At 69.6% G+C, this 48759-nt stretch carries 37 protein-coding genes and 1 riboswitch; of the genes, 18 read left to right on the forward strand and 19 right to left on the reverse strand.

Features of this window, described 5'->3' with window-relative positions; genetic code table 11:
• Nucleotides 1-85 precede the first annotated feature (85 nt).
• Nucleotides 86-910 (reverse strand): trimeric intracellular cation channel family protein, encoded by an 825-nt coding sequence (locus tag W5W_RS0100320; protein ID WP_017193876.1) that lies wholly within the window; start codon nt 908-910, stop codon nt 86-88.
• A 183-nt stretch (nt 911-1093) separates the two neighbouring features.
• On the opposite strand from W5W_RS0100320, the gene W5W_RS0100325 reads away from it, so the two are divergent.
• The gene (locus W5W_RS0100325; protein ID WP_017193877.1) at nt 1094-2011 is read left to right on the forward strand and encodes a cation diffusion facilitator family transporter; all 918 of its coding nucleotides are present in this window, start codon (nt 1094-1096) and stop codon (nt 2009-2011) included.
• A 663-nt stretch (nt 2012-2674) separates the two neighbouring features.
• Here W5W_RS0100325 and W5W_RS0100330 read toward each other — a convergent pair.
• Complete coding sequence (locus W5W_RS0100330; RefSeq protein WP_017193878.1) at nt 2675-4435, reverse strand: amino acid ABC transporter ATP-binding/permease protein; 1761 nt, start codon at nt 4433-4435, stop codon at nt 2675-2677.
• A gap of 123 nt (nt 4436-4558) precedes the next feature.
• Nucleotides 4559-6640 (reverse strand): ATP-binding cassette domain-containing protein, encoded by a 2082-nt coding sequence (locus W5W_RS14345; protein WP_017193879.1) that lies wholly within the window; start codon nt 6638-6640, stop codon nt 4559-4561.
• Between the two features lie 364 nt (nt 6641-7004).
• Here W5W_RS14345 and W5W_RS16340 point away from each other — a divergent pair, with 364 nt between their 5' ends.
• From W5W_RS16340 to W5W_RS0100345, 3 genes are all read left to right on the forward strand, one after another.
• Nucleotides 7005-7181, forward strand: coding sequence for a hypothetical protein (locus W5W_RS16340; RefSeq protein WP_154650209.1), 177 nt, complete (start codon nt 7005-7007; stop codon nt 7179-7181).
• A gap of 84 nt (nt 7182-7265) precedes the next feature.
• Nucleotides 7266-7454 (forward strand): hypothetical protein, encoded by a 189-nt coding sequence (locus W5W_RS15900; protein WP_154650210.1) that lies wholly within the window; start codon nt 7266-7268, stop codon nt 7452-7454.
• Nucleotides 7447-7668 (forward strand): helix-turn-helix transcriptional regulator, encoded by a 222-nt coding sequence (locus W5W_RS0100345; RefSeq protein ID WP_029573964.1) that lies wholly within the window; start codon nt 7447-7449, stop codon nt 7666-7668. The genes W5W_RS15900 and W5W_RS0100345 overlap by 8 nt, the downstream gene beginning before the upstream one ends.
• A 192-nt stretch (nt 7669-7860) precedes the next feature.
• On the opposite strand, the gene W5W_RS0100350 is transcribed toward W5W_RS0100345, so the two are convergent.
• From W5W_RS0100350 to W5W_RS0100370, 5 genes are all read right to left on the reverse strand, one after another.
• Nucleotides 7861-9093: an ADP-dependent glucokinase/phosphofructokinase gene (locus W5W_RS0100350; protein WP_017193881.1), complete on the reverse strand. Its 1233-nt coding sequence runs from the start codon at nt 9091-9093 to the stop codon at nt 7861-7863.
• Between the two features lie 63 nt (nt 9094-9156).
• A complete protein-coding gene (locus W5W_RS0100355; RefSeq protein WP_017193882.1) occupies nt 9157-10017 on the reverse strand; it encodes a ketose-bisphosphate aldolase in 861 nt (286 codons plus the stop codon).
• A gap of 242 nt (nt 10018-10259) precedes the next feature.
• Nucleotides 10260-11102, reverse strand: a complete 843-nt coding sequence (locus W5W_RS0100360) for a carbohydrate ABC transporter permease (RefSeq protein WP_017193883.1) — start codon at nt 11100-11102, stop codon at nt 10260-10262.
• Nucleotide 11103: 1 nt separating this feature from the next.
• On the reverse strand, nt 11104-12063 hold the full coding sequence (locus W5W_RS0100365; RefSeq protein ID WP_017193884.1) for a carbohydrate ABC transporter permease: 960 nt from the start codon (nt 12061-12063) through the stop codon (nt 11104-11106).
• On the reverse strand, nt 12050-13318 hold the full coding sequence (locus tag W5W_RS0100370; RefSeq protein ID WP_029573965.1) for an ABC transporter substrate-binding protein: 1269 nt from the start codon (nt 13316-13318) through the stop codon (nt 12050-12052). Before W5W_RS0100370 ends, W5W_RS0100365 begins: the two co-directional genes overlap by 14 nt.
• 166 nt (nt 13319-13484) lie before the next feature.
• Between W5W_RS0100370 and W5W_RS0100375 the strand changes: the two genes are divergently transcribed.
• The 4 genes from W5W_RS0100375 (at nt 13485) to W5W_RS0100390 (ending at nt 17161) form a co-directional block, all read left to right on the forward strand.
• Nucleotides 13485-14318, forward strand: a complete 834-nt coding sequence (locus W5W_RS0100375; protein ID WP_017193886.1) for a DeoR/GlpR family DNA-binding transcription regulator — start codon at nt 13485-13487, stop codon at nt 14316-14318.
• Complete coding sequence (locus tag W5W_RS0100380; protein WP_017193887.1) at nt 14315-15595, forward strand: AGE family epimerase/isomerase; 1281 nt, start codon at nt 14315-14317, stop codon at nt 15593-15595. The genes W5W_RS0100375 and W5W_RS0100380 overlap by 4 nt, the downstream gene beginning before the upstream one ends.
• A 267-nt stretch (nt 15596-15862) precedes the next feature.
• On the forward strand, nt 15863-16105 hold the full coding sequence (locus W5W_RS0100385; RefSeq protein WP_008731207.1) for a hypothetical protein: 243 nt from the start codon (nt 15863-15865) through the stop codon (nt 16103-16105).
• Nucleotides 16106-16237: 132 nt separating this feature from the next.
• Nucleotides 16238-17161, forward strand: coding sequence for a copper homeostasis protein CutC (locus tag W5W_RS0100390; RefSeq protein ID WP_029573966.1), 924 nt, complete (start codon nt 16238-16240; stop codon nt 17159-17161).
• Nucleotides 17162-18050: 889 nt separating this feature from the next.
• On the opposite strand, the gene metE is transcribed toward W5W_RS0100390, so the two are convergent.
• On the reverse strand, nt 18051-20501 hold the full coding sequence (gene metE / locus W5W_RS0100395; protein WP_017193888.1) for a 5-methyltetrahydropteroyltriglutamate--homocysteine S-methyltransferase: 2451 nt from the start codon (nt 20499-20501) through the stop codon (nt 18051-18053).
• Nucleotides 20502-20717: 216 nt separating this feature from the next.
• Complete coding sequence (locus W5W_RS0100400) at nt 20718-22016, reverse strand: methylenetetrahydrofolate reductase (protein WP_017193889.1); 1299 nt, start codon at nt 22014-22016, stop codon at nt 20718-20720.
• A gap of 4 nt (nt 22017-22020) precedes the next feature.
• Nucleotides 22021-22107: riboswitch (SAM riboswitch) on the reverse strand.
• A 180-nt stretch (nt 22108-22287) separates the two neighbouring features.
• Here W5W_RS0100400 and W5W_RS0100405 point away from each other — a divergent pair.
• Nucleotides 22288-23112, forward strand: coding sequence for an alpha/beta hydrolase family protein (locus W5W_RS0100405; protein ID WP_017193890.1), 825 nt, complete (start codon nt 22288-22290; stop codon nt 23110-23112).
• Between the two features lie 288 nt (nt 23113-23400).
• Here W5W_RS0100405 and W5W_RS0100410 read toward each other — a convergent pair whose 3' ends face one another.
• Nucleotides 23401-24495 carry a PfkB family carbohydrate kinase gene (locus W5W_RS0100410; protein ID WP_017193891.1) on the reverse strand — a complete coding sequence of 365 codons (1095 nt, stop codon included), beginning with the start codon at nt 24493-24495 and terminating at the stop codon, nt 23401-23403.
• A gap of 36 nt (nt 24496-24531) precedes the next feature.
• Nucleotides 24532-25638, reverse strand: a complete 1107-nt coding sequence (locus tag W5W_RS0100415; RefSeq protein ID WP_238533201.1) for a hypothetical protein — start codon at nt 25636-25638, stop codon at nt 24532-24534.
• A gap of 145 nt (nt 25639-25783) precedes the next feature.
• On the opposite strand from W5W_RS0100415, the gene W5W_RS0100420 reads away from it, so the two are divergent.
• Together W5W_RS0100420 and W5W_RS0100425 are read left to right on the forward strand one after the other, a co-directional pair.
• Complete coding sequence (locus W5W_RS0100420) at nt 25784-27019, forward strand: AAA family ATPase (protein ID WP_017193893.1); 1236 nt, start codon at nt 25784-25786, stop codon at nt 27017-27019.
• Nucleotides 27016-28155 carry a tetratricopeptide repeat protein gene (locus tag W5W_RS0100425; protein WP_017193894.1) on the forward strand — a complete coding sequence of 380 codons (1140 nt, stop codon included), beginning with the start codon at nt 27016-27018 and terminating at the stop codon, nt 28153-28155. Before W5W_RS0100420 ends, W5W_RS0100425 begins: the two co-directional genes overlap by 4 nt.
• Before the next feature lie 102 nt (nt 28156-28257).
• Here W5W_RS0100425 and W5W_RS0100430 read toward each other — a convergent pair whose 3' ends face one another.
• Entirely contained in the window at nt 28258-29193 is a 936-nt protein-coding gene (locus tag W5W_RS0100430; protein ID WP_017193895.1) for an ion channel, read from the reverse strand.
• 260 nt (nt 29194-29453) lie between these two features.
• On the opposite strand from W5W_RS0100430, the gene W5W_RS0100440 reads away from it, so the two are divergent.
• From W5W_RS0100440 to W5W_RS0100455, 4 genes are all read left to right on the forward strand, one after another.
• On the forward strand, nt 29454-29957 hold the full coding sequence (locus W5W_RS0100440; protein WP_017193896.1) for an Imm5 family immunity protein: 504 nt from the start codon (nt 29454-29456) through the stop codon (nt 29955-29957).
• Nucleotides 29958-30192: 235 nt separating this feature from the next.
• On the forward strand, nt 30193-30336 hold the full coding sequence (locus W5W_RS16360) for a hypothetical protein (protein WP_162829709.1): 144 nt from the start codon (nt 30193-30195) through the stop codon (nt 30334-30336).
• Nucleotides 30337-30678: 342 nt separating this feature from the next.
• Nucleotides 30679-35595: a DUF3418 domain-containing protein gene (locus tag W5W_RS0100450; protein ID WP_017193898.1), complete on the forward strand. Its 4917-nt coding sequence runs from the start codon at nt 30679-30681 to the stop codon at nt 35593-35595.
• A gap of 166 nt (nt 35596-35761) precedes the next feature.
• Nucleotides 35762-37102: a Fic family protein gene (locus W5W_RS0100455; protein ID WP_029573967.1), complete on the forward strand. Its 1341-nt coding sequence runs from the start codon at nt 35762-35764 to the stop codon at nt 37100-37102.
• Between the two features lie 133 nt (nt 37103-37235).
• Here W5W_RS0100455 and W5W_RS0100460 read toward each other — a convergent pair whose 3' ends face one another.
• Together W5W_RS0100460 and W5W_RS15165 are read right to left on the reverse strand one after the other, a co-directional pair.
• Nucleotides 37236-38585 carry an IS1096 element passenger TnpR family protein gene (locus W5W_RS0100460; protein WP_008730942.1) on the reverse strand — a complete coding sequence of 450 codons (1350 nt, stop codon included), beginning with the start codon at nt 38583-38585 and terminating at the stop codon, nt 37236-37238.
• Nucleotides 38586-38707: 122 nt separating this feature from the next.
• Nucleotides 38708-40066, reverse strand: a complete 1359-nt coding sequence (locus tag W5W_RS15165) for a glycosyltransferase (protein WP_081486170.1) — start codon at nt 40064-40066, stop codon at nt 38708-38710.
• 454 nt (nt 40067-40520) lie between these two features.
• Here W5W_RS15165 and W5W_RS0100470 point away from each other — a divergent pair, with 454 nt between their 5' ends.
• Nucleotides 40521-41903 (forward strand): serpin family protein, encoded by a 1383-nt coding sequence (locus W5W_RS0100470; RefSeq protein ID WP_017193900.1) that lies wholly within the window; start codon nt 40521-40523, stop codon nt 41901-41903.
• A gap of 182 nt (nt 41904-42085) precedes the next feature.
• Here the strand turns inward: W5W_RS0100470 and W5W_RS0100475 are convergent, their stop codons facing one another.
• Together W5W_RS0100475 and W5W_RS0100480 are read right to left on the reverse strand one after the other, a co-directional pair.
• On the reverse strand, nt 42086-43612 hold the full coding sequence (locus W5W_RS0100475) for a phospholipase D-like domain-containing protein (RefSeq protein ID WP_017193901.1): 1527 nt from the start codon (nt 43610-43612) through the stop codon (nt 42086-42088).
• A 244-nt stretch (nt 43613-43856) separates the two neighbouring features.
• Nucleotides 43857-45107 carry a hypothetical protein gene (locus tag W5W_RS0100480; protein ID WP_238533202.1) on the reverse strand — a complete coding sequence of 417 codons (1251 nt, stop codon included), beginning with the start codon at nt 45105-45107 and terminating at the stop codon, nt 43857-43859.
• 249 nt (nt 45108-45356) lie between these two features.
• On the opposite strand from W5W_RS0100480, the gene W5W_RS0100485 reads away from it, so the two are divergent.
• A complete protein-coding gene (locus W5W_RS0100485) occupies nt 45357-45869 on the forward strand; it encodes a SprT-like domain-containing protein (RefSeq protein WP_017193903.1) in 513 nt (170 codons plus the stop codon).
• A gap of 46 nt (nt 45870-45915) precedes the next feature.
• Here the strand turns inward: W5W_RS0100485 and W5W_RS0100490 are convergent, their stop codons facing one another.
• A complete protein-coding gene (locus W5W_RS0100490) occupies nt 45916-46224 on the reverse strand; it encodes a hypothetical protein (RefSeq protein WP_017193904.1) in 309 nt (102 codons plus the stop codon).
• A 301-nt stretch (nt 46225-46525) separates the two neighbouring features.
• Between W5W_RS0100490 and W5W_RS0100495 the strand changes: the two genes are divergently transcribed.
• Nucleotides 46526-46855, forward strand: coding sequence for a heavy metal-binding domain-containing protein (locus W5W_RS0100495; RefSeq protein ID WP_008730401.1), 330 nt, complete (start codon nt 46526-46528; stop codon nt 46853-46855).
• A gap of 68 nt (nt 46856-46923) precedes the next feature.
• Here W5W_RS0100495 and W5W_RS16475 read toward each other — a convergent pair whose 3' ends face one another.
• Nucleotides 46924-48423 carry a hypothetical protein gene (locus W5W_RS16475; RefSeq protein WP_238533203.1) on the reverse strand — a complete coding sequence of 500 codons (1500 nt, stop codon included), beginning with the start codon at nt 48421-48423 and terminating at the stop codon, nt 46924-46926.
• Nucleotides 48424-48759 lie beyond the last annotated feature (336 nt).

Consider the following 48759-nt stretch of genomic DNA (forward strand, 5'->3'; position numbering starts at 1 on the left):
TGAACACGGCCCGGTCAGCCGGTCGAGCCCGGCCCAGGTCCCTCACAGCTCGACCGGCCAGGCGGCCTTCTCTCCCCCCCCCGCCTCACAGGTCCTCGACGTCGAGGGGCTTGCGTCGCCGCAACGGCCTGGGGACCCGGCGGTGCGCCAGCAGCGAGCGGCGCCAGCCCGACAGTGCCGTGCCGCCGTGCAGGCCCGCCAGCCCCCTGGCCCGGGCGGCCAGAGTCGGGTCGCTGGCAGCCAGGCGCTCGGCACGACGCCGCTCCCGGTCCCCCGCCACCGGCAGGCGCCATGACCGCCAGTACGCCATCAGGCAGGTCCCGGAACCGACCACTGTGGCCGCCAGCAGCGCATACGCCTCCGGCAGGCCGACGCGGACGACGGCGACCGCCGTGCCCGCGGCGCACAGGGCGGGAACGGCGTAGAGCTTGTTGCCGCCGAACACGGCCGGGGTCTCCCCCACGGACACGTCGCGGATCATGGAGCCGCCCACCGCCGTCAGGCATCCGAGCAGGAGCGCGGGCATAACGCCCAGACCGTTGCTCAGAGCCTTGGAGGCGCCGGTGGCGGCCCAGGTGCCCAGAACCACGGAGTCGGCGACGACGAGGAAGCGACCGGCGAACCGGGAGGTGAAGGGCACCCACCAGGCGATCACGGCACCGGCGCAGGCGGTGTAGAGGTAGTACGGGTCGGTCAGCGCGAAGGGCGGTCCGGCCTGGATCATGACGTCGCGCAGGACGCCGCCGGCCGTCGCGGTGAGCATGGCCAGGACGATGAAGCCCACCAGGTCGAAGTTCTTGCGCCGGGCGATCAGCCCGCCGAGGATGCCGTTGAGGAGCACGCCGGACAGGTCGAGGACGCGGAAGGTCTCCGGCAGCGTTTCCGGAACCGTGAGCTGGGCGGGGAACACGCCGACACCTTACGATGCGCCCAGGGTCCGACACGGCGTCCGACACGGCAGCGGCGCCGCGGGTCGGCCGTCGCGGAGAGTCGGCCGGCGGCACGAGTCGGCCGTCACAGGGAGTCGGCCGTCACGGGCATGGGCCGGCATTGAGGCTGGACCCGGTGAACCATCGTCGACCAGACTCGTGGCGTGCCCGCCCCCCGCTACGCCCCGCCCAAGGACCTGAGCGCCTACGCCTGGCTGTCCATCGGCGCAGCGGTGACGACCATCGCCCTGAAGGCCTTCGCGGCCTGGATCACCGGCTCGGTCGGCCTGCTCTCCGACGCCGCCGAGTCGGTGGTGAATCTGGTGGCCGCCGTGGTGGCGCTCATCGTCCTGAAGATCTCGATCAAGCCGGCCGACGACGACCACCAGTTCGGCCATTCCAAGGCCGAGTACTTCTCAGCCATCGTCGAGGGCGTCATGATCTTCGTGGCCGCCGCCGTCATCATCATCTCCGCGATCGGGCGACTGATAGAGCCCGTCATGCCCGAGCAGCTGAATGTGGGGCTGCTCATCTCCGTGGGGGCCTCCGCGGTCAACGGCGGCGCCGCCTGGTTCCTGCACCGGGTGGGCACACGCGAACGCTCGGCGACCCTGGTGGCCGACGCCAAGCACCTGGCCACCGACGTCGTCACCTCCGCCGCGGTCCTGGTGGGCGTGGGTCTCGTGGCGGTCTTCGACTCGCCCGTGCTCGACGCGATCGTCGCCCTGGGCGCGGGCATGAACATCATGTGGACGGGGTTCAAGCTCGTCAGCGAATCCGTGGCCGGCCTCATGGACGTGGCCCCCAGCCAGGAGGCCCAGGCCCGGATAGAGGCGGTGCTGGCCCGGTACCGTCTTGACGGGCGGATCGGCTTCCACGCGGTGAGGGTGCGCGAGGCGGGGAATCGGCGCTTCGCGGACATGCACGTGCTCGTGCCGGGCGCCTGGAGCGTGAAAGAGGGGCACGACTTCACCGAGCGCGTGATCGATGAACTCGTCGCGGTGGACCCGAACCTGCGGGTGTCGGCCCACCTCGAGCCGATTGAGGATCCCAAGAGCTACGAGGACGTCGAAGACGTCTAAGGCCACCGAGATCGGTCGCACTCCGCACCGAGATCGGTCCACTTCCGGCTCGAGATCGGTCGTAACCCGTGTCGAGATCGGTCGCACTGCTGCAGATCTGCTGCTCGCCGACGGCTCCGAGGCGCGGCATGTGGCCTTCACCCCCGAGCTCGTCGTGCGCGCCTCGACGTCAGATCGGTCGGGCTGAATCGGACCGATCTCGAGCCGGAACCGGACCGATCTCGACGCGGGGCGTGGTGGGTGTGGGGATCTTCGGTGTTGCACATGGGAGGCTGCTACCTTTGTGGGCTGGGAGCTGGTTTTTGCCGGGATTATGGGCTTTTCCGGTGATCATTGTGCGTGGCGGTCGAGCTCCCATGTGCGGTGAGGGGTTTGCGCACATGGGAGCGGAATCGTAGTCGCTACTGGAGTTGCTGTTTCGCATGATTCCGCGGTTTCTGCTGACGCGGGGCGCGCGCGAATGTGCAACACCCACCACCTCGGCATGTGCGGGCATCGGCAGGACCGACTCGCGGCGGTGCGGCCCGACTTATACGGCCTCCACCCCCGAGAACCACCCCGCACCGGAGTGTGACCGATCTCGACGCGGGTTACGACCGACCTCGAGCCGGAAGTGGACCGATCTCGCGAGAGTTCGCCCGCCCGCCTGCCGGCCCTCACCCCTCAGCCGCGGTCCATGAGGCGGCGCAGCGGGCCGTCAACGCTCATGAGCTCGTCGGGCGCACCATCCTGGACCACTCTCCCGCCGTCGAGCACGACGACGCGGTCGGCCTGCCCCACATGCGCGAGCCGGTGGGTGATCTCGATGATCGTGCACCCGCGCGCCCACCGGCGCACCGAGGCGCGCACGGCGTCGTCGAGTCCGGGATCGAGGTGACTGGTGAACTCGTCGAGGATCAGCACGCCCGGGCGGGCGAGCAGGGCGCGAGCCAGCGCCAGGCGCTGGCGCTGACCGCCGGAGACCGACGCCCCCCGCTCCCCGATGAGCGTGTCGTATCCGGAGCCCATCGCCATGATGTCGTCGTGGATGCAGGCCGCGCGGCAGGCGCCGATCACCTCCTCGTCACTGGCATCGGGGCGGGCGAGCCGGACGTTGTCGGCCACTGAGCCCCGGAACAGGTGCGCCCGCTGGGATACCAGTGCGACCTCGCGCCGCAGCGAGTCCCCGGTCAGTTCGGCCACATCCACGTCGTCTACCAGCACCCGCCCGTACTGCGGGACGTCGGTGCGCACCGCCAGTCCCGCCAGGGTCGTCTTCCCCGACCCGGAAACGCCCACCAGGCACGTCCACTCCCCTTCGGCGGCACGCAGACTCACTCCGTGCAGCGCGGCCGCCCTCGCCCCGGGATAGGTGTAGACGACGTCCTCCCAGATGACGTCGTGGGCGGGGCGCGCCAGAAGCTCCCGATCGCCGTCGGGGACTTCGACGGGGGCGTCGATCAGTTCGTAGACCCGCTCCGCCGCGGCGAAGGAGGCGCTCAGAGCACCGGCGAGCTCCTCGACCGCCCGCACGGTCTCGGCCAGGCGGATGAGCGCCGCCACGGCGGCCGCGAGCGCGGCGGCACCGATCGCCCCGGACTGCACCTCGCGCGCGCCGACGGCGAGCACGGCGAGCGGCCCGGCCAGGACGAGCAGCGCGACGGCGCCGCGGCGCACCGCGGCCCAGCGGGCGGCGGGCCGCCCCGCTCGAGCGACGTCGTCGTCCAGGGCGGCCATCTCGGCCAGGCGCTCTGCGGTGCGGCCGTAGCCGACGATTTCGCTCAGGCCCTGGACGGAGTCGGTCAGGTGCTGGGTCAGCGCCGCCCGAGCGGTGGCCGTGCGACGTGCGGAGGTCAGGCCGCGGCGTCGGCCGAGCAGGGGCGCGATCGCCAGAGCGCCCAGCAGGAAGGGCAGGGCAACCGCCGCCAGGGTCCAGGAGACCCGGACCCCGATGGCGACCAGCACGGCGGTCGGCACGACGACGGCCGAGACCGTGGGAGCGAAGGTGTGAGCGAAGAAGACCTCGATACGGTCCACGTCCTTGGTGGCGCGGGCCAGCAGGTCCCCGGAGCGGGAGGTGGCGCTCACGCGCGGGGAGCGCGGGATGAGGGCGCGGAAGATCTCGCCGCGCAGCAGCTCCAGGGCCTTGAAGGCGACGAAGTGCCCCATGAACTGCTCACCGTATCGCAGCGCCGCCTTGGCCAGACTCATGGCCGCCATGGCGCCGACCACGGGCCACGGCGAGGGGACGGGGGCTCCGGAGGCCAGTGCCGATCCGGTGGCGACGACGGCGTGGGCGCCCAGGGCGAAGAGCCCGACGCCCAGCAGGAGGTCGGTGATGCGGCACAGGGTGGAGCCGAGCAGCGGTTTCAGGACGGGACGGGTGACCCGCAGCAGCCAGGCGACGAGCACCAGTCGGCTCGGGGTGGAGCCGTGGACGCCCACCCGCCCCGAGTTCTCTTGAGGCTCAGAGTTCTCAGGGTTCTCAGGGTGCTCCGGGCCGGTGGGGCGGAGCACGGAGCCGTCGCGGACTCCAGCGGGTTCAGGCGTTGTCGCAGTAGTCACGGCTCAGACCTCCTTCTCGGTCACGGGGTCCGGGCCACTCCCGGCAAGCGCAGAGCCCGGGCCGCCCCCGGCAGGCGCAGAGTCCGGGCCACTCCCGGCAGGCGCAGAGTCCGGGCACACCGGGTCGGCTGAGCCCACAGCCTCCGGCGAACCGCTCGGGCCGCCCGCGCCGTCCGGGCTCGCAGGGCTCTCCGGGCCCACGGGGCTCTCCGAACTCGCGGGACTCGCAGGACTCTCGGGGCTCACAGGATCCACCCCGCCGTCGGCGACGCGCACGACCCGGTCCGCAGTCGTGAGCGCACCCGCACGATGGGAGACGGTCAGCACGGTGCGCCCTTGCGCGAGCCGGTCGATGGCCTCGACGATCTGGGCCTCGGAGTCGAGGTCGACCTGGCTGGTGGGCTCATCGAGGATGAGCAGGGGGCGGTCGGCGAGGAAGGCGCGGGCCAGGGAGACGCGCTGAGCCTGTCCGCCGGACAGCCCCAGCCCCTGCTCCCCCAGGCGCGTCCTCAGGCCGTCGGGCATGCGGCGGACCTCGTCGTCGAGGTTGGCGGCCTCCAGGGCGCGCCACAGGCGCGCATCGTCGGCATCGGGGTCGGCCAGGCGGAGGTTGTCGGCGATGGTGCCGGTGAACAGCCAGGTCGTCTGGGCGACGACGGCGCTGGCGGCGCGGACGGCGTCCTGCGTGCCCGCGGTCGAGGCGGTGCCGACCACGCGCACCGTGCCTGCGGCGGGGAGCAGGTCGCCGCCGGCCAGCGCGACGAGCGTGGACTTGCCCGCCCCGGAGCGCCCGACGACGGCGACGTGCTCGCCGGCCTCCACAGTGAGGTCGACGCCGGTCAGGACGGTCTTGGGAGCGCCGGCCGGCCCAGCTCCGCCATGGGCCGGCCCGGCCGCCCCGTGCATACCGCCATGAGCCGGCCCGGCCGACCCGTGTGCAACCGCTCCGCCCCGCCCGGCGCCCGCCCAGGAGGCCGTCACCCCTCGCAGGGTCAGCGCGGGCCCGCCGCCGTCGGCGCTCTCGGGCACCACCGGCAGCCCGTCGTCGGGAGCGGCGCCGCCGGGACGCTCGACGGCCAGCAGGCGACGCATGGCCCGCTGGTTGGCCATGCCCCCCATACCCACGTAGAAGAAGGCGCCCACGTGGTCCAGGGGCTCGAGGAGCACATAGCTCACCAGGGCGATGGCGAGGGCGTCGCCCACTGCGATGGCGCCCGAGGCCAGGCGCCCCAGGGCCATGCCGACGGCGGCGGTGACGAAGAACAGGGAGAACAGGCAGTCGGTGACGAGGATGACGAGCTGGTTGCCGGCCAGCAGCCCCATGACTGCGCGACGGTTGTCCTCGCCCGCGCGGCGCAGGTCGGCGGCGCGGCGGCGGGCGGCCCGGGCGAGGGTGAGGGTGGTCAGCCCCTGGATGGCGTCGAGGTACTCGGCGGCGAGCCTGAAGCGCTGGGCGCGCGATTTCGCCGACGATCTGCGGACCTTGGAGTGAAGCCCGATGATGGCGCCGGGCACGAGGACGACGGCGATCATGAGCACGGCGGCGGGCACCCAGTCGACCGTGGCGGCGAGCAGCACCAGGACGAGCGCCGGGGACAGGCAGGCGGCGACGGTGGGGGCCAGGAAGGTCTGGCGGTACAGCGCGACGCGCTCCGCGCCGTCGGTCAGCAGGGACACGCTCGCCCCGGAGCGGGACTCCGCAGAGCGGGCGGGGCCGAGGGCGAAGAGGTGGCCGAGCAGGCGGGTGCGAATCGCGCCCTCCTGCTCGGCGGCGCTGGAGCGGGCGATCGCCTCGACCATGAGCTGGCCCGCACAGGCGAGGACGGCGGACGCGGCTGCCATCGCGAGGTGAGGGCGCCAGGCCCCGCCCTCGACGCCGGGCAGAAGCGCGCCGAGGCCGCGGCCGAGGCTGATGAGCGCCCAGCCCTGGGCGAGTCCGGAGGCCAGGGCGAGGATGAAGGACAGGACATTGGCGCGCAGCCCGGCGGAGGTGCCGACGGGGATGCTCGGCTCCGCCGCCCCGCCGCGCCGTGCAGAGGGGTGGTGACCGTGCCGGGCCGGGGGATGAGCGGTCTCCGGCGTCATGGGACCTCCTGGATGGTGAGCCGCGGGAACTCGTGAGACTCGTCAGACTCACAAGATAGGCATACCTAACCTTGTAAGCAGAGATCGTACGACATGACGCCGCGTCCGCAAAGGCGGTCCGACCCCTGATACGCACCTCTGATACGCGTCGCACTGCGGCTGCGCCGCCCCGGGTCCCAACGGGGCGGCGCAGCCGCATGCCGACCCGGCTCGCGCAAGCGAGAATCGCGCCATCGGCAGACCCAGACCTTTCGTAAATGCGCCCCCAACAGCGAGAAGCGCGGTCGAAAGACTGGGCGATTTCATTCAACATTACAGACGTAAATATGTATTATTTGGGCGCCTGAGAGGCTTCGGCCTCAAGGTGCGCGAAAGCCCCCCGGAGGAGGCCGGGGGGGCTGAAGAAGAGAAGGGAGCCGAGATGATGCTCGAGATCATCAAGGTCCTGATCGCTCTTCCGCCTTCTATGGTAGCAGCAGTCATGCTGTACCACCTGGTGCGCCCCGGCAAGGGCAAGCACCGGGAGAAGGACCGACAGTAAGGACAAGGGCTGAGCGATCGCCCTGCCCCGAACACTCGGGGCAGGGCCTCTTCCCCATCCGCATCAGCCCACGAGAGAGGAACCGTGAAGAGCAGGAGCAAAGATAACGCCGTCACCCTTGTCCTGACCTGCGGCACGGCCTTTACGGCTGGCTGCGCACTGGCCGGGGGCTCGCCCTGGTTCGCCTGGGCCATGACCTCCATGTGCGCCTTGGATGCGGCCGGACTCGCCGCCCACCTGGTCGCCCTCCGACGCCGCGCACGCCATGAATGAGCCGCCCCGCTACCTGGGCCTGTCCGGCCTGGCCGAGCGAGCCGGCATCACTACGGGCACCGCTCGCCGCTACTCCACGGAGGACAGACTGCCCACTCCGGACGTGATCATCGGCAACGGCCCCAGAGCCGTGCGCGGCTGGAGTCGCCGAACCGTGGACGACTGGCTCGCCCGCCGTCCCGGACGGGGCGCCCGTACCGACAGGCGCGCCTGAACCACCCGCGCCCGCGACCACGGGCATGCACCGGATGTCCGCCATGTAACACGAGAGCAGCGCACACCTACGACATGACGCCGCGTCCGCAAAGGCGGTCCGGCCTCTGATACGCGCCCCTGATACGCACCTCCGATGCGCGTCGCACTGCGGCTGCGCCGCCCCGGGTCCCAACGGGGCGGCGCAGCCGCCTCACACCGCCGGACCGGGCTTCGGGCGCCCGGCCCCCTCACGTGTCACGGCCGCCAGATGAGCCATGACACCGCCGATGAACGCATCGCCCAGGCCTATGGTCGTGGGCGTCGAGGCCCGCACCTCGTAGCTGGGAGCAATCAGCACGCCGGCCCGCCGCACGGCCGGAGCTCCGGCCAGCGCGACTCCGATCGCCTCACGCGGCGAGGCGGCGATGGCGCTGTGCTCCGCACGGCCGTAACGGTCGCCGCAGGCGAAGCGCGTAGACGCCATGACGCACCCGGCCTGCGCGGCATCGCGGTACAGAGCCGCCTCAGCACCGATGCAGGCGGCGTACCGGCTCGTATGGACCATGACCGTCGGCGTCCCGAGGATCTCCAGGAGTCCCTCCATCATGGCCACGACCTCCCGCGGGTCCGCCAGGTCCGTCTCCCGCCCCAGGTAGTGCCGGGCCTCATCCTCGTTGAGCGAGTGGACGCCGGCCAATGACGGCACGACCTCCAGCACGACCGCCCGCATGGCCTCATCGTGAAAACCGGCGTCCTCGTAGACCACCGGCGTCCCGCGCGGCACGCCGCGGAGCATGTCGGCCAGCTCCGCGAGTCTGACGCGCAGCTCATCGACCGACTTCATCGTGTTGAAGCCCGACACCAGGACCGCCGGCGCCTCCCGGAGGGCCGCGGGAAGGTCCCGGCTGAGCACCATGTGCTCATTCGGCTCGTCATTGACCAGGATGACGCGGTTGGGCCGCGCGGCCACGACCATCCCATCGACCAGCCGCACCACCGCGCCGCGCGGATACTGAACGATGACGTGCGGATCCAGCGAGTCCCCCTCGGCGCTGCACAGCCACGCCACCCCCTCGGGCAGGCGCTCGCGCACCTCATCGCTGATGGACACCAGGTGGACCATGGATTCGACGCCGAGCCGGTCCATGGCGAGCGCGGCCCGCACGCATGTGCCCCCCAGCGTCACCCGATGGTCGAAGCGGGAGTCGAAGGCGAGCAGCTGCGCCTTGTCCGCCACATAGCACTCGCAGCCGCGGGCCCAGCGCATCGACCGCAGGATCGCCAGCGCAATACCGCGCTCATCGACGACGCTCGAGGGCGGATCGTCCTCGACCTCGGCGAGATGAATCCCGTATCCATCGACGAGCCGCTGGAATGCCGCAGCGTCCCAGTCCAGCTCATGATCGACCGTCCCGCCGAGCCCGAGAACGATCCGCCCCGTCATGTCAGCCCTTCCCGCTCAGAAGAGATCGCAGCGACCTCAGAAACCTCGAGAACCGCGGAGACCTCAGAAGAGGTCGGCCTTGCCCGCCGACTCGAACAGATCGATCTTCTGCGCCGCGCACTGGCGCATGGCCTCCTCGCACGGGGGCTCGATGACGTTGGGCTCGCGCAGGTGGACGTCCTCAAGCACCTCGCGCATGCGCAGGAAGTAGGCCGCCTTGATGTCGGAGGAGATGTTGATCTTGTTGATCCCGCCGCGGACGGCGCCGGCGATCTCCTTGTCCGAGTTGTTCGACCCGCCGTGCAGGACCAGGGGGATCCCCAGGCGCTCCTTGATCTGGGCCAGCAGGTCGAGACGCAGCTCCGGCTTGACCTCGGAGGGGTAGAGCCCGTGGCGCGTCCCGATGGCGATGGCCAGCGAGTCCGCCCCGGTGGCCTCGATGAACCGCGCGGCGTCATCGGGGTCGGTGTACAGGATCTCCTCCGAGCCGGTCTCCCCGTACTTGTCCGAGACCCCGATCGTCCCCAGTTCCGCCTCCACGGAGACTCCCACGGCGTGAGCCGCCTGGACCACGCGCGAGGTCTCCGCGATGTTCTCCTCGAAGGGGGCGAACGACTTGTCAATCATCACGGAGGTGAAGCCGCTCTGGATCGCCAGCAGCACCTGCCCGTAGGTGGCGCCGTGATCCAGGTGGATCGCCGTGGGCACCGTGGACTTGCGCGCAATCAGGATCATGGAGGCCAGCATCTCCGGGCGGATGTGGCTCAGCTCGTCGGGGTGGATCGCGATGATGTGCGGGGAGCGCTTCTCCTCGCAGACGTCCACGACGGCGCGGAGCATCGAATAGCTCGAGATGTTGAAGGCCGGCACCGCGAAACGGTATTCGTGGGCGACGGCGAGGATGTCATTTCCGGTGGTCAGCATATGTAGTCTACCTTTCTATCTGCATTTCTCCTGCGCACTTCTGCGCATATCACTCTGTGTGCACCTCGTGTGCACCTGCGCTTATCCGGGCCCACCTCTATGCGGATCTCCGCCTGGATCTCCGCCTGGATCTCCAGATGCGCCCGCATCCGCGCACCTATTCCCGTCTATTCACGCATAATTCATTCCTACTTCATTTCCATTAATTTCTAATTCACTCCCATTCATGCACCTCGCCCAAATCAGCTCTTGACGGATCCGGCCGTCATGCCGCCGATGAAATAGCGCTGGAAGAAGATGAAGAGGAAAATGACCGGAATAGAGCCGAGGACGGACATCGCCATCATCTCGTTCCACTCATAGGAGTGCTGCCCCATGAGCAGCTGAATCCCGATCGGGACCGTGCGCATGCTGTTCGTCCTGGTGAGGGTGAGGGCGAACAGGTACTCGTTCCACGCGATCATGAACGTGTAGATGCCCACCGAGACCACTCCGGGAACGGAGATCGGCACCAGGACCCTCCACAGGGCGCCGAACGATGACGTCCCATCGACCTTGGCCGCCTCATCGAGCTCGCGCGGGAGCGTATTGAAGTAACCGGTCAGCATGATGATCGCGTAGGGAAGGGTGAACACCATGTAGGTTAGGATCAGGCCCTGATAGGTGTTGTACAGCTTGAGCCCCACCATCAGCCCGAAGAAGGGGATCAGCAGGGTGATCGGGGGAACCGCCTGCACCGAGATGACGATGACGTTGATCAGCCGCTTGCCCGGGAAGTCGAATCGACTGAACGCATAGGCCGCCAGAATGGCGACGATGAGAGTCAGCGCGGTGACGGACAGCGCCACGAAGTAGCTGTTGATGAAGAACCTCATCTTGCCCGAGTCGTGGAAGATCGAGACGTAGGCCGCGAAGGAGGAGCCCTCCTCAATGATCCTGGGCGGACTCGAGAAGATCTTCGAATTCGGCTTGAATGAGGATACGAGCATCCACAGCACAGGGAACGCGGCGAATGCGCTGCCGAGCAGCAGCCCGATCCATACCCCGATCCGGCGCACCAGCCGGCGTCGTTGCTTCGAGGTCATGTCAATCCCTCGCCTTCTGGCTGCGGACGTAGAAGAACGCCAGGATCATCGACAGCAGCAGGACGATCACCGCGCTCGCCGACGCCCCCGAGAAGTCGTATTCGGAGAAGGCGAGCTTGTAGGTGAACGTCGAGAGCATCTCGGTGGCGCTGAGCGGGCCGCCGCCGGTCGTCATCCAGATCAGCGCGAACTGCTGGGACGTCCAGATGAGATCCAGCAGCGCCATGGAGACGATGATCGGCCGCAGCTGGGGAATGGTGATGGACCAGAACCTGCGGATCGGCCCGGCGCCGTCGACCTCGGCGGCCTCGTAGAGGTCGCGCGGAATGCCCTGCAGGCCCGCGAGGATCGAGATCATGAAGAACGGGTACCCGGACCAGATGTTGATGCAGGTGACCACCACCAGTGCCGAGCCCGGATCGGCGAGCCATTCGTGCTGGCTCGAGACCAGCCCGATACCGGACAGGATCGCGTTGACGATCCCATTGGGGTTGAGCAGCAGGCGCCACAGGATCGCCACGATGGCGATCGTCAGCAGCCAGGGAAGCACGAACAGCGTGCGGAAGATCGTCTTGGTGATGCGCGAGACCGATTCGGAGTTCAGCAGCATGGCGAAGCCGAGGCCGATCAGCATGTGCGCCACCACGCTCACCGAGACGAACCAGAACGTATTCGACAGCGCGTTGCGGAAATCCGCCCCCGTGAGAATCTCGATGTAGTTGTGCAGCCCGATGAAATGAGACGTACGGGCGGTGATGGCGCCGTCCCTGAGGGAGTAGCCGATGACCATGACGATCGGCACGACCATGAGGACGACGAGCAGGACGAGCGTGGGAAGAAGGTAGGCGTAGGGCACCAGGGCCCGCCCGACGCGATCAGCGCGGGCGGACCGCCCGGGGCGCCCTGAGGGCTCTGAGAGCTCCTGACGCTGCGCCCCGCGTTCGGACTCAGAACTCCGCATCCCAGGCATCCTGAGCGTTGGAGAGCATCGTGTCGACGTCGATCTCGCCACTGAGGTAGTTCTGGAACTGCTCGTCGAACTTGCGCATGAGGGTCTCCGAGACCGGCAGCCCGGTGAACTCGTTGGCGGGGGTGCCCGATCCCCAGATCTCGAAGGCCTTCTTGAACATCTCGTCGTTGTTGACGAAATCGGGCGTCGCATTGCTGTTGCCCGGGAAGGCCTTGGCGTCGTTGGCGAGTTCGGCGTTGATGTCGGCGCCCATGAGGAAGGCCACGAGCTTCCACGCCGCGGAGGTGTGCTCCGTCGTCCCCGACACGCCGATCCCCCACGAGGCGTAGGGCATGCCGCGCTGGCCGGTGTATCCGCTCTGGGCGGGGATCGCGGCGATGTCGAAGGTGAGATCGGGATTGCCCTCGCGGATCGTGTTCACGTGCGCCAGGGAGTCGATCACCAGGCCGGTGCGGGCATTGGTGAAGTCCTCGACCTTGTCCTGCTCCTTCATGGTGAAGGCGCCCGGGGAGACGACGCCGTCGTCCCACAGCTTCTTGATGAACTCCGAGGCGCTCTTGACGTCGGCATTGCCCTTCAGATTCGGCTTGCCGTCGGCGGTCAGCATCGACCCGCCCGAGGCCCAGACCCAGGACATGACGTCGTTCTGGATCCCGTTGGGCGCCTCGAGCGACAGGGGCAGCGCCCAGCCTGAGACGTCTCCCCCGGTGACGGCCTTCGCGGCCGCGGCGAACTCCTCGCGGGTGGAGGGGATCTGGGAGATGCCGGCCTTGGTCAGCAGGTTGGTGTTGGCGAACATCGGGTACACGAAGTTCACCACCGGAATCATGTAGGTCGCACCCTGGTACGTGATCTGGCTGGCCAGCTCGGAGTCGTCGTAGCCCTCCTGGCTCATCAGCGCAGTCAGGTCCGCGATCGCCCCCTGCTTGGCGAAGTCGTTGACCCAGGCACCGTCGATGCCGACGACGTCCGGCATGGTGCCCGCAGCGGCGCCCGCCACGAGCTGCTCCTTGGTCGAGGCGTAGGGCCCCGACAGCAGCTCGACCTTGATGCCGGGGTTCTGCTCCTCGAACTTGTCCATCAGGGCGCGGAACGTGCCATCCGGGAGCTCCGGCTCCCACCACTGGGCGAACTCGAGCGTGACCTCTCCGTCCGCACCGCCTCCCGATCCGCTGCAGCCCGCGAGCCCCATTGCCGCCATGGCGGTCATGGCAGCAGCGAGCTGCCCAAATTCACGTCGACGCATCGTCACTCCATCATCGTTGATCCGAGTCGCGGCATAGTGCGCTTCTTTGCTGGAACCTGCCGCCGAGGAGGACAGTAGCGCGACTTCTTGCGTTTGTCGACTGCGGTTTTCGTAAAGCAGTCGCAACGACCGGCACATACATGCATTCATCCGCTACGCTGCTCCCATGAGCGATGCATCCCGCCTACCGGCCGGCCGCAAGGCCGACGTCGCCAAATACGTCGCGGGGCACGGGCAGGTCACGGTCGCGGCCCTCGCCGAGCACTTCGCCGTCTCCCCCGACACCATCCGCCGCGACCTGGACCAGCTCGACTCCGAGGGGGTCATCATCCGCACCCACGGGGGCGCCATGTCCAACTCGGCGATCCCCTGGCACGACACGGGACTCGAGGATCGCTCGCGGCTCCAGCCCGACCAGAAGGAGCAGATCGGCCTGACGGCCGCCCGACTCGTCGCGGACGGGAACGTGCTCTTCATCAACGGCGGGACGACGACCCTCGCCCTCGTGCGGCACCTGAGCAGCCGGCGCGAACTCATCATCGCCACCAACTCGCTGCGCGTGCCCGCGGAGATCAATGCCGAGGCCTGCCGGGATCTGTACGTCATCGGCGGGCACGTCCGGGTATCCGGTCAAGTGACGGTGGGCCCCGTGGTCTTCGCCAGCTCCGTGTCCGGGGTCGAGACGGACATCCGCGTCGATCTAGCCCTCCTGGGGGTCGGCGCCGTCGACGCCGGGGGCATCTCGACGTCCAACCTGGATGAGGCGGCCATGCTCGCGCAGATGGCCTCCCGCGCCAGGCGAGTCGCCATCCTCGCCGACTCCACCAAGCTCGACCGCCGTCTGTTCGCGACGATCGGGACGCTCGAGATCGCCGACTACCTCATCACCAGCACAGTTCCCAAAGGCGCACTGGGCAAGGCCCTCGCGGACAACTCCGTCAAGGTCCTGACGCCCGGCGCCGCGAATCGCGACAAGCACCGAGTCAAGGAGGACTCATGACCAGTACTGCGACCCGCCCGCTCTTCGACGCCGAGGCCCGCCGGCTCCTGCGCTTCGGGAAGCGCTCGCGAGTCCTGGGAGGATTCGGCTGGCTCGCCGACGACGGCTCCGTGGACGCCTCCCGCGGAATCCAGCTGTGGATCACCGGGAGGATGACCCACTGCTTCGCGCTGGGGCACCTGCTCAGGGAGGCCGGAGGTCCCGAAGGCCCTGAAAGCACAGGAGGCCCTGAGAGCCCTGAGAGCCCAGACTGCCTCGCCCTCGCGGAGCACGGCGTCGCCGCCCTGCTCGACGGGCCGCTGCACGACCGGGAGGCCGGGGCGTGGAGGTCGCGGGTCGCCCTGGAGGGGGCGCCCGTGGCGGGACCGCTCGTCTCCTACGACCACAGCTTCGTCATCCTGGCCGCCGCATCCGCTCTCCTGGCCCAGGTGCCGCGCGCCGGCGAGCTGCTGGAGGCGGGACTGGAGGCCTTCGAGCGCCTGTGGTGGGACGACGACGCCGGGATGGTCGTCGATTCCCGCTCGCCCGAGACGCTGGAGGTGGACCCCTACCGGGGCGCGAACGCGAACATGCACACGGTGGAGGCGCTGCTGGGCGCGTACGCCGCCACCGGGCACAGGCTCCACCTCGAGCGCGCGCTGCACATCACCTCGCGCATCTGCAAGCAGTTCGAGGCGCACGACTTCCGCCTCCCCGAGCACTACGACGAGTCCTGGTCGCCGCTGCTGGAGTACAACCGGGAGCTCCCCGCCGACGCCTTCCGCCCGTTCGGATCCACGATCGGGCACTGGCTGGAGTGGTCGCGGCTCATGGTGGAGGTACGCACCGCCTGCGCCCGGGAGGGCCTGGACCACCCCGACGGGCTGGAGATCATCCCGCAGCACATGTATCGCAAGGCGCTGCTGGAGGGCTGGGGCCCGGACGGGCAGCCGGGATTCGTCTACACGGTGGACTTCGACGGCCGCCCCGTGGTCGGCCAGCGCATGTACTGGGTTCTGTGCGAGGCGATCGGCGCCGCGGAGACTCTTCGGGAGAGCACGGGCGATACCTCCTACGACCTCGACGTCGACATGTTCGCGGCCTGGGCTCGCACCTACCTCATCGAGAGGCCGGGCGAGTGGCGCGAGGAGCTCGACTCGCAGAACCGCCCCGCGAGCGGGACCTGGTCAGGCAAGCCCGACATCTATCACGCCCTGCAGGCGATGCTGATCGGAACGCTTCCGGTGGCGCCGTCGTTCGCCGACGGCATCCTGCGTCGCACGGGAGCGCGCCAGTAGGGCCAGTAGGGTCCGGGAGAAAGGCGAGAGGACGGAGCGGGCGGGCCGCGCAGACAGCGCGGCCCGCCCGTGCATCTGCGCTGGATCAGCCCATTGAGCAGCGTGCCGCAGCCCCACCGGCGAGCGCGCTTGATACGTTCACCACCCATATCATGGCAGATTTCATAGGCGACACTCAGCGCGGCTCCTCCCACTGAACAGGCTGCATCGCTGTCATAGTGGAACGGTGGGGCGCCCGCTCCGCTCAATCACTACCGGGAGGATCATATGTCCGCGTCACTGACACGCAGTGCCCGCATCCGTTCCGCCGTCGAAGGGATCAGTGTCCTCCAGATCCTCGTGCTCATCGGCATGACCCTGCTCGTGCTGTTCGGGGTCCTGCTGGGCGGACGCAACTACGTATCCGCCGTCGATACCAACAAGCTGGTCTCGCAGCCGGCGAACGTCATCAACGCCGGCAACTCCAGCAACACAGCCGAGGAGTCCGCTGCGGGCTCCCGCCGGGCCTGAGGTCCTGGACCCGAAAGAGCCGCAAAGCGACCCGAAAGGTCAGAACCTCAGGCACTTGCACCGCCTGCCGCGGATCCCGATGGGATTCGCGGGCGGTTCCATTCGGCCGCCCGGCCGTGTCAGACTCAGCGCATGAATGCAACGAGGCTCTCACAGACAGCGCCGTCTCTCCGTTACCGCCCCGCCTCAGACTCACCGCCTCCGTGGCGGGAACCCGACCATGTCGTCGTCGAGACATGTGTGGAGAATGTCGAGGGCGTTCGAGCCTCGGCACGCGCAGGTGCGGACCGGGCCGAATTGTGCGACAACCTCGCCGCCGGTGGGACGACGCCGTCCATCGGAGCGGTGGAGGCCGCCATTTTCGCCGCCGCCGAGGAGGTCGAGCGTCGTCGCGCGATAGCGGGAGTCCATTGGGCCTCCGGACCGGCGGCGGCGCCCCTGGGCCTGCGCATCATGATCCGTCCGCGCGGCGGGTCCTTCGTCTTCGACGCCGACGAGGTCCGCGCCATGACGGCCGACGTGCGTCGAATCGCCGCCCTCTCGCTGCAGATGAGCGAGTTCACGCGGCCTCAACGGGTCGGCGGAGCCCGGTCCGATCTGCCCCCGGCGGTCGATCTCGGCTTCGTCGTCGGGGCGCTGACCGAGGAGCACACCATCGACCGCGGACTGCTGCGCCTGCTGGTCGACCTCGCCGAGGGCGCGCCCGTGACCTTCAACAAGGCCATCGACATCACCCGCGATCCGATCGAGGCATATGGCGATCTGGGCGAGCTCGGCGTCGACTATGTGCTGTCCTCCGGCGGGGCGAATACCGCCGTCGAGGGCGCCGAGGTGCTGCGCGGCATGGTCGCGGCGAGCCGCGACGGCGGTCCCCGGGTGATCGCGGCCGGCTCGCTGCATCCGGAGACCGTGGCCGAGGTGGTGGAGGCCAGCGGCGTCCGCGAAGTCCACATGCGCTGCTCCGTGCCCGGGGCGACCTGGCAGGAGCCCCAGCGCACCGAGGAGGCCCAGGTGCGCAGCGCCGTCGAGGCGGCTCGCGCCCTGGACCTGTCCTGACGCATCCCGCCCGCCCACCCTTCGCCGAGATCGGTCCGGTTCCGCCGCGAGATCGGTCGTACTTCGCACCGAAATCGGTCCACCTCCGGCTCGAGATCGGTCGCACTCCGCACCGAAATCGGTCCACCTCCGGCTCGAGATCGGTCCTAAGAGGGGCCAATATCAGGAGCGGAGAGCCTGTCCCAGCGGACACAGGTCAAGATGCAGGAGCCCGCTGGGACGGGTTATCGGCACATCGGTAGCAACGTCCCGCACGTGGCTGCGTTTTCCTGACGGGCGATCGCTGCCGAACCATGCGAAGACGGGGACCTGGGCATCATTCACATCGGCCTGATCCGGGTTCGAGCCCAACTGATTCGACGTCGTAAGCGACGCGGGCAGCCGGAACAGCCTGAGAGTGTGCAACGCCGTCGGGCATTGCACGCTCAGGCGCGACTAGTGCCGAGCAGAAGCCCGGAATCATGCGGAAGTATTCCATCGGCAAAAGGCGAAGCATCGCTCCCATGTGCACAGCCCCCTCCCGTGCACATGGGAGCGCGTCGCTCAACCCTGACTATCCGAAGAAAACCTTAGAATCTCAAGGAAAAACGATCTCGCGCCGCGTATGTTCGCGGCTCCCATGTGCAGCCCGCCCATGCCGGCCCGGGGCAGGACGCAAGAGCACGAGAGCGCAGTCATGGCGTTGAAGAGGGAAGCCGCCGAGGACCGCCCTCAACCGGCAACCTCATCGGAACGAGTGCAACAGGGACGGTCAGCGAAGGACAGCCCAGGGATACGTCCCAGCATTGACGGCTGCCCCGTCGAGATGTGGCTTACCTCCGCATGGACCGATCTCGGTGCGGAACCGGACCGAACTCGACGCGGAGTACGACCGATCTCGACGCGGAACTCAACCGATCTCGCGAACGGCGCGGGCCGCCGCGACCAAGTGCCGCAGGCTCGCCTCGGTCTCGGCGTAGGCGCGCGTCTTGAGCCCGCAGTCCGGATTGGCCCACAGCTTCTCGACGCCCAGCGCAGCCACGGCCCGCTCGAGCAGGTCGGTGCACTCCTGGGCGCTGGGCACCCGCGGGGAGTGGATGTCCCACACGCCCGGACCCAGCTGGCGCTCGAAGCCGTGCTCGGCCACGGCGGGCAGAATGTCCATGCGCGAGCGCGAGGCCTCGATGGAGGTCACGTCGGCATCCAGGTGATCGACCGCGTCGATGACGACGTCGAACTCGGAGTAGCACAGGTGGGTGTGGATCTGGGTGGTCGCAGCGGCGCCGCCGGTGGCCAGACGGAACGCGCCCACCGACCACTCCAGGTAGTCGGGCCGGTCGTCCAGGCGCAGCGGCAGGGTCTCGCGGATGGCGGGCTCATCGACCTGCACGACGGGAATTCCGGCGGCCTCCAGGTCGGCGACCTCGGCGCGCAGAGCCAGGCCCAGCTGGTCGGCGACCTGGGCGCGCGGAATGTCGTCGCGCACGAAGGACCAGGCCATGATCGTCACCGGTCCGGTGAGCATGCCCTTCATCGGCTTGTCCGTCAGCGACTGGGCGTAGGAGCTCCAGGCCACCGTCATGGGCTCGGGCCGGGTGATGTCGCCCCACAGGATGGACGGACGGGTGCAGCGCGATCCGTAGGACTGGACCCATCCGTGCTCGGTGGCGGCGAATCCGTCGAGGAGCTCGGCGAAGTACTGGACCATGTCGTTGCGCTCGGCCTCGCCGTGGACCAGCACATCCAGGCCGATCTCCTCCTGGAGGCGCACCACCCGCTTGATCTCGGCGCGCATGGCGTCCTCGTAGGCCTCCGTGCCCAGCTCACCGCGGCGATGAGCGGCGCGAGCCTTGCGGATCTCGGCGGTCTGCGGGAAGGAGCCGATGGTCGTCGTCGGCAGGAGGGGCAGGCCGAGGCGGTCCTTCTGAGCCGCCTTGCGCTCGGCGTAGGGGGCGCGGGTGCGGTCGGCCTGGGTGACGGCCACGACGGCGGCGCGCACCTCCCCGCGGTTCACCCCGGGGTGGGCGGCGCGCTCGGCACGCAGACGGGTGTCCTCGGCGAGTTCGTCGGCGACCGCCTCGCGCCCGTCGGCCAATCCGCGTGCCAGGATCCGGACTTCGGCGACTTTCTGGTCGGCGAAGGCGAGCCAGGAGCGGATGTCGGCGGGCAGGGAGGTCTCGCGCGCGGCGTCGTGCGGGACGTGCTGCAACGAGGTCGAGGTGCCCACGACGACGGGCGTGCCCGCCGGCAGCGCATCGCGCAGGGACTCCAGAGTGCTCAGGGCGGCCTCCAGGTCGGTGCGCCAGATGTTGCGCCCCGACACGACGCCGGCGACGACGGTCTTGCCCGCCAGGGGCTCGAGCTCATCCACCGAGGGAGCCTCTCCGGCCACGAGGTCGAGGGCGATCCCCTCGACTCCGGTGCCGGCCAGGACGGGCAGCGCGTCGCCGAGGGAGCCGTAGCTGCCGGCCACGAGCACCTGGGGGCGCTCGGCGATGGCGGCGATCCAGGTGTAGGCATCGGCGACGGCGGCCAGCACCTCGTCGCGCGGCACATCCCAGGCGTCACTGACCAGCGCGGGCTCGTCGAGCTGAACCCACTCGGCGCCGGCGGCCCACAGGTCGGCCAGAAGGTGCCCGTAGGCGTTGAGCACGTCGTGCAGGCGGTCCAGCGGACGGAAGCCGGCGTCGGCGCCGTCGGCCGCCTTGGCCAGGAGCAGGTAGGTCACAGGGCCGACGACGACGGGCCGCGGGGCCTCTTCACCGGCCCTCAGCGCCTCCAGGACCTGGGCGACCGGACCATCGGTCGGGTCGATCGCTCCGAAGCCGGGGACGTAGCCGATGGGGGTGTCGGCGTCGAGCTCGGGCACGAGGTAGTGGTAGTTGGAGTCGAGCCACTTGGTCATCTCCAGGGCGGCGCGCTCGCCCTCGCCGCGGGCTGCGGTGAAGAAGCCCGACAGGGAGGTGCCCGGGAACTCGCCGGCCTCGGCGTCTGTACCGCCGGCATCGGCGGCATCGGCGGCATCGCCGGCATCAGCGGCATCGCCGGCACTGCCGCGCAGGTCGGCGAAGCGCTCCGGCAGAGCCCCGAAAGCGGTGGTGACCTGAAGGACCTGGTCGTAATAGGTGAAATCCGCGGGGACGGCGGAGGCGCCGGTCAGCCCCAGCCCGCGCAGACGAGCGCGGGTGGCGGCCCGCAGGGCGGCGGCGCGCTCTCGCAGCCCGGAGACGTCCAGGGCGCCCTTCCAGTAGGACTCGACGTCGCGTTTGAGCTCGCGGTCCGGACCGATGCGGGGGTAGCCGAGGATCGTGGCGGCGGGCAGGGGCGCACTGGGGGTCGATGGGGTCGAGGGGAGCGTCATATGCGTTATTTCCTTAGTTTCCTTGGGGTTCTCGTCGGCGGAGATCGGCGGAGATGCAGAGATGCGTTAGGCGACCGCGGCGCGGCCCGAGCATCAGCAGCGTAAGGGCTGAGCGAGCCCGGTGGTGAAGCAGACCCGGGCGCGGCGCGAACGGCGGTCAGGCTCACAGGAAGGGCGGACCCGCAGGAGGGCGACGAAGCGCGGCGGCTCGCCGCCTCAGGGCCTCGTCGCCCCGGGCATTCGAGCACTCGGCCCCCGGTCGCCGCCGGGGGTGGCGTTGAGGTAGTCGCGTCGGACTTCGCGCTGAACGGCGGTGTCCGGGGTGGAGCCGTTGAGGATCCCGCCCAGACGCAGATGGGAGATCACATCGAGTGCCGGACGCACCCGGTTGAAGGTGTAGAGGTGGACGCCGGGGGCACCGCCGTCGAGGACGGCGGAGGCCAGGGTGAGGGTGGCGTCGATGCCCGCGGCAGCGGCGGCCACCCCGTCGGAGCGCTCCAGGGTGCGCACCAGGTCGGCCGGGACGCAGACGCCGGTCAGGGCCTCCAGGCGGGTCAGACGTTTGAGGTCGGTCAGTGGAATGATCCCGGGCAGGATCGGCATGGTCACCCCGGAGTAGAGGGCGGCGCGTCGCAGCGCCAGGTAGTCCTCGGGGTCGTAGAAGACCTGGGTGATCGCCAGGTCCGCGCCCGCGGCCTGCTTGGCGGCCAGCACCTCGATACCGGTGCCGTGGTCGATATCGGCCGGGTAGGCGGCCACGGCGACCTGGAGGTGGCGGGCGCCGTCGTCGAAGTAGTCGGCCTCGACCTCGCGGATGACGCGCACCAGGTCGTCGGCGTGAGGGAGCTCCCCGGCGACGTCCTCGGCGGCGAAGCCCCGCGGCGGGTCGCCGCGCAGGGCCAGGAAGCGGCGCACGCCCATGTCGAGGAAGTGACGGACGATCTCGACGACGCTGTCCTTGCGGTAGCCGATGCAGGTCAGGTGCGCCATGAGCGGCACCTCTGATCGGGACAGCACGTGGGAGACGACGTCCTCGGCGGGGTTGCGCTCGCGCCGGACGTGGACGTGCGTCCTCGTGCCGGTCGCGTTGCCGGTGCTATCAGTGGTGTCGGCGCTATGAGAGCCGCTGGGCCCGTCGGGTCGGCCGGGACTGTCGAGGTCGCTGGTGCCGCTGGTCACGAAGGAGGGCCGGTAGGTGACGGAGGCGAAGTCGGGGCGAGTGCCCAGCAGTCGGTCGAGCGCACCCCAGGTCTGCGTGACATGACGCCCGGGCCGCGGCGGAAAGAGCTCGAGGGATAGGGAAGGACGCGCCGTAGGCGCGGCTGGGGCGGGCACGGCGCCGGGCACAGCTGGGGCGGGCACGGCGCCGGGCACAGCTGGGGCGGGCACGGCGCCAGACACAGCCGGGGCGGGCACGGCGCCAGACACAGCCGGGGCGGGCACGGCGCCAGACACAGGACGCGCCGCGCGCAGAAAAGCACCGGCGTTGCTCGGCTGATCGGGGGACATCGTCATTCGGTCTCCATCGGTCCCGGCAGAAGCACCCACCACGAGGGGGTTGCTGCGGCGTCATCAAGCCGGGTCTCTCGGCCGCTCTGGATGGAACGGCGGTAAGTGTAGCGCCTCCGTACAGACCAGGCAGCAGTGTCCGCCGATCGGGAAAACAACCAGTCGAACAATAAACGGGCCGGTCGCGCCGCGCAAACGCTTCACGCTGCCAGCGCAATCCAAGTGCTCCCCATGCTGATGCCGTGACCACCGTTGACGCCTGCTCTAGGTTTGCCGTATGACGGAGATCAGCATCGACACGGCCCGCGGCATCACTCTGGCCGCGACTCTGTGCGTGCCGGATACCGCCGATCCGCTGGATCTCCCCGAACTGAGCACCGCCCTGGAGGCGGGCCGGACCGCCCCCGCCCGCCACGAGGGCGCCGTCATCCTCGCGCACAATTTCCTCACCGACCGGCATGGGCTGGCGCACCGCCTCGACGAACTCGCCGCACGCTACCGGAAGGCGGGGCTGACCACCTTGCAGTTCGACTTCTCCGGGCTGGGCGAGTCCGATGACGACGTCATCACGCTCGCCGGGGAGATCGAGGACATTCAGGCCGTCTGCGGCTGGCTGGCGGATCGGGGCTTCGCCAGGCAGGCGATCCACGCCAACGGCCTCGGCGCGACCGCCACCCTGCTGGCCCGACCGGAGCAGGTGCGCACCGTCGTGGCGGTCGGCGCAGTGGTCGGCCCGCAGTCCATCCTGTGGGAGAACGTCTTCTCCTCCGCGCAGCTCGACGAGCTCGACCGCCACGGCCTGACCCGCCTTCCCGATGACAACCCCAACTCGCGCCACTGGGACGTGCTGAGCAAGGAGACTCTGGCCGACGTCTCGCTGCAGTCCCCCGACAAGACGATGGCGGACCTGCCCTGGCCGATCCTCATGCTGCACGGCGCCCTGACCGACGAGTTCCCGGACACCGCCGAGGCCGCCACCGAGGGCTTCCCCCTGCTGCGCGACGGCAGTCGGCTCCAGCAGGTGCGCTGCGATGACGCCGAGACGGCGCAGGAAGAGGTCGCGCAGCTGGCGATCGAGTGGATCACGCACCGGCTGGACTGAGGACGCAGGCGATCGGCGCCCCGCAGACCGGTCCCGCCGCGCACGTTGCACATGGGAGAAGCGCAACGATAAAGAGGCAAAGCCAGTTTCTCCCGGAATCATGGGGTTCCGCGAGATTCGTCAACAACGGTTGCCAGTCTCCCATGTGCACAGGAGGGGGTCACCGCACATGGGAGAACATCACCCTTCTTCGACGATGTCATTCTTCCGCAGAATCACAGGGATCATCGCAACGTGCACCGCCATCGGGTGTGCAAAGACGCCGGCAGTCGAGGCCGTCCGGCTTTCTCATCCCCGCACTCGCTGGCGCCAGGCGCGCGTCCCGAAGACCTCGGTCGAGGCGGCGGCAACCGCGCAGGCGCGCTCCACGGCGGCGCCCAGGACGGGCCCGGCAATGTCTCCGCGCCGGGCCCCGACCAGACCATGGGCGAGCGCCCCGTGAAAGATGTCGCCGGCGCCAAGGGTGTCGACCGCTTCGACTCGCGGCGGAGCAACAGCGCCGCGGGCGCCCGCGCACCACCACAGGGCGGGATCCGCACCGCGGGTGATGACGGCCCCGTGGGCTCCCGCGTCGAGCAGCCAGTGCGCCACATCCTCCGGTGCCGCCATGAGACCGGAAGGCCCGGGCGGGTAGAAGCGCGCCGACGCCGCCACCACATCGCAGCATCCGGGCAGATTCGCAGCGTCGTCCTTCCACGACCCGGCATCCATGACGCTGAGAGCACCCACTCGTGCCGCCAGGTCCAGGCCGACAGCGGCGAGAACGGGATTGTGCCCGTCGATCAGGACGATTCCAGGCGGGGACTTCCGCCCGGCGGCCACCTGCGAGGCGTATCGCTCAAGCGGGGCGGGATCGGCACCGGCGCGGGCATTGGTGGACACCACGGAGCGCTGACCGGTGGCGGCGGTGACGGTGCACGAGGAGATCGACAGGCCCGAGGCCATCGGGGCGGCGGAGGTGACAGCGCTCACGGCGCTCACGGCGTTCACGCCATTCACTGCATCCGCTGCGCCCGCTGAATCCACTGCATCCGCCGTCAACGCGGGTTCAAGGCAGTCAGGGCGGTCAGGACAGTCGGGGCGAGCGGTGCTCTCAGAGCAATCAATGAGCTCGACGCCGCACGCCGCCAGGTCGGCGCGCACGAAATCGGCCAGAGGGCCGGCGCCCACGGGTGCGGCGAGAATCGCGCGGCCGCCGAGGGCCGCGAAGGCGACGGCGGCGTTGGTGGCCGGGCCGCCGGCGGCGATAATCTGGTCGAGGGCCACGATCTTGTCGTCGGGAGCGGGCGGCGCCTCGACGAGCTGGATCACATCAACGACGGCGAGCCCGCAGAACAGGCCGACGGGACGGGCGGCAGGCGGTGGCGAGTCGGGTGCGTTCACTCTCCTACTCGATCTCCCGATGCTGCGGCGCAAATATCACGCCGGGCGATACGCCGTCGCATTTCCGGCCCTGTCGTAGGCGATCAGCAGATCTCCCTGAACGCTGAAGCTCGACCTGTCTCCGAGAGCTATCGGATCCGGCGACTGCCCCGTGGTCATGTCAACGAGGTGGAGGAATTCCTCATTGCTATCGTTATGTTCGTAGAATGTGGCTATCTGACCGTCTCCCGAATGGTAGACAGCCTGAATCGGCGAGGTCCCGTAGCAGCTGCCCGATTTGCCCTTGGTCAGGGCATTCTCCTTTCCGAGATCGATGTCGTTGTCCCCGACGGTGATCGAATTACATGATGCATCTGCCTGCGAAACGGAGTATGTGCTCGGAGCCCAGGAAACATCTCCGTCTTTGAGCCACAGACGCGCCTGGTCAAGGGTGAAGGGGACGGGAGTCCAGGGATACGTGGTGAATTGCTCATCGACCCCGGATTCGAAGGTCTCCCTGGTGGAGCCGTCGGCCTCGTACAGGTTGACGGCATGCGACTGTCGGCCCGCATAGACGATCCAGTTCTTCCACACGGTTATCCAGGAGGCCGAGCCGCTGACCTCCTCCTCCCAGAGTTGCTCGGGCGCCCCATCCCCCAGCCTGTACACCGTCACGGTCGCGGCATCGGGCCCGCTCAGCATGCGAATGAGCTTGTCGCCCATGATCGTTATGGACGCGTCTCCGCCGAGGCCGGCCGGTGCGTCCAGAGTCCACGCCTCCTCGACTCCATTCAACCAGTCGCTCGACCAGCGATCGCCGGAATCCGCGACATTAGTTCCGGCACTAGCACTGGCACCGACTTCATGACGGTCACTTTTCACCCAAAACCATATGAGGATTCCAACAACGGTAATAACAACCAGAACGCGCACCGCCACCAAGACGACCACTAAAACGATAATGCCTGTGTGTCTTCGCCTCGGAGGCCTCGAGCTCCTATAGGCGGGGGAATAGCCGTAGCCGGGAGAAGAATTGGGAGCGGCCGCCTGCTGCCCGGCGGCGGGCGGGTACTGCCCGACCGGACGCGACACCGCCTGGCCTGGCTGATTCGGATCGGGCACGCCGCCGTAAGGGACCGGTCGGGACTGATCAGGACCTGCCATGCGCTCGAGCCTGCCACACACGCCCGCACGACGAAAGGTGCGGACAAGGCCCACCGAGATCGGTCGTAATCCGCGCCGAGATCGGTCCGAGACACCGGCGTATTGCCCGCTACGATTTGAGGGACTCCAGTCGAGGAGGTGGCGGATGGATGACGCGGTGATCGATGCGCTCCGGCGCGCCGTGTCGATGAGCCCCGATGATGCCGCCCTGCGGCTCCACCTCGCCGACCTGCTCTTCAAGGCGGGGCACACCGGTGAGGCCGTGCAGCACTGCGCGCTGGTCCTGGCCGATAAGCCCACGCATGCCGGCGCGCTCTCGCTGCTGACGCGGGCCAGCGACCCGGCAGGCTCGGCACCGCCGGACGCCCCCGCGGCCCCCACCCCGGGACCGGGAGGATCGACGTCGGGGACTTTCGACTGGCAGCGCGCGGAAGCGGACCTCAATGGCCAGGCCCCCGCGTTCACGACCATCAGGGACGTGCCCGCGCCGCCCGAGGAGGTCTGGGACGTCGAGGCGAGCCCGCTCACGCTCAACGACGTCGGCGGGATGACCGAGGCCAAGCGCGCCATCGAGCTGCAGTTCTTCGGCCCCCTGCGCCATCCGGAGCTGCGACAGGCGTTCGGCAAGCCCCTGGGCGGCGGCCTGCTCATGTACGGACCGCCCGGGTGCGGCAAGTCCTTCATCGCCCGCGCCATCGCCGGGGAGATGGGGGCCGCCTTCCTCAACGTCACCGTCGCCGACGTCCTCGACATGTACGTCGGAGTCTCCGAGAGCAACATGCACGAGCTCTTCCTCATGGCGCGGCGCCGGGCTCCGATCGTCCTGTTCTTCGACGAGCTCGATGCGATCGGCATGCGGCGCCACGCCGACAGGGGCAGTCAGGCGACGCGGAACACCACCGTCCAGCTCCTCGCCGAGCTGGACGGGGTCGACTCCGACAACGAGGGCGTGTACGTGCTGGCCGCCACCAACCGGCCGTGGGACCTCGATACGGCGCTGCGCCGTCCCGGCCGGTTCGACCGCTCCGTCCTGGTCCTGCCCCCGGACGAGGAGGCCCGGTACGCGATCTTCTGGCACCATCTCAAGAACCGCCCCGTATCCGGGATCGACCTCGCTTGGCTGGCGCAGCACTCCGACGGGCTCACGGGCGCCGATATCGCCGGGGTCTGCGAACAGGCCACCGAGGCCGCCCTGGCGGAGTCGATGCGCACCGAGCGGGTCCGGATGATCACCATGCGGGACCTGCAGAGGGTTCTCCGCCGGACCCGGCCCAGCTGCGGCGCATGGTTCTCCAGCGCCCGCAACGTCGTCGCCTATGCGAATAACGACGGCGAGTACGACGACCTGCGCCGCTACATGGCCGCGCGCAAGCTCCTATGACGGACTCCACTCCCGGCGGCGTGCCGGAGTATCCCGACGACGCCGCGGACCAGCCCAGTGATGCCGACTACGCGGGCCGCCTGGAGCGGGCCGCTCTGCTGCGCACGATGGGGCAGCCCGACCGCGCCGTGGAGGAGGCCGGCCGCCTGTGCGTCGACTTCCCCGACTCGCCGCAGGCGCACCTCGAGCTCGCGCTCGTCCTGCTCGAGGCCGAACGCGTTGACGAGGCGCGCCGCGAGGCTCATGAGGCGCTGGCCCTCGACCCCGGCAACGCCTGGGCGACGTTCTTGTCCGCCGAGCTGACGCCCTCCTTCTCCTTGCTCAAGCGTCGGAGTCTCATGCGCCGGGTCGTGGAGCTCGATCCAGACAGCGGCGTGGCCCTGGCCCGGCTCGCCCTGCTCGAGCGCCATTGCGGCGCCGGACGCCGACGATGCCGAAAGCTGGCCGAGAGGGCTCTCGACGCGGAGCCCTACAACCCGTCCGTGTACGTGGCCGTCGCCGAGCTGGAGCTAAGCCTGGACAACGTCAGACGGGCACGGGCCCGGGTGAGCGAGGCGCTGTCGCTGAGTCCCGATCACGCCGGCGCCCTGGCGCTGCAGGCCAAGCTGGCCAGCAGCACGAAGCAGATCCGTGAGGCGCGCACGGCCCTCAGCTCGGCCCTCGCCGTCGACCCGACCGACAGCCGGCTCGCTTCCGGTGTCCACGAACTCGGCCACAAGTTCTACGATCCGCTGACGTGGGGCATCGCATGCATGGACATGCTCATCCTCGTGTTCACGTGGCCGGCGGTACGGCCGAACCACAGCACGGCACCCGAGCTGATCGCCTCCAACAACTACTTCCTCATTCCGGTGCTGGAGTTCATATGGCTGGTATGCGGCGGGTTCCTCTGCCGGCGCGCGATGCGGACGCTCCGAGGACTCGGTGAGCAGCGCGCCGCCGTCATGGCGGCCTACCGTCGCGCCCATCCGACTGCCGTTCCGGTGGCAATCGCCGCGGTCCTCGGCGCCGCCGTCCAGGTCGTCCTGTGCATCATGGTGCGCCGCCTCGATGTGGCGTGGTGGGCCGCAGCCGCCGCGCTGGCGCTCATCCTCACGGTGACGGCGGTCGCCTTCTGGCGCCGCAGCAGGCAGTAGCAGCGGTAGTACGGGTAGTAGGGGTGTCAGCAGCCCCGCACCGGGGCTCCGCCGCAGGCCCGCGACGCGGAGCGCGCCCCGGAGAACGGCCGACTCGCCTTCTTACGATGCGCGCCCCTCCGCCTTCTCTGCATCCTCTGCATCCCCTGCCTTCTCTGTCTCCTCTGCGACCGGCGGCTGCCGGGAGGACGCGCTCCGCGGCGCGGCGCCGTCGTCGGGCCCGGGCACCCGAGCCGCCCGGGAGTGGGAAGAGCCAGAAGGGTCGGAGGGGCCGGGGGCCGTCGTCGTCCCCCTTGCCTCCGCCGCCTCCACCAGCAGCTCGACGCGCTCGGACAGCGCGGCCACCTGCTGCTGGAGGGCGTCGACCTGGGCGCGCGTGGCCGCCTCCTGTTCGGCATTCTCCTCGGCCACGAGCGAGACGATCCAGGAGGCGAGCGTGGCGGTCACGACGCCGGCGAGCGCGACGCCGCCGATCATGAGCAGCACTGCGGCGCACCGGCCCACCGCGGTGACGGGCGCCAGGTCGCCGTAGCCGATGGTCGTGATGGTCACCAGCGACCACCAGACCGCCTGCCCGAAGGTGGTGATCGGCGTCCCGGGCTCGCCCCGCTCGGCGTCGAGCACCGCCAGGGAGGACAGGAGGACGAGCAGACTCACGCCGCCGGCGGTGTAGGCCGTGATCCGCCCGCGCAGGGCCGTCCCGGCACTGCGCTGGAGCACTCCGAGCAGGGCGATGAGTCGCAGCAGCCGCAGCGGCCTGAGCACGGGCAGGACGACGATCATGAGGTCGAGCAGGTGCCGGAGGAACCAGCGTCCGCGGTCGGCGGCGAGCATCAGGCGCACGAGGTAGTCGATGACGATGACCGCCCACACGATGTTCATCGTCAGCTCGGCGCCGGCCCGGGCCGCACCGCGCGGATCGGCGATGACCTCCCACGCGTAGACGGCGAGGAAGACGAGGGCGGCGAGGGTCAGCGGCCACTCGGATGCACGCTCCCAGGTGCGCAGACGGGTACGGCGACTCTGCTCCTCCGACATGCGACCCATCGTAGGCGGGGCTCGCACGGGCCGCCCGCACTACTCGGCCCACGCCCCGCACACAAGAGACCTTGCGCAGGGACATGCCCCGCACGATCCTGGGCGATAACCCCGAAGAGCAACGAATAAAAAGGGGCGAGCAGGCCCATGATCGATATGGATGCCGTGAGCAGAGACATTGAGACTGGGCGGGTGGAGCTGACCGCCAGCAGCAAGGCGATCCTGTCTCTCGGAACTCGTAGACGGATCTGGAGGGCTATATGATCGACCCCCAGAACGACGAGGCCTCATACCGCCACCGAATTGAACTGGACGGGATGTGCGTGCGGCGCGTGCAGCACCTCTGGAATCGCGTCTTCCCTGGCGACAACCGCATTGAGGAGATGCTCGCCCTCGCCCAAAAGCTCGTCAACCAGCAGATAGACCCAAAGCAGGCCGAGAATCGCGCAGAGGACTTTCCTGTCGATGTATCCGGTGAAGTAGAAAATATCACCGCACCCACGCAGTCCGCCATTCTTATCGCCGAGAGAGCGGCACACATGACAATTTCAGCCTGTTATCGAAATCCCGACTACAATACTGCAGAAGGTGAAACAGCTGATGATGAGTTGCTACCGGACTCCCTCGATACAAGCTACTGCTGCGCGAGCGCTGCTGCCGGTGCGTTGAACTGGATGCCGATCGAGAAGACGGATGCGCCTGCGCGCCGGCCGTTCTGGAGCTGGTACCTGGACGAGGCCATCCCCACCGTCCTGGCCGGCTGACGAGCAGGAGAGCAAGGGCATACCCAGCAGCACCAAGGACCACTCCACCGTCCCGCCGATGTCTTTGACAAGGCGGATAACTTCCACGCCGGCTCAGTCTGCGTGTAGTAGGTCAGGGCGCCTCCCTGATCTGGCTCTGGCGTGGCATGCTATTCGGGCCTTCTCCGGCACCTCCTCCCGGAACACCCAGTGTCCTTGCCGGGGAAGTCGAGGAGCCAGGGAGGAGGTGGGGGCCGTGTCCAAGCCGAAAGGCCGACATGCCAAAGTCCGCAAGGGCAAGAAGACGGCCCGGAAGGTGAGCGACATCTTAACCAGTCTCGCTCACCTGATCCGGGCCATCGGTGTCCTTGTGGATGCCCTCGGTAAGTGGCTCGACTGAGCCGCCTACCCGGGGAGCCATCCGGTGACAGCCGGGTGGCTCCCCACCAGTATGCCCGCCGAGGCCTCTCGTGTCCACGACGGCCCCGGTCCCGCCACATTCATGCTGAATTCGTGCTGAATTCATGCCGGATTCATGCCGGATTCATGCCGGCCGGCACCGGCCGCACCGACAAGCCGCGCGGCGGAGAGCCGCCCTTTCCCGAATGGCTCGGCCGTCCAAGACGAGGCGCGGGCAGCTCCGGCACCGGCCGCGCGGACCATCAGCGGACCATCCACGGAAGACGACGGGATCCCCACTGCTCGTCCGCGAATAAGAGGCCGGTATAGTCTTGAGCGGCTTATGGACACCGCCGAGAACCCCGAGGACATGCCGCTGCCCGCCGTCGCGGGCGACCTCGACGACGCCACCCACGTCACAGACACCAGCGCGAACGCGCCTGCACCTCCCCGCTCCGATCGCGGCCGTCCCGGCGAGCATCCCGGCCACTCGCGCCACAGCGATCGCAATCAACACAATAAACACGGAGAGCACAGGGAGCACAGATCGCGCGGAGAGCGCAGCCGCCGGAATCGACACCGCGGCAGCCGCCCCGACAGGCGCCGCAGCACCTGGCACGGCTACTCCCCCGATCAGCTCGCCGCCCGAGCCGCGTCGGTCCCCGCCCTGATCTACCCCGAGGAGCTGCCGGTCAGCGCGCGCCGCGACGAGATCGCCGAGGCCATCCGCGACAACCAGGTCGTCATCGTCGCCGGCGAGACCGGATCGGGCAAGACCACACAGCTGCCCAAGATCTGCCTGGAGCTGGGACGGGGCGTCACCGGCATGATCGGCCACACCCAGCCGCGCCGCATCGCCGCCAGGTCCGTCGCCGAACGCATCGCCCACGAGCTCGGCACCCGGATCGGGCGCGAGGGCATCATCGGCTACCAGGTGCGCTTCACCGAGGAGACCGGCCCGAGCACGCTCGTCAAACTCATGACCGACGGCATCCTCCTGGCTGAGATCCAGTCCGATCCGATGCTCTCGCGCTACGACACGATCATCGTGGACGAGGCCCACGAGCGCAGCCTCACCATCGACTTCATCCTGGGGTACCTCGCCCGGCTCCTCCCCCGCCGTCCGGATCTGAAGGTCATCATCACCTCCGCCACCATCGATTCGGCCCGCTTCGCCGAGCACTTCGGGCGCCGCGAGGCCGAACGCCACGAGGCCGGCGACCGCGGCGAGTCCTCCGCTGAGCCCGCTGAACCTGCCCCCGTCATCGAGGTCTCGGGCCGCACCTACCCCGTCGAGATCCGCTACCGCCCGCTGCTGGCCGACGACGGCCTCGACGTCGGCCCCGGGCACACCCCGCACGGCGCCGGCGGGCACGTCCCCGGCGACGACTCAGACGGCCCCAACAGCCCTGATGCGCGCCCCGCCCCCGGCCCGGCTCCGTCGTCCGCCCCGCAGGAGGACCGCGACCAGGTCACCGGCATCCTGGACGCCGTCGATGAGCTCATGGCCGCGGGCGACGGCGACATCCTCGTCTTCCTCGCCGGGGAGCGGGACATCCGCGACACCGAGGCCGCCCTCATCGACCACCTGGGGCCGCGCTACACCCCGGACGGGCGCAGCCGCGCTCCGGGCGCCGTCGAGGTCGTGCCGCTGTACTCGCGCCTGAGCGCCGCCGAACAGCATCGTGTCTTCGAGGCGCACTCCACCCGCCGCATCGTGCTGGCCACCAACGTCGCCGAGACGTCCCTGACCGTGCCGGGAATCCGCTACGTCATCGACCCGGGCCTGGCGCGCATCTCCCGCTACTCCAACCGCACGAAGGTTCAGCGCCTCCCGATCGAGCCGGTCAGCCGGGCGAGCGCCGACCAGCGCTCGGGCCGCTGCGGGCGCGTGGCCGACGGCATCGCCATCCGCCTGTACTCCGAGGCCGACTACCGCTCGCGCCCCGAGTACACCGAGCCGGAGATCCTGCGCACCTCGCTGGCCAGCGTCATCCTGCAGATGGCGGCGCTCGGTCTCGGCGCGGTCGAGGACTTCCCCTTCCTGGACGCCCCCGACCCGCGCGCCGTGCGCGACGGCCTGCAGCTGCTCACCGAGATCGGGGCGATCGAGTCGGGCGCAGGGGATCCAGAGCACCCGGCGCGCCCCGGGCGCACGGGGAGCCCCGAAAGCCCTGAAGCCCCCAAGACCCCTGCGGGCACAGGCGGAGCCGGCCCCCGGACCACCGGCCGCCGCTCGCCCCGAGCCCTGGCCCGCGGACCGCGACTGACCGCCGTCGGCCGGCGCCTGGCCCGCCTGCCCATCGACCCGCGCCTGGGGCGCATGCTGCTGGAGGCCGGCGAGCTCGGCTGCGCCGGCGAGGTCATGGTGATCGTGGCGGCGCTGTCCATCCAGGACGTGCGCGAGCGCCCGGCCGACCGCCAGGAGGCGGCCGACGCCATGCACCGGCGCCTGGCCGACCCGACCAGCGACTTCCTGACCTACCTGAACCTGTGGCGCTACCTGCGCACCCAGCAGCGCGAGCTGTCCGGCTCCGCCTTCCGCCGCATGTGCAGAGCGGAGTTCCTCCACTACCTGCGCGTGCGCGAGTGGTTCGACGTCCACGCCCAGCTGCGTCAGCTCGCCCGCCCGCTGGGGCTGGACGCCGCCCCCGTCGAGCTGCCCACCATGCGGTCGATCCGCGCGGCCGGGGCGGCACTGGAGCCGGGCACCCAGGCGGCCACGATCGCCCACGGGGACGTCGCGGCCGCCGTCGTGGCCCTGGGCCGCAGCGCGGATACGCCCGACGCCGACGCCATCCACCGCTCCCTGCTGGTGGGGCTGCTGTCCAACGTCGGCAACTGGGACGAGCGGCGGCGCGAGTACGCCGGGGCGCGCGGGACCCGCTTCACCATCTGGCCGGGCTCGGGGCTGCGCCGCAAGACCTACGACTGGGTGATGACCGCCGAGCTGGTGGAGACCTCACGCCTGTTCGCGCGCACGGTGGCCAGGGTCGATGGGCGCTGGGTCGAGGAGGTCGGCGAGCGGGCGGGCCTGACCAAGCGCGTCTTCGGCGAGCCCTACTGGTCCACGCGGCACGGCGCCGCCATGGTCCACGAAAAGGTCCTGCTGTACGGGATGACGCTGGCGGCGGACCGGCCCGCGACCCTGGCGAGCGTGGGCACGCCCGCAGCCCGCGAGGTCGCCCGGGAGATGTTCATCCGCTCCGGGCTGGTCGAGGGCGGCTGGCATGCGCGGCACGGCTTCGTGGAGCGCAACCGGGAGCTGGTCGAGGAGCTCGGCGACGTCGAGCGGCGGCGCCGGGTCCACGGGCTACTGGCCGACGACGAGGCCCTGTTCGACTTCTACGACGTCCGCCTGCCCGACGGCATCTACGGGGCCAACGACTTCGACGCCTGGTGGAAGCGCGAGCGGCGGCAGCACCCCGATCTGCTGGACTACACGCGCGAGCTGCTCCTGCCCGGCGGGGACGACGCCTCCGGCTACCCGGATCGCTGGGTCCAGGGCGACCTCACCCTGAGCCTGGACTACGTGTTCGAGCCGGGCGCCCCCGACGACGGCGTCAGCGTGCAGGTGCCCGTCGAGGTGCTGGGGCGGCTGACCCCGAACGGCTTCGACTGGCTGGTGCCCGGGATGCGCCCCGAACTGGTGGTGGCGACCATCCGCGCCCTGCCCAAACGGGTGCGCCGTCGGCTCGTGCCCGCACCCGACGTCGGGGCGCAGGTGTGGGCAACCATGCGCGAGCAGGTCCCGGGCGCCGGGGGCCAGGGGACTGCCGGCGGCGAGGGGACTGCCGACGGCGAGACGGCCGCGAGCGCGCCGGCGGTCTCCTTCCGGGAGGCCTTCGCCGCGGCTGTGGCGCGACTGCGCGACGTCGAGATCACCGACGCCGACTGGGCCGAGGCCGACGAGCGCCTGCCAGACCATCTGCGCATCGCCTTCGTGGCCCTGGACGCTCGAGGGCGGAGGCTCGGCCGCGGCACGGATCTCGTCGCCCTGCAGAAGCGCCTGTCGGGGCGCACGGAGCAGGCGGTGCGCTCGGTCGTGCGCGGGGCGCTGGCGCAGGCGATGGCCGAGGCGCAGGAGCGCGAGGACGCCCGTGGCCGCAAGCGGGGCGGGAAGGGACGCAAGCGCGGGGGCCGGGGTGGCCGGACCGGCGGCGTGCCCTCCGGGGTCGGAGCCGGCGGCCCGGGCGGCTCAGCCGGGTCGGCAGACTCGACCGGTGCAGCCGGCACGACTGCGCCGGCAACCGGGACTGCCTCCGCGTCGGGCCCCGCCCCCGGAGCCGGGAGCGCCCCGGGCCGGCGGGACGGCATCCGGGCCGGCCTTGCCGAGCGCACGGGACTGTCGGACTGGCCCAGCGGCGTGCCGGGGCTGGAGGCGCCGGAGCGCTCGACGATCCCGGCGACGGTGGAGTCCACCGGGACGGCGGGGCTGGTCGTGCGCGGCTACCCGACGTTGCGGGCCCGCAGCGCGCGCAGCGCGGATCTGGTCATCCTGTCCGACGCCGACGCCCAGGCGCGCGAGCACGGCGGCGGCGTGACAGCGCTCGCCCTGGCGCGGACCTTCCTGCCCGTCGGGCGGGTGACGAGCCGGTGGACGGCAGACGAGTCCCTGACTCTGGCGGCCAGCCCCTACCGGAGCACCGAGGCGCTCGTGGAGGATGTGGAACTGGCCGCGGCGCGCGTGGTCGCCGGCCGGTGGGCGGCGACATCGGGCCACGATCTGGCCGCGGTGCGCGAGCGGGTCGTCTTCACCGAGCTGGTCGGCGTCATGCGCGACGAGCTCGAGGACGAGGTCTACCGGGCGGCCCAGGCGGTTGCGCGCACGCTGGCCGCTCAGCGGGAGGTGGAGCGCGCCGTCGGAGCGCACACGTCCCTGGCGCTGCTGAACACGCTCCAGCAGGTGCGCGAGCACGCCGCCGAGCTCGTCTTCGACGGCTTCGTCGCGGCCACCCCGGCCGAGCAGCTGACGCATCTGCCGCGATATCTCAAGGCCCTGGCGCTGCGGGTGGAGAAGGCGGAGTCCTCCCCCACTCAGGACGCGGCCCTGGCCTACCAGGTGGCCGAGGCGAGCGCCGTCGTCGACAGGGCGCGGGAGCGCAGCGCGTCGGCGCCGCCCGACGCCGAGCGCGAGGCGGTGCTGGTCGAGGCGCGCTGGATGCTCGAGGAGCTGCGGGTGAGCCTGTTCGCCCAGACGCTGGGGACGAGCCGCAAGGTGAGCCTCCAGCGGATCAGCAAGCTCGTCGCCAAGCTCTGATCCCCCGAGATCGGTCCGCTTCCGCGCCGAGATCGGTCCATCTCCGCATCGAGATCGGTCCGCTTCCGCGCCGAGATCGGTCCGCTTCTCATCCCAACTGCTACTAACTGCTAATTCAGGCTAAATTAGCAGTTAGTAGCAGTTAACATCTGGTTGAGGAGCACCCATGAAGAGATCCATCCCGCCGCCATCACGAGAGTCGCTCCTGCGCGCAGCAAAAGTGCCGATTCCCGATCTTTTGAGCGATGCCGCCCTCGGCCAGGATCCCGACTACCACCCGTGGGAGTGGTTCACTCACCATGAACCGCCCGCGGGATTTACCAGGGAGGACTGGTGGCTGGCGGTTCGCCTGCGCAGAGAGCAGACAGCACGCCCCACCCCATTCACCCTGCGGGACGGGACGCGCCTGACCTACAACCTGCCCGACCGACTCCTGCGTCTCATTGAGGATGTCTCCACCCGCGCCCGGGGCGAGGTCGCCCTGCCCGAGCCGATCGCCAACCCCTCGACGAGGAACCGCTACCTCATCTCCTCACTCACCGAGGAGGCGATCACCTCTTCGCAGCTGGAGGGCGCCTCCACCTCCAGGATGCGCGCCAAGGAGATGCTGCGCGAAGGACGCAATCCACAGGACCGCAGCGAGCAGATGATCCTCAACAACTACGGGGCCATGCAGGAGATCATCACCCTCAAGGATGACCCCCTGAGTCCCGAGCTGATACGCGAGATCCACCGCCGAGTTACCACCGGCACACTGGACGATCCTGCCGACGCCGGTCGGATCCAGCGCCCCGGGGAGGAGAGAGTCCGGATCTACGGAACACAGGATCAGGACCAGATCCTCCACGTACCGCCACCGGCCGAGGAACTGCCCGGGCGCATGGAGACGCTGTGCGCCTTCGCCAACAGCGGCTCGAAAGACGACGGCCCATACATGCCTCCGCTCCTGCGCGCCATCACTCTGCATTTCATGATGGGCCACGACCACTACTTCGCCGACGGCAACGGGCGCACCTCCCGCGCCATCTTCTACTGGTCGATGCTGCACCAGGGCTTCTTCCTGACTGAGTTCCTCTCGATCTCACGGCTCCTCGCACACGCCCCCGCCCAGTACGCGCGCTCCTTCCTCCTCACTGAAGACGACGACGGCGACCTGACCTACTTCTACTTGGAGCAGGCCCGTATCATCACCCGCGCCATCGACGAACTCGAGGCGTACCTGGCTCGCAAGACGGCAGAGCTTCAAGGCGCGAACCACCTTCTGCGCAACCTCAGTCTCAACCACCGGCAGATCGCCCTCATTGAGCGCTTCCTGCGAAACCCAGGGTCATCGACCACCGTGATGGCCCATCAGACGAACCACGACGTCGCCACCCAGACGGCGAGGACCGACTTGCAAGACCTGGAGCGGCGCGGGTATCTGGAGTCAACCAAGCAGGGCCGTCGCGTGGTCTGGTTCCCCGTACCTGACCTCGCCCACCGGCTCGACGCCGATCGCCCTGATTGATACGCGTCCGCACCGGCGGAAGCATGCGGGATCCCGGCTCGCCGCCGACGTCGGCGGCGCCCCTCAACCGCAGCGGCGGACAGAACAGGCAGGACGGCCAGAACAGGCAGGACGGCCAGGGCGGACAGCCCACCTACCCCACGATTTCGCTGATGGAGTGCCCCGCAGTGGGGCGCACCCCGTGCGCGGCGAGCGCCTCGCGGGCCCTGCCCCAGCGGCGGTCATCCCGGTAGCCCACCCACACGGGTGCGAGGCCGAGCTCGTCGATGGCGTCGTCGAAGCCGCGCGCGGACTGCGCCTGCATCGCCGCAGCCAGCGTGCTCGCAGCGGCGCGCTCGTCCTGCCGTCCGCTGCTCTGCAGGTGATGGATGAAGCCGCGCCGATCCGCGGTCGTGATCGCCTTCGCGCTGTCATCGACCACGACCCACCGGCGCCCGGGCTCGATGCCGAACTCCTCGTCCCCCGCCTCGAGATTGATCCCGCGCGCCGAGACCATGGCGGCGAGCAGGACCTGCCCGGTGTCCAGATCGAGGTACCCGCCGTTGACATCGCCGTAGGAGGCCATGGTGTCGGCCAGCTCCTCGAGGTCGACCGGCAGCGGCCGACCGACCGGGTCATGCCCCTGAACCCGGGCGACGAGCTCCTCGCTGAGAATGACGTCGCCCTCCTCGGCGCGCCAGCGGAGCCGGTTGCTCAAGGTCGCCATGACTGAGGCGAGCTCGCCCCGCACGGCCCTGCTCCCGCGCGGGCGCCCGGGCCCGTGAATCCCGTCCCAGACCTCCATGAGGGCCTGGCCGATCTGCTGGAGCGCGTGATCGGCATTGACGCCAGTCAACGCCGTGATCAGCGCACTGGGGTCGTTGGCGGCCCGAGCGACCCGGACCGCCCGCAGGTCGAGCCGCTCGGGCTCGACCTGGCCGAAGGTCATCAGGAAGGTATTGACCTCGTTCTCCTCGGCGCGCGCCTGCTTCGCCGTCAGTGCCGCATCGTCCCCGGGGAAATCCTCGTCATCATGGCGGACGCGCCCGTACTGGTCGGGCAGCGCCCCCCAGCCCCAGATCGCGGTGGGCTCCTGCACGACGACGCCGACCTCCTGCTCGGGATCCCCGAACCTGGTCACGGTGCACCGGCAGGTCCAGTCATCCCCGAAGTCGAAGACGTACCGGAACACCTCCCCGACATCGACATGATCCTTCACTCTGACGTTATGGCGCAGCACCCTGTCGATGAGCGCGCCGCCGCTGAATCCCCCGAAGCCGAGCTCGAGATCGGTGGCGTCGTCGATGATGCGGGTGCCATCGGCGAGCGTGAAGTCGCGAAGATGCCCCAGATCCCAGCGGGCCAGCGCGAGGTCGATCGCCACGCCGAGCTGCTCGAAGGTCGTCGACGGCGGCACGATGAGGTCCCGACCGGGCGGGGGCGCGAAGATCTGCCCGCGCCCTGAGACGAGTTCAACCGAGATGATCTGCCAACGCCGTGTCATGGTGCCATCGTGGCAGCGCCCGCGACATCGGCCAAGATTCTGCCCCGGCGCGTCCAGCCACTGGTCATCAGGAGATCAGCCCGTGGCCCGGCGGCATCCAGCACCGCTCGCGGCGACGCCGATCAGCGCGCTTCCGGGCGCGCGGCGAGCTGGTCCCACAGCTCGAGCCACCGATCGACGATGGCGGGGGCGCTGAAGCGCCGACCGTACTCGCGGGCGCGCCGACCGGCGTCGGCGCGCGCGGCGTCGTCGTCCATGAGGGCGCTCAGAGCGGCCGCGAAGGCATCGACGTCCCCGTTGGGCACGAGCGAGGCGGCCGGCCCACCCGCCAGGCGCACCCCGGGCGAGCAGTCGTAGACCACCGAGGGCACGCCGGCGGTGTTCGCCTCCAGGATGCACATGCCCAGCCCCTCGAAGCGCGAGGGCAGGGCGTGGATGGCCGCGCCTGCCAGGACGGGGCCGACGTCGTCGACGGAGCCGCACAGCTCGATATCGCCTCCGGTGCGCGCCGCCAGCTCGAGCAGGCGCCCCTCCTGGGGCCCGGAGCCGTAGATCCGCAGGCGCCAGCCGGGCCGGGAGACCGCCCCGAAGGCCCGAATGAGGTGGTCCGCCTGCTTGCCCTCCGACAGGCGCCCGAGGAAGACGACAGTGCGCGAGCGCTCCGGATCGGCCGCCCCGGCGAAGTCGGGGCACGGGTTGGTCATGGGGACGGCATTGATGCCCCAGGAGCGCAGCTCGTCGGCGCCTTGCGGCGTCAGTGCGGTTACGGCGGCCGAGACGGTTGCGGCGCCGCGCACCAGGGCGCGCTGGACGGTGGTCAGGGCGGGCACATCGGTGTGGACCTGGGAGACGAGGTGAGCGGGACGGACGCCCGCCTGGTCGAGCAGGCGCACCGACTCCAGGCCCGCGCCGATGACGAGGGTCCCCTCCTCCCAGCGGCTGGCCAGGCGGCGCAGGCGGGCCGACGTCCAGGGCCACCAGCCCAGGGTGATCAGATGGCGAATCGGCTTGAGGGCGGCCTTGGAGTTGGCGAAGCCGGGCATCTTGGTGGTCAGGCGGCGACCGGGCACGACGTCGATGACATGGTGGCGCTCGCGCAGTTCCGGGTCGCAGGCGCCGAAGCACCAGATGTCGACGGCCAGGCCGCGCGCCCTCATCTCGGCGGCGAGCAGGTCGGTGGCGCTGACGATGCCGTTGGGGCGGTGCATGTCGTTCATGAGGAAGACGACTCGCCGCAGCCGTCGGTGCTCGGCAGCATTCTCAAGGTTCGCAGGACTTGCAGTACCCGCGAGGCGGTCGCCGCGCTCGGCGCCGCTGGTCGCTCTGTCGGCGCTGCCGGCCCTGTCGGGACTGCCGGCACTGCCAGCGCTACTGGCGCTCGCCGGGATACCGGCGCTCGCCGGGTTAGCAGCGCTCTCAGCAATACCCGCGCTCGCAGGGTTATCAGGGCTTCTAGGGGTCTTGGGGCTCTCCGGGACCATGACCCAACTTTAGGCGACTGGCTCTCAGCCCGATTCGATCCGATTCAGCTCGATTCGCCCCAATCAGGACTCGGATTCGGGCATCCGGGGAGCAGGTTGCACACATAACGGCGGGAGCGCCGCGAGGACAAAACCACTTTCCTTTGAGAATCCGCGGTTCTGCATGAGTCATCAAAACATGGTGGCAGGCTCCCATGTGCATAGAGGGGGTGGTACGCACATGGGAACGTGACATCAGCAGGGATGCACAACGCGATTCCGCATGATTCCGCAGTTCTCCAACAAACGGCTCACGCGCGAGTGTGCAATGCCGGTCGGTGGCCCTGTCAGTGGCCCCTCCCGGTCGAGCCGTGCCGAGGCGCTCATGCACCGGCGCGCTCCTCCCAGACACCTTCCCTCTTCTCCGGATTCCCCACCCTTCTCCGGAGCCTCCCAGAGGGGCAGACTCTGGCCCATGAGCGCCACCGACTCTGCCGATCACCGCTCCGCTCCAACCTTCAACACCCGCCGCCGACTCGCGCAGACCGCACCCGTCCCGAGTCGTCGCACCATGCTTCTCCTGTCCACCATCGCCGCCGGCGCCCTCGCCGGATGCTCCATCTGGAAACGCGACATCGGCGGAACCGTGCTGAAGAGCGATCAGGCACGCACCGAATTGACCCTGGAGGAGGCGCCGGACCCGAATGCCGCTGTCAGCGCTTGCGACGCCCTGGGCGCCGCCCTCCTATCGGCCCAGCTGGCCGATGGCGCACACGCCAACGCCCTGGCGAGCCCGGCATCCCTCGCCCTCAATCTGGCGGCGGCCTCACTCGGCGCCACGGACCCGGAGGCCCAGGGGCTCAACAAGCTGCTCGGCGCCGCGGATGAGGAGGCCCGCAACACGACCTGGTCCGCGATCCAGACCGCGCTGCTCGCTCACGACGGCGACGTCTCCGGCTTCAAGCCCGACGAGAAGGCCCCCGAGCATCCGCTGGTGCACGTCGCCGACCAGATCGTCATCATCGATCACGATGAGCCGACCGAGGTCAGCCAAGACTTCATCGACAACGTCCGGTACTGGTTCTCCGCGGACCTGCGACGGGCCGATGTCGATAAGGCCCAGGATGTCCTCAACGAGTGGGTCAAGCAGAACACGGCGGGCCTCATCGAGTCCTCGGCGCTGGACGCCACCACGATCGACCTCGCGCTGCAGAACGTCGTGCTCTTCGCCGCGCAGTGGAAGGAGCTCTTCGACAAGAAGAGCACCCAGGATGAGGACTTCACCTGCGCGGACGGCAGCGTCATCCGGGTCCCCATGATGAGGCAGCAGAGCAGCATGGTCTGCACCGAGGGGTCCACCGGCTCGGTGACCTGGAAGGTCCTGCGCGTGCCCTACTCGGAGGACTTCGCCCTGGACATCGTGCTGCCGGACAAGGGCACCCTTCCGGAGGAACTGCCCAGCGGTACGTGGGCGGCGGCCAGCGCCCTGCTCGACCAGGCGGAGAGCGAGGGTCTGTCCCCCGAGGTAAGCCTTTGGCTGCCGCGCATCGACCTGGCGACCCCGGACGGAGGCATCGACGTCCTCCCGGTCCTGGAGGCCCTGGGCGCCGACATCCGCCCGATGGCGCGCGTCAACCCTCTTTTCGAGACGAAGGACTACCGGCAGCAGGTCCGGCTCATCGTGCGCGAGGACGGCACGGTCGCAGCCGCCGTCTCCGAGCACGGCGATGAGCCCATGGCAGCCGTGGACCTCGGCCCCATCACGGACTTCTTCGTCGATCACCCCTACGCCATGCGGCTGCGGGACCTGTCCACCGGCATCGCCCTGTTCGAAGCGATCATCAACAACCCGTCCTAACGCCGAGATCGGTCGTACTCCGCGCCGAGATCGGTCCAGTTCCGCCTCGAGATCGGTCGTACTCCGCGCCGAGATCGGTCTATCGGCCGCCAAGACACGACGGCGCACCGTGAACTCCGCACCCGCCGCCTGCCAGGCCGCGCCTCACAGGGCCTCACGGGCCGCGCCTCACGGGCCGCGCCTCACAGGACGGCGGACAGCAGCCGGCAGACGTTGTCGACGTACCGCTTCCACCATGGCTCGGCCGCCCATTCCTCGGCGGTGAGCTCGGAGGACGTGGTGCGGTAGTAGGCGTCGTTGGCGCACAGCATGTCGTCGAGATCGCCGCCGAAGGCGAGCAGCATAACCTCGTAGTTCAGGGCGAAGGAGCGGAAATCCATGTTCGCGCTGCCGATGACGGCGATCTCGTCGTCGACCGTCATGTACTTGGCGTGCAGCACGGTCGGCGCCGGGTACCGGTAGATCCGCACACCGGCGGCGAGCAGCGCCTGATAGTAGGAGCGCTGCGCATGGTTGACGATGAAGTGGTCCGACTCCAGCCCCACGAAGAGCTCGACCTCGATGCCGCGATAGGCCGCCGTCGTCATCGCGGCCAGAAGCGCCTCGTCGGGAACGAAGTAGGGGCTCGTGATGGACACCCGCTTGGTGGCGTTCTGGATGAGGGACAGGATCATCCGCAGGTTCGGCTCAGTGGGGTATCCGGGGCCCGAGGGCACCAGCTGCATCGCATTGACGACGGCGTCGGGCCGGCCCGGCTGCGGCGCCGGAGTGCCGACGGGGGCCGCCTCCCTGAGCACCTGCGACACCGAGACGGGCCCGCCGGCCTGCGGCAGAATGCCGTCGAGGTCGAGCACCTCGCCGGACTCGAAGTACCAGTCCATCTCGAAGACCGCCTCGGCCTCGACGACGATGTCCCCGGTGACCTCCACGCTCAGGTCCGCCCAGGTGCGTCCGGCCCGAATATTGGAGCGCAGCCGGTAGCTCGGGTCGATGATGTTGTGGGAGCCGATGAAGGCCCGCTCGCCGTCGATGACGAGGAGCTTGCGGTGGTTGCGCAGGTCGGGTCGGCGGAAGCGCCGCTTGTGCGGCAGCAGCGGCATCATGAGTCGCCATTGAATGCCCGCGGCGGTGAAGCGACTGCCCAGCCTCCTCCAGCCGGGGTACTTGCGCGACCCCAGATGATCCACCAGCAGGCGCACGGCCACGCCGCGGGCGACGGCCCGCTCCAGCGCGGAGTAGAAGACGTCGGTGACCGGATCCCAGGACTGGATGTAGAACTCGACGTGGACGTGACGGGTGGCGGCGTCGATGGCGCGAGCCATCTCGGCGTAAGTGGCCGCCGCGTCGCCGTGCAGGGCGACGACGTCGCCGGTCACGCACGGCAGGCCCGTCAGGGTGCGGTTCATCCGCAGAACCGAGTCCAGGTGCGGCGAGTGCCTGCTGTCCTCGGGCGCGTAGGGCACGTCCTTGGTGGACTCCAGGGCGAACTCGTTGATGGCAGTCTGCTGCGCGCGGCGCTTGCCGTGGATCCACGGACTGCCCAGGAAGATGTAGAGGGGCAGGCCCACGAACGGCAGCAGGAAGATGAGCAGCAGCCACGCCGTCGACGACGAGGGCCGGCGGTTCTCCGGCACGGTCCCGAGCGCGACGATCTTGATCGCGTACTCCACGACGACCCAGGTCGTCGCCAGGACCGATTGCCACTCCATGCCCGCATCCTCCCACGGCAGCCTCTCAAGGCCGCCCAGCAAGCGCTCGCCGTGCCGCGCCCCGCCTCCAGCCGCGAGATCGGTCCAGTTCCGCCGCGAGATCGGTCCACTTCCGCACCGAAATCGGTCCGGTTCCGCCGCGAGATCGGTCCACTTCCGCGCCGAAATCGGTCGCACTCCGCACCGAAATCGGTCGCACTCCGCACCGAGATCGGTCCGAAAGGGCCCGACGGCGGCCCGCGACTCAGCCGTCGGCGGTTTCGGCGGCGTCAGCGACGTCTGGCGCGTCAGCGGCACCCGCGGTGCTGGCAGTGTCAGGGCTATCAGAGCTGTCAGGGCTGTCAGGGCTGTCGGCAGCGCCCGGGGCGCCGGAGGCACCGGCAGCGCCGGGGGTGTCAGCGGCACCGGGGCTGTCGGTGGCACCAGCGGCACCGGCGTCGGACGGCGCCGGATCCCCGAAGAAGCTGCGGAAATACCCGTAGAAGTTCCAGTTCCCCCAGCTGGTGCAGTCGTCCCCGCCGGTGTATGCGGCGGCGTTGGGCTGGTAGGGGGTGTAGTCGTACAGGCCGGCGGTCGCCTGGTTGGCCACCGTGATCTCGGCGCTGCCGCACGCGGAGTCCGAGGAGTACGCCAACTGCAGGGGGACGCCCGCGATCACATCGTAGGTCTCGGGGTTCAGGCGGTACATCTGGAACTGCATGGCGGCCCCGTAGATCTGATGGAAGAAGCCCGCGTACTCCGAGTCGCACTGCGCGCCGTCGGGGCAGGCGTAACCGGCGGCGGCCTCGTAGTCGCCGGCGGTCAGGGACTCGCCCGACGCCGTGAGCAATCCCTGCTCCTTCTGAATCAGCACCAGCAGGACCTGGGGATTGACGTCGCAGGCGGTCGCGACCTTGGAGATGATCTGCGCAGCGCTCTCCGCGACCGCGCCGCTGTAGCCGCCGGGGCAGGCGGTGGTCGTCTCGCGGTCCTGGGTGTCGAAGGTCGCCTCCGCCAGGCAGTGTGTGCCATCGAGGCCGTCCTGGCAGCCCTTGTTGACCCTCTCGATGAAAGCCGCGACCTCCTTGGTCGTCATGGTGGTCGAGTCGTAGAAGACGTCGTCGTCAATGATGTGGGCCGCATCGAAGCCGGTCATGTCGGTGCTGACAGGGGCCGGCTCGGTGTGAGTGGTGGCCGGCGCAGCGCTCTGCGTCGGTGCGGAACCGATGAGTCTGTCCGCAAGCAGCCCCACCGCAACGGTGATCACGAATGCTCCCAGCAGGAAGCCCAAAGGCGACAGGAGCAGGCGCTTCAGCGGGCTGCGGCGGCGCGGCCGACGACCATGGCCGCGCCCCTTGGCCGCCGAGGAGCGCGGATTGGCCCCGGAGGGGCGGGTAGGGCGGCCCGAGCGCGCGGACGTCGAGCGCGCGGACGCGGACGTTGAGCGCGTCGTAGCGGGAGAGCTTCGGCTGCCCCGAGACGGACGGCGGGAGGAGGGATGGGGACGTTGAGGCATCGTAGCCATGCTGCCACAATCGACGCGGCGGGCCGAGCCCGTCAGGCAGCGGATTATGAACACGCGCTCGCCCTACGGCAGCGCGCACCCGGCGGCACGTCCCCAGGCACCGGGCCACGCACCTCTCCGCCCGATCAACTCCCACCGATCGGCCCTCGCTCAGTCCCGCAGCGGGCGAGAAGACCGCTTTCGCGCACGTCATGTCGAAGCGGCGTCCAGAACCCGGGCCGGCCCGCTACGCTCGAGGCCGTGCACCTGCCCGACGTCCTGGCCCTGGCCCGCTCACTCATGGCGACCCACGGCCTTGAGGACTGGGAGCTGGACCTGGACCGCGCTCGACGACGAGCCGGGCAGACCGACCACGCGCGTCGCCGGATCACGCTCTCGCGCCACCTCATGCGGCTGTACGACGAGGCCGAGGTCCGCGAGACGATCCTCCACGAGATCGCGCACGCGCGCGTGGGCGCCAGCCACGGGCATGACGCCGTGTGGCGGGCGGAGGCCCGGCGCATCGGCTCCACCGGCCGGCGCCTGGTCGACCCGCACGCGCCGCGCATGGAGGGACGATGGCGGGGAACCTGCCCGGCCGGGCACACGGTGACACGGATGCGGCGGCCTTCAGTCCCGTTGGCGTGCGCGGTGTGCGCACGCTCCTTCCGGGTCGAGAACCTGCTCGAATGGCAGCACGACGGCGCGACCGTCACCCCCGAGGAGATCGGGCCGCGCTACGCCCGAACTCTCGCCGCGCTCCAATCGCGATGACGGTGCGGGCCCGGCAGGGTCCGGCAGAGCTCCCAGGCAAGAGCTCTCAGTACGAGCCTTGAGACTCGAACAGGGCCCACCCTCCCAGGGCGATGAAGATGATGACGAGGATGATGGCGATGATCTGCCACAGGAGCATCGCCCTCGCCCAGTTGCAGCGCGATGGGGAGGCCGAGCCGCCGAAGGCGACCACGAGCACATAGATGAAACCAACGATGGGGATGCCGGTCAGAAACAGCGCCAGCATCCACGAGCCCACGGAATCCGCGGGGTGTTCCGGCGCCTGAGGGGGCGCGAAGTAGGCGGGCTGAGAAACGGGACCACCCGCCTGGGGGTAGAACGGCGGCTGCGCCATGGGAGCTCCTCATGTGGGGACGGGGATGGGGATGGCAATGAGAGCGGTAAGAATACCGAACCTCACCCTAGGGCCTCCGGGCCGCGCATGTGCACTCCTGTGCGGGTCGGCAATCGTGCAGTCCTCCCCACCCGGCCGGCCTCCCCCTCGTAACTTCCCGGGTCCGTATCCTCATGCCAGGGGAGGATGCGACGACGGCCGCCGCTTCCGACGCGGGGAGGATAACGACGGCGGCGCCCCCTGGAAGGATAGGCCGCATCTGCTTCACGCAGTCCAGACCCATCGTTTCTAGGGAGCGCACATGATCGTCACCACCACCCCCACCGTCGAGGGCTACCCCGTCACCCAGTATCTGCGCGTCGTCTGCGGTGAGACGATCGCCGGAGTGAACATGTTCAAGGACATCGCCGCCGGATTCCGCAACGTGGTCGGCGGTCGCTCGGAGTCCTATGAGCGCGAGCTCATCCAGGCCCGGGAGACGGCGCTGGCCGAGATGACGGCGCGCGCCCAGGAGCTCGGCGCCGAGGGAGTCGTCGGCGTCGATATCGACTACGAGACTCTCGGCACGGATAACGGCATGCTCATGGTGACGGCATCGGGAACAGCCGTGCGCTTCTCACCCATGCAGTAGGACGAACGGCCCCTGCAGGGGCTCACCGGGCGGTCTGGCGCAGGTGTCGGCGCCAGACCGCCCGGCCGTCATCCCATGACGAGCTGATAACCCAGGACGCTGATAACAACTCCGAAGATCACGGACAGCACAATGGCGATGACCTGCCAGACGAGGACGGCGCGCGCCCAGTTGCGGCGCGAGGCCGACGCCGATCCGCCGAAGGACACCACGCAGAGGTAGATGAGGCCGATCAGGGGCAGGGCGGATAGGAGGACTGCCAGCATCCATCCGCCGAAGGACTCACTGGGTGCGACATCGGAGGAGTTCGCGGCCGACGCCGGCGACGACGAGGCGGTGGGCCACCCGCCCGTCTGCGCCCCGGAAGCGGCCCCCGTACCCGCGCCCTGGGAGGCGGCGACCTCGGGGAAGTAGTCGCCGAGGCTGGAGCCAGCCGCTGCGGAGTAGGTCGCACTGCCGGACGGTCCGACGGCATTCGCTCCCGGCGCGCCGCCGGCGGGCGGCGCCGAGGCTGCGGGCGCCGCGGGCTGCTGAGGCTGAGGCACAGTCGAACCAGCAGCGGGGTAGGCCGAGGTGAAGGCCGCCTGCCCAGCCGGAGCCGAGCCGGAGGCGGTGGTGGGTCCCGAGGGGGCCGACATGGGTGCCGGCCCGGAGGGAGCCGACATGGGCGCCGCTCCAGGACCGGACGGAGCGGACATAGGAGCTGAGCCGGATGAGGCGGACATAGGAGCTGAGCCGGAGGGGGCCGACATGGGTGGGGCTGTGGGATTGGCTGCGCCGGGCACGGCGAAGGCACCGCCCTGCTGGGCGGCGGGCCCACCGGGGGCGCCCATCGGCTGAGCCGCGGATCCTTGCGGAGAAGCTACTGGAGAGGCGCCGGGCATACCCGAAGACGGATCCCCCTGCCCGGCGGCGGCCGCGGCATCGGAGTAGGTCGCGGGCACCGGGGTCGATGACGTCGAGGGCCCCACGGCCTGGGCCGGCTGGCCGTAGGCGGTCCCGGCCCAGGTGCCGGGGCCCGGCCCGTATCCCGCGGACCCGCCCGTCGAGGCCGCCTGGGCTCCGGAGGCGGGGGCGGCGGGATCCGCCGCAGATGTTCTAAATCCTCCTGATGGAAGAACGACCGTTGCCGCAGGGCCCTCCGGCGCGTGAGATGCCCAGTCCTCCCCGGGGGCTGCGGGCGTCGTCTGGCCTCCAGCACCGGGAGCACCGGAGGCCGGAACCGCACCGGCGCCCGGCCCCGCCACGGGTGCCTGCCCCGGAACCGCCTGAGGCTGCCCGGGGGCCTGCTGCGGTTGCGCGGGGGCCTGCTGAGACTGCTGCGCCGAGGCCTGAGGCTGCGCGGAAGCCTGCTGCGAGGGCGCTTGGGATTGCCCCGAGCCACGCAGCATGTTCAATGTGCTCGGGTCCACTGTCACAGTCTCCATTGAGTACGAGACATCGGACATCTCGCCCCCCGGGGCCTGGCCCGGCTGTTCACCCTGGGCCGCGGCCGCCGCGAAGGGCGAGGCCGTACCTGATTCGTGGGTCGAGGGGGTGTTGGCCTGCGGTTTCTGGGATTCCGACACGACGAGGCTCCTTCGACGGGGCGCCGGGATGCCCCCGGCGCGCACAACATGATCAGCCTACGACGCCTCACTGCTCATTATGAGGAAAAACGCGGGCGGTATCACAATATCGGCCCGCCTCACCCCCGCTCACCCCCGAGATCGGTCGCACTCCGCGCCGAGATCGGTCCAGTTCCGGCTCGAGATCGGTCGTACCCCGCGCCGAGATCGGTCCACTTCCGGCTCGAGATCGGTCGTACCCCGCGCCGAGATCGGTCCACTTCCACGTCGAGGTTGCGGTGTGTCAGGACATCTGAGACATGGGTGAGTGTTTCGGGTGGGGTGGTTCTCGGGGTT

Origin of the sequence: Actinomyces massiliensis 4401292, from assembly GCF_000269805.1 — a bacterium.
Taxonomy (GTDB): Bacteria; Actinomycetota; Actinomycetes; order Actinomycetales; family Actinomycetaceae; genus Actinomyces; species Actinomyces massiliensis.

What these genes read in the sequence shown, in the direction of transcription:
- W5W_RS14345 (WP_017193879.1), bottom strand. Translation starts at nt 6,640, where the DNA reads ATGACGCCGGAGACCGCTCATCCCCCGGCCCGGCACGGTCACCACCCC.
- W5W_RS0100345 (WP_029573964.1), top strand. Translation starts at nt 7,447, where the DNA reads ATGAATGAGCCGCCCCGCTACCTGGGCCTGTCCGGCCTGGCCGAGCGA.
- W5W_RS0100350 (WP_017193881.1), bottom strand. Translation starts at nt 9,093, where the DNA reads ATGACGGGGCGGATCGTTCTCGGGCTCGGCGGGACGGTCGATCATGAG.
- W5W_RS0100355 (WP_017193882.1), bottom strand. Translation starts at nt 10,017, where the DNA reads ATGCTGACCACCGGAAATGACATCCTCGCCGTCGCCCACGAATACCGT.
- W5W_RS0100360 (WP_017193883.1), bottom strand. Translation starts at nt 11,102, where the DNA reads ATGACCTCGAAGCAACGACGCCGGCTGGTGCGCCGGATCGGGGTATGG.
- W5W_RS0100365 (WP_017193884.1), bottom strand. Translation starts at nt 12,063, where the DNA reads ATGCGGAGTTCTGAGTCCGAACGCGGGGCGCAGCGTCAGGAGCTCTCA.
- W5W_RS0100370 (WP_029573965.1), bottom strand. Translation starts at nt 13,318, where the DNA reads ATGCGTCGACGTGAATTTGGGCAGCTCGCTGCTGCCATGACCGCCATG.
- W5W_RS0100375 (WP_017193886.1), top strand. Translation starts at nt 13,485, where the DNA reads ATGAGCGATGCATCCCGCCTACCGGCCGGCCGCAAGGCCGACGTCGCC.
- W5W_RS0100380 (WP_017193887.1), top strand. Translation starts at nt 14,315, where the DNA reads ATGACCAGTACTGCGACCCGCCCGCTCTTCGACGCCGAGGCCCGCCGG.
- W5W_RS0100385 (WP_008731207.1), top strand. Translation starts at nt 15,863, where the DNA reads ATGTCCGCGTCACTGACACGCAGTGCCCGCATCCGTTCCGCCGTCGAA.
- W5W_RS0100390 (WP_029573966.1), top strand. Translation starts at nt 16,238, where the DNA reads ATGAATGCAACGAGGCTCTCACAGACAGCGCCGTCTCTCCGTTACCGC.
- metE (WP_017193888.1), bottom strand. Translation starts at nt 20,501, where the DNA reads ATGACGCTCCCCTCGACCCCATCGACCCCCAGTGCGCCCCTGCCCGCC.
- W5W_RS0100400 (WP_017193889.1), bottom strand. Translation starts at nt 22,016, where the DNA reads ATGACGATGTCCCCCGATCAGCCGAGCAACGCCGGTGCTTTTCTGCGC.
- W5W_RS0100405 (WP_017193890.1), top strand. Translation starts at nt 22,288, where the DNA reads ATGACGGAGATCAGCATCGACACGGCCCGCGGCATCACTCTGGCCGCG.
- W5W_RS0100415 (WP_238533201.1), bottom strand. Translation starts at nt 25,638, where the DNA reads ATGGCAGGTCCTGATCAGTCCCGACCGGTCCCTTACGGCGGCGTGCCC.
- W5W_RS0100420 (WP_017193893.1), top strand. Translation starts at nt 25,784, where the DNA reads ATGGATGACGCGGTGATCGATGCGCTCCGGCGCGCCGTGTCGATGAGC.
- W5W_RS0100425 (WP_017193894.1), top strand. Translation starts at nt 27,016, where the DNA reads ATGACGGACTCCACTCCCGGCGGCGTGCCGGAGTATCCCGACGACGCC.
- W5W_RS0100430 (WP_017193895.1), bottom strand. Translation starts at nt 29,193, where the DNA reads ATGTCGGAGGAGCAGAGTCGCCGTACCCGTCTGCGCACCTGGGAGCGT.
- W5W_RS0100440 (WP_017193896.1), top strand. Translation starts at nt 29,454, where the DNA reads ATGATCGACCCCCAGAACGACGAGGCCTCATACCGCCACCGAATTGAA.
- W5W_RS0100450 (WP_017193898.1), top strand. Translation starts at nt 30,679, where the DNA reads ATGGACACCGCCGAGAACCCCGAGGACATGCCGCTGCCCGCCGTCGCG.
- W5W_RS0100455 (WP_029573967.1), top strand. Translation starts at nt 35,762, where the DNA reads ATGAAGAGATCCATCCCGCCGCCATCACGAGAGTCGCTCCTGCGCGCA.
- W5W_RS0100460 (WP_008730942.1), bottom strand. Translation starts at nt 38,585, where the DNA reads ATGACACGGCGTTGGCAGATCATCTCGGTTGAACTCGTCTCAGGGCGC.
- W5W_RS15165 (WP_081486170.1), bottom strand. Translation starts at nt 40,066, where the DNA reads ATGGTCCCGGAGAGCCCCAAGACCCCTAGAAGCCCTGATAACCCTGCG.
- W5W_RS0100470 (WP_017193900.1), top strand. Translation starts at nt 40,521, where the DNA reads ATGAGCGCCACCGACTCTGCCGATCACCGCTCCGCTCCAACCTTCAAC.
- W5W_RS0100475 (WP_017193901.1), bottom strand. Translation starts at nt 43,612, where the DNA reads ATGGAGTGGCAATCGGTCCTGGCGACGACCTGGGTCGTCGTGGAGTAC.
- W5W_RS0100480 (WP_238533202.1), bottom strand. Translation starts at nt 45,107, where the DNA reads ATGCCTCAACGTCCCCATCCCTCCTCCCGCCGTCCGTCTCGGGGCAGC.
- W5W_RS0100490 (WP_017193904.1), bottom strand. Translation starts at nt 46,224, where the DNA reads ATGGCGCAGCCGCCGTTCTACCCCCAGGCGGGTGGTCCCGTTTCTCAG.
- W5W_RS0100495 (WP_008730401.1), top strand. Translation starts at nt 46,526, where the DNA reads ATGATCGTCACCACCACCCCCACCGTCGAGGGCTACCCCGTCACCCAG.